46 protein-coding genes, 1 tRNA gene and 1 pseudogene (2 of these 48 cut by a window edge) are annotated in these 57,671 nt (G+C 69.5%); 23 read left to right on the top strand and 25 right to left on the bottom strand.

All coding sequences use genetic code 11. The features are described 5' to 3' along the window. Nucleotides 1-962, top strand: partial view of a sulfatase family protein gene (locus OG707_RS36405; protein WP_329126081.1) — the 3' portion only. It extends 487 nt beyond the left edge of the window; 962 of the gene's 1,449 nt are visible here — the last part of the coding sequence; the start codon falls outside the window, past its left edge; its stop codon occupies nucleotides 960-962. A 28-nt stretch (nucleotides 963-990) separates the two neighbouring features. Here OG707_RS36405 and OG707_RS36400 read toward each other — a convergent pair whose 3' ends face one another. Next, on the bottom strand, nucleotides 991-2,007 hold the full coding sequence (locus OG707_RS36400; protein ID WP_329128168.1) for a LacI family DNA-binding transcriptional regulator: 1,017 nt from the start codon (nucleotides 2,005-2,007) through the stop codon (nucleotides 991-993). Between the two features lie 249 nt (nucleotides 2,008-2,256). On the opposite strand from OG707_RS36400, the gene OG707_RS36395 reads away from it, so the two are divergent. The 5 genes from OG707_RS36395 (at nucleotide 2,257) to OG707_RS36375 (ending at nucleotide 9,719) form a co-directional block, all read left to right on the top strand. Beyond that, nucleotides 2,257-3,183 carry a carbohydrate ABC transporter permease gene (locus OG707_RS36395; protein ID WP_329126079.1) on the top strand — a complete coding sequence of 309 codons (927 nt, stop codon included), beginning with the start codon at nucleotides 2,257-2,259 and terminating at the stop codon, nucleotides 3,181-3,183. 5 nt (nucleotides 3,184-3,188) lie between these two features. Then, the gene (locus tag OG707_RS36390) at nucleotides 3,189-4,118 is read left to right on the top strand and encodes a carbohydrate ABC transporter permease (protein WP_329126076.1); all 930 of its coding nucleotides are present in this window, start codon (nucleotides 3,189-3,191) and stop codon (nucleotides 4,116-4,118) included. A 79-nt stretch (nucleotides 4,119-4,197) separates the two neighbouring features. Next, nucleotides 4,198-5,538 (top strand): ABC transporter substrate-binding protein, encoded by a 1,341-nt coding sequence (locus OG707_RS36385; RefSeq protein WP_329126074.1) that lies wholly within the window; start codon nucleotides 4,198-4,200, stop codon nucleotides 5,536-5,538. 51 nt (nucleotides 5,539-5,589) lie between these two features. Beyond that, on the top strand, nucleotides 5,590-7,638 hold the full coding sequence (locus OG707_RS36380) for a beta-galactosidase (protein WP_329126073.1): 2,049 nt from the start codon (nucleotides 5,590-5,592) through the stop codon (nucleotides 7,636-7,638). 47 nt (nucleotides 7,639-7,685) lie between these two features. Next, nucleotides 7,686-9,719 carry an RICIN domain-containing protein gene (locus OG707_RS36375; protein WP_329126071.1) on the top strand — a complete coding sequence of 678 codons (2,034 nt, stop codon included), beginning with the start codon at nucleotides 7,686-7,688 and terminating at the stop codon, nucleotides 9,717-9,719. Nucleotides 9,720-9,787: 68 nt separating this feature from the next. On the opposite strand, the gene OG707_RS36370 is transcribed toward OG707_RS36375, so the two are convergent. Next, nucleotides 9,788-10,831 carry a glycoside hydrolase family 5 protein gene (locus OG707_RS36370; protein WP_329126069.1) on the bottom strand — a complete coding sequence of 348 codons (1,044 nt, stop codon included), beginning with the start codon at nucleotides 10,829-10,831 and terminating at the stop codon, nucleotides 9,788-9,790. Nucleotides 10,832-11,236: 405 nt separating this feature from the next. On the opposite strand from OG707_RS36370, the gene OG707_RS36365 reads away from it, so the two are divergent. Then, entirely contained in the window at nucleotides 11,237-14,095 is a 2,859-nt protein-coding gene (locus OG707_RS36365) for a family 43 glycosylhydrolase (protein ID WP_329126067.1), read from the top strand. Between the two features lie 179 nt (nucleotides 14,096-14,274). Further along, complete coding sequence (locus tag OG707_RS36360; RefSeq protein WP_443071439.1) at nucleotides 14,275-16,059, top strand: cellulase family glycosylhydrolase; 1,785 nt, start codon at nucleotides 14,275-14,277, stop codon at nucleotides 16,057-16,059. A 72-nt stretch (nucleotides 16,060-16,131) separates the two neighbouring features. Here the strand turns inward: OG707_RS36360 and OG707_RS36355 are convergent. After that, nucleotides 16,132-16,205: transfer RNA gene (locus OG707_RS36355), tRNA-Pro, on the bottom strand. A gap of 127 nt (nucleotides 16,206-16,332) precedes the next feature. On the opposite strand from OG707_RS36355, the gene OG707_RS36350 reads away from it, so the two are divergent. The 3 genes from OG707_RS36350 to OG707_RS36340 all read left to right on the top strand — a co-directional run bounded on the left by OG707_RS36350 (nucleotide 16,333) and on the right by OG707_RS36340 (nucleotide 18,495). Then, nucleotides 16,333-17,004 carry a transketolase gene (locus OG707_RS36350; RefSeq protein WP_329126064.1) on the top strand — a complete coding sequence of 224 codons (672 nt, stop codon included), beginning with the start codon at nucleotides 16,333-16,335 and terminating at the stop codon, nucleotides 17,002-17,004. 25 nt (nucleotides 17,005-17,029) lie between these two features. Beyond that, a complete protein-coding gene (locus tag OG707_RS36345) occupies nucleotides 17,030-17,935 on the top strand; it encodes a transketolase family protein (RefSeq protein ID WP_329126062.1) in 906 nt (301 codons plus the stop codon). A 92-nt stretch (nucleotides 17,936-18,027) separates the two neighbouring features. Then, the gene (locus tag OG707_RS36340; RefSeq protein WP_443071438.1) at nucleotides 18,028-18,495 is read left to right on the top strand and encodes a hypothetical protein; all 468 of its coding nucleotides are present in this window, start codon (nucleotides 18,028-18,030) and stop codon (nucleotides 18,493-18,495) included. Nucleotides 18,496-18,499: 4 nt separating this feature from the next. On the opposite strand, the gene OG707_RS36335 is transcribed toward OG707_RS36340, so the two are convergent. The 7 genes from OG707_RS36335 to OG707_RS36305 form a co-directional block, all read right to left on the bottom strand. Then, complete coding sequence (locus OG707_RS36335; RefSeq protein WP_329126060.1) at nucleotides 18,500-20,281, bottom strand: heparinase II/III domain-containing protein; 1,782 nt, start codon at nucleotides 20,279-20,281, stop codon at nucleotides 18,500-18,502. Beyond that, a complete protein-coding gene (locus OG707_RS36330) occupies nucleotides 20,278-21,465 on the bottom strand; it encodes a Gfo/Idh/MocA family protein (protein ID WP_329126058.1) in 1,188 nt (395 codons plus the stop codon). Before OG707_RS36330 ends, OG707_RS36335 begins: the two co-directional genes overlap by 4 nt. 54 nt (nucleotides 21,466-21,519) lie before the next feature. Then, on the bottom strand, nucleotides 21,520-23,715 hold the full coding sequence (locus OG707_RS36325; protein ID WP_329126056.1) for a galactose-binding domain-containing protein: 2,196 nt from the start codon (nucleotides 23,713-23,715) through the stop codon (nucleotides 21,520-21,522). After that, nucleotides 23,712-25,190: a M1 family metallopeptidase gene (locus tag OG707_RS36320; RefSeq protein WP_329126054.1), complete on the bottom strand. Its 1,479-nt coding sequence runs from the start codon at nucleotides 25,188-25,190 to the stop codon at nucleotides 23,712-23,714. Before OG707_RS36320 ends, OG707_RS36325 begins: the two co-directional genes overlap by 4 nt. Continuing rightward, nucleotides 25,187-26,860: an extracellular solute-binding protein gene (locus OG707_RS36315; RefSeq protein WP_329126052.1), complete on the bottom strand. Its 1,674-nt coding sequence runs from the start codon at nucleotides 26,858-26,860 to the stop codon at nucleotides 25,187-25,189. Before OG707_RS36315 ends, OG707_RS36320 begins: the two co-directional genes overlap by 4 nt. A gap of 62 nt (nucleotides 26,861-26,922) precedes the next feature. Then, nucleotides 26,923-27,783 carry a carbohydrate ABC transporter permease gene (locus tag OG707_RS36310; RefSeq protein ID WP_329128161.1) on the bottom strand — a complete coding sequence of 287 codons (861 nt, stop codon included), beginning with the start codon at nucleotides 27,781-27,783 and terminating at the stop codon, nucleotides 26,923-26,925. A gap of 118 nt (nucleotides 27,784-27,901) precedes the next feature. Continuing rightward, nucleotides 27,902-28,906, bottom strand: a complete 1,005-nt coding sequence (locus OG707_RS36305) for an ABC transporter permease (protein ID WP_329126051.1) — start codon at nucleotides 28,904-28,906, stop codon at nucleotides 27,902-27,904. Between the two features lie 339 nt (nucleotides 28,907-29,245). On the opposite strand from OG707_RS36305, the gene OG707_RS36300 reads away from it, so the two are divergent. The 5 genes from OG707_RS36300 to OG707_RS36280 all read left to right on the top strand — a co-directional run bounded on the left by OG707_RS36300 (nucleotide 29,246) and on the right by OG707_RS36280 (nucleotide 36,176). After that, nucleotides 29,246-30,232 carry a hydroxyacid dehydrogenase gene (locus OG707_RS36300; protein WP_329128159.1) on the top strand — a complete coding sequence of 329 codons (987 nt, stop codon included), beginning with the start codon at nucleotides 29,246-29,248 and terminating at the stop codon, nucleotides 30,230-30,232. Nucleotides 30,233-30,297: 65 nt separating this feature from the next. After that, complete coding sequence (locus tag OG707_RS36295; RefSeq protein ID WP_329128157.1) at nucleotides 30,298-31,395, top strand: LacI family DNA-binding transcriptional regulator; 1,098 nt, start codon at nucleotides 30,298-30,300, stop codon at nucleotides 31,393-31,395. A gap of 142 nt (nucleotides 31,396-31,537) precedes the next feature. Further along, on the top strand, nucleotides 31,538-32,914 hold the full coding sequence (locus OG707_RS36290) for a M60 family metallopeptidase (RefSeq protein ID WP_329126050.1): 1,377 nt from the start codon (nucleotides 31,538-31,540) through the stop codon (nucleotides 32,912-32,914). Nucleotides 32,915-32,942: 28 nt separating this feature from the next. After that, nucleotides 32,943-34,280, top strand: coding sequence for a M60 family metallopeptidase (locus OG707_RS36285; RefSeq protein WP_329126049.1), 1,338 nt, complete (start codon nucleotides 32,943-32,945; stop codon nucleotides 34,278-34,280). Nucleotides 34,281-34,307: 27 nt separating this feature from the next. Beyond that, nucleotides 34,308-36,176, top strand: a complete 1,869-nt coding sequence (locus tag OG707_RS36280) for a DUF2264 domain-containing protein (protein WP_329128155.1) — start codon at nucleotides 34,308-34,310, stop codon at nucleotides 36,174-36,176. Nucleotides 36,177-36,186: 10 nt separating this feature from the next. Here OG707_RS36280 and OG707_RS36275 read toward each other — a convergent pair whose 3' ends face one another. Genes OG707_RS36275 through OG707_RS36255 form a run of 5 tightly spaced genes read right to left on the bottom strand, consistent with a single transcriptional unit; the run spans nucleotide 36,187 to nucleotide 39,887 of the window. Beyond that, a complete protein-coding gene (locus tag OG707_RS36275; RefSeq protein ID WP_329126048.1) occupies nucleotides 36,187-36,756 on the bottom strand; it encodes a GAF domain-containing protein in 570 nt (189 codons plus the stop codon). Beyond that, nucleotides 36,753-37,349, bottom strand: coding sequence for a GTP-binding protein (locus OG707_RS36270; protein WP_329126047.1), 597 nt, complete (start codon nucleotides 37,347-37,349; stop codon nucleotides 36,753-36,755). The genes OG707_RS36275 and OG707_RS36270 overlap by 4 nt, the downstream gene beginning before the upstream one ends. Next, nucleotides 37,327-37,701 carry a DUF742 domain-containing protein gene (locus OG707_RS36265; protein WP_329126046.1) on the bottom strand — a complete coding sequence of 125 codons (375 nt, stop codon included), beginning with the start codon at nucleotides 37,699-37,701 and terminating at the stop codon, nucleotides 37,327-37,329. The genes OG707_RS36270 and OG707_RS36265 overlap by 23 nt, the downstream gene beginning before the upstream one ends. A 2-nt stretch (nucleotides 37,702-37,703) precedes the next feature. After that, nucleotides 37,704-38,138, bottom strand: a complete 435-nt coding sequence (locus OG707_RS36260) for a roadblock/LC7 domain-containing protein (protein ID WP_329126045.1) — start codon at nucleotides 38,136-38,138, stop codon at nucleotides 37,704-37,706. 6 nt (nucleotides 38,139-38,144) lie between these two features. Continuing rightward, the gene (locus OG707_RS36255; RefSeq protein ID WP_329126044.1) at nucleotides 38,145-39,887 is read right to left on the bottom strand and encodes a sensor histidine kinase; all 1,743 of its coding nucleotides are present in this window, start codon (nucleotides 39,885-39,887) and stop codon (nucleotides 38,145-38,147) included. A 395-nt stretch (nucleotides 39,888-40,282) separates the two neighbouring features. Here OG707_RS36255 and OG707_RS36250 point away from each other — a divergent pair. From OG707_RS36250 to OG707_RS36235, 4 genes and pseudogenes are all read left to right on the top strand, one after another. Then, nucleotides 40,283-41,803: pseudogene (locus OG707_RS36250) on the top strand (alkaline phosphatase family protein); the annotation flags it as partial. Between the two features lie 66 nt (nucleotides 41,804-41,869). Continuing rightward, nucleotides 41,870-42,661: a chitosanase gene (locus OG707_RS36245; protein ID WP_443071511.1), complete on the top strand. Its 792-nt coding sequence runs from the start codon at nucleotides 41,870-41,872 to the stop codon at nucleotides 42,659-42,661. Between the two features lie 82 nt (nucleotides 42,662-42,743). Then, nucleotides 42,744-44,021, top strand: a complete 1,278-nt coding sequence (locus OG707_RS36240) for an MFS transporter (protein WP_329126042.1) — start codon at nucleotides 42,744-42,746, stop codon at nucleotides 44,019-44,021. Then, a complete protein-coding gene (locus OG707_RS36235; RefSeq protein ID WP_329126040.1) occupies nucleotides 44,018-45,007 on the top strand; it encodes a TolB family protein in 990 nt (329 codons plus the stop codon). Before OG707_RS36240 ends, OG707_RS36235 begins: the two co-directional genes overlap by 4 nt. Here the strand turns inward: OG707_RS36235 and OG707_RS36230 are convergent. Next, nucleotides 44,984-46,165 carry an MBL fold metallo-hydrolase gene (locus OG707_RS36230; RefSeq protein ID WP_329126038.1) on the bottom strand — a complete coding sequence of 394 codons (1,182 nt, stop codon included), beginning with the start codon at nucleotides 46,163-46,165 and terminating at the stop codon, nucleotides 44,984-44,986. The genes OG707_RS36235 and OG707_RS36230 overlap by 24 nt on opposite strands. Before the next feature lie 186 nt (nucleotides 46,166-46,351). Here OG707_RS36230 and OG707_RS36225 point away from each other — a divergent pair, with 186 nt between their 5' ends. Continuing rightward, on the top strand, nucleotides 46,352-47,539 hold the full coding sequence (locus tag OG707_RS36225) for a Glu/Leu/Phe/Val dehydrogenase dimerization domain-containing protein (RefSeq protein WP_329126036.1): 1,188 nt from the start codon (nucleotides 46,352-46,354) through the stop codon (nucleotides 47,537-47,539). A gap of 22 nt (nucleotides 47,540-47,561) precedes the next feature. Next, nucleotides 47,562-48,182, top strand: coding sequence for a TetR/AcrR family transcriptional regulator (locus OG707_RS36220; RefSeq protein ID WP_329126034.1), 621 nt, complete (start codon nucleotides 47,562-47,564; stop codon nucleotides 48,180-48,182). A gap of 12 nt (nucleotides 48,183-48,194) precedes the next feature. Here the strand turns inward: OG707_RS36220 and OG707_RS36215 are convergent, their stop codons facing one another. Then, on the bottom strand, nucleotides 48,195-48,947 hold the full coding sequence (locus tag OG707_RS36215; RefSeq protein ID WP_329126032.1) for an SIMPL domain-containing protein: 753 nt from the start codon (nucleotides 48,945-48,947) through the stop codon (nucleotides 48,195-48,197). 95 nt (nucleotides 48,948-49,042) lie between these two features. On the opposite strand from OG707_RS36215, the gene OG707_RS36210 reads away from it, so the two are divergent. Beyond that, nucleotides 49,043-49,951, top strand: a complete 909-nt coding sequence (locus tag OG707_RS36210; RefSeq protein ID WP_329126031.1) for a carbohydrate kinase family protein — start codon at nucleotides 49,043-49,045, stop codon at nucleotides 49,949-49,951. A gap of 56 nt (nucleotides 49,952-50,007) precedes the next feature. Here OG707_RS36210 and OG707_RS36205 read toward each other — a convergent pair whose 3' ends face one another. The 8 genes from OG707_RS36205 to OG707_RS36170 all read right to left on the bottom strand — a co-directional run. Further along, the gene (locus tag OG707_RS36205) at nucleotides 50,008-50,784 is read right to left on the bottom strand and encodes an ABC transporter permease (RefSeq protein ID WP_329123365.1); all 777 of its coding nucleotides are present in this window, start codon (nucleotides 50,782-50,784) and stop codon (nucleotides 50,008-50,010) included. Then, on the bottom strand, nucleotides 50,781-51,776 hold the full coding sequence (locus OG707_RS36200) for an ATP-binding cassette domain-containing protein (protein ID WP_329126029.1): 996 nt from the start codon (nucleotides 51,774-51,776) through the stop codon (nucleotides 50,781-50,783). Before OG707_RS36200 ends, OG707_RS36205 begins: the two co-directional genes overlap by 4 nt. A gap of 399 nt (nucleotides 51,777-52,175) precedes the next feature. Continuing rightward, nucleotides 52,176-52,658: a hypothetical protein gene (locus OG707_RS36195; RefSeq protein WP_329126027.1), complete on the bottom strand. Its 483-nt coding sequence runs from the start codon at nucleotides 52,656-52,658 to the stop codon at nucleotides 52,176-52,178. A 65-nt stretch (nucleotides 52,659-52,723) separates the two neighbouring features. After that, the gene (locus OG707_RS36190) at nucleotides 52,724-53,224 is read right to left on the bottom strand and encodes a GtrA family protein (protein ID WP_329126025.1); all 501 of its coding nucleotides are present in this window, start codon (nucleotides 53,222-53,224) and stop codon (nucleotides 52,724-52,726) included. A 196-nt stretch (nucleotides 53,225-53,420) separates the two neighbouring features. Continuing rightward, nucleotides 53,421-54,212, bottom strand: coding sequence for an SGNH/GDSL hydrolase family protein (locus OG707_RS36185; protein WP_329126023.1), 792 nt, complete (start codon nucleotides 54,210-54,212; stop codon nucleotides 53,421-53,423). A gap of 244 nt (nucleotides 54,213-54,456) precedes the next feature. Next, entirely contained in the window at nucleotides 54,457-55,425 is a 969-nt protein-coding gene (locus OG707_RS36180; RefSeq protein ID WP_329126021.1) for a patatin-like phospholipase family protein, read from the bottom strand. Beyond that, nucleotides 55,412-57,250, bottom strand: coding sequence for a peroxidase family protein (locus OG707_RS36175; RefSeq protein ID WP_329126019.1), 1,839 nt, complete (start codon nucleotides 57,248-57,250; stop codon nucleotides 55,412-55,414). Before OG707_RS36175 ends, OG707_RS36180 begins: the two co-directional genes overlap by 14 nt. A 259-nt stretch (nucleotides 57,251-57,509) precedes the next feature. After that, nucleotides 57,510-57,671, bottom strand: the 3' end of a protein-coding gene (locus OG707_RS36170; protein WP_329126016.1) for an alpha-galactosidase. It continues 1,929 nt past the right edge of the window; 162 of the gene's 2,091 nt are visible here — the last part of the coding sequence; the start codon falls outside the window, past its right edge — the gene reads right to left on this strand; the stop codon is at nucleotides 57,510-57,512.

Genomic DNA, 57,671 nt, shown 5'->3' with positions numbered 1-57,671 from the left:
ACGCGACCGCGCTGATCGGCAAGTGGCACTGCGGCTATCTCCCCGACTACTCCCCCACCCGCTCGGGCTGGGACGAGTTCTTCGGCAACTTCGGCGGCGCGCTGGAGTACTACTCGAAGCTGGGCCTCGGCGGCGAGTACGACCTCTACGAAGGCGACGCCGAGCACAAGGACCTTCGCTACTACACACGGATCCTCACCGAGCGCGCGCGTGACTATCTGCGCCGCGACCACGACAAGCCGTGGCTCCTGAACCTCAACTTCACCACCCCGCACTGGCCCTGGATCGCGGACGGCGACACGGAGGTCAGCGAGGAGATCGTGCGGCGGATCAAGGCCGGCGACAAGAGTGCGCTCTGGCACCAGGACGGCGGGTCGGTCGCGAAGTACACGGAGATGGTCGAGGACCTCGACCGGTCGGTGGGCGAGGTGCTGCGCACACTGAAGGAGTCCGGTCAGGAGAAGGACACCCTGGTCTTCTTCGCCTCCGACAACGGCGGTGAGCGCTGGTCGTACCAGTGGCCGCTCTCCGGCGAGAAGGCCTCGCTCCAGGAGGGCGGCATCCGGGTCCCGGCGATCGTGCGCTGGCCGGCGCGGCTCGACGGCGGCCAGGTCAGCGACGTACCGCACTTCAGCCCCGACTGGACGGCGACGCTCCTGGAGCTCGCCGGGGCCAGGCCGCACGCGGCGTACCCGCTGGACGGCACCAGTCTGGCCGGGTACCTGCTGAGGGGCGAGGAGCCGAAGGAGCGCGACTTGTTCTGGCGGGTCCGCGGGGAGCGGGCGCTGCGCCGCGGGGACTGGAAGTACTACCGCGGCAAGACCGGCAAGGACCAGCTGTTCAACCTCGCGGAGGACCAGCGGGAGCTCGCCGACAAGGCGGCCGACGACCCGGAGCGGGTGGCCGCGCTGCGGGCCGCGTGGGAGCGGACGAACGGCGGACTGCTTCCGTATCCGTCCTGATTCCGGCCCGCCTCCGGGGAGCCGGCCGTCAGCCCGAGGCCGGCTTCCCGGGCGCCGCCGTGCTGTTGCGCACCACCAGCCGGGTCGGCACCAGCGTCGTGCCCCGTACCGTCTTCTGCGCGTCCGCCGTCTCCTCCCGCCGCACCTGGCCGAGGACGCTCGCCACGCAGCGCCGGCCGACCTCGGCGAAGTCCTGGTGGACGGTGGTCAGGGGCGGCAGGAACGAGCCGGACTCCGGGATGTCGTCGAAGCCGATCACCGACACGTCCTCGGGGACGCGGCGGCCTCTCTCGTGCAGGGCGCGCAGCAGGCCGAGGGCCATCTGGTCGTTGGCCGCGAACACCGCGGTGCAGTCGGCCTGTTCGGCGAGCTCAAGGCCTGCGCGGTAGCCGGACTCGGCCGACCAGTCGCCGCGTACGAGCTCGGGCGCCTCGCATCCTGCCTCGGTCAGAGCGGCCCGCCAGGCACCGGTGCGGCGCTCGGCCGCGTACGAGTCCTCGGGCCCTGCCAGGTGCCAGACCGTGCGGTGGCCGAGGTCGAGGAGGTGGCGCACGGCGGTGCGGGTGCCGCCCGCCTGGTCGGTGTCGACGACGGTGTAGCGGTCGCCCGCGTCGGAGTCCACGACGACGACCTTGACGTGCGGCGGCAGCGAGAGCCGGGCCGCGTGGAGGAGGTGGACCTCCATGATGACGATGACCGCGTCCACCGCCAGCTCGCCCAACCGCGAGAAGGCGCCGCGCAGTTCGTCCTGGGTGGGCACGGCGACCGGCAGGAGCGTGACCGCGTACCCCTCCTCCGCGGCGGAGGCGGCGATCGCCTCCAGCGTGCGGACGTTTCCCGTGGTGGAGAGGGTGAACGTGATGACGCCGATGGTGCGGAAGTCGCCGCGCCGCAGTGCGCGCGCGGCGCTGTTGGGGCGGTAGCCGAGCTCCTTCATCGCATTGCGGACCCGCTGCCTGGTCTCCTCGTTGACGCCGGGGAAACCGTTCGAGACGCGGGAGACCGTCTGCGACGAGACGCCCGCGACCTGGGCGACGTCCGCCATCGACACGTTCTGCGTACGGCGTCCGCCGCGCGCTGCCGAAGCGCTGTCCGCTGCTCCCACCGTCTCTCTCCCTCTGCTCGCACCGGGCCGAACTGTGCGTGTGGTGACGACCCTTGACCGCCGTCCTCGGGGCAGTGTAGACATGCCGCCACCGAATGTTTACGTAAACATAGCAGCCGACGATCATCTGTACGCCGGAATGTTCACGCAAACATCGGCACGTGAGGATGCACGAGCGAGGGACGCGAGATGACGACGCTTCAACCGCCGGCGGCCGCAGGGGCCCGCCCGGCCGGGCCACCGGTGCGCAGGGCGCGCCGCTCATGGGCGGGGTGGGGGTTCATCGGCCCCTTCGTGCTCGTCTTCGCGCTGGTCTTCCTGGCGCCGCTCGCGTACTCCATCTATCTGAGCCTGTTCCGTACACAACTCATCGGCGGCACCACCTTCGTGGGCCTCGACAACTACCAGCAGGCGCTGCAGGACAGCCAGTTCTGGGAGGGCGTCGCCCGCGTCGGGCTCTTCCTCCTCGTCCAGGTGCCGATCATGCTCGGCATCGCCCTGCTGGTCGCGCTCGCCATCGACAGCGGCCGCCTGTACGGCAAGGACTTCTTCCGGATATCCGTCTTCCTGCCGTACGCCGTGCCCGCCGTCGTCGCCACGCTGATGTGGGGCTTCATGTACGGGCCGCGCTTCGGCCTCGTCGGCGACATCAACAACGCGCTCGGCACGCACCTGCCCGACCCGCTCTCCGCCGACCTGATCCTGGCGTCCATCGGCAACATCGTGACCTGGGAGTTCGTCGGCTACAACATGCTGATCTTCTACGCCGCGCTGCGCGTCATCCCGCACTCGCTCTACGAGGCCGCGGAGATCGACGGCGCCGGCCAGTGGCGGGTCATCTCCGCGATCAAGATCCCGGCGATCCGCGGCGCCCTCGTCATCGCGACGATCTTCTCGATCATCGGCAGCTTCCAGCTCTTCAACGAGCCCGCGATCCTGCAGAAGCTCGCACCGAACGCGATCACGACCGACTACACCCCGAACTACTACACGTACTCGCTGTCCTTCTCCGGCCAGCAGCACAACTACTCCGCGACGGTGGCCATCGTCATGGGCGTCATCACGATGATCGTCGCCTACGTCGTCCAGCTGCGCGGCATGCGCAAGGGAGCGTGACCCACATGAGCACCACCACCTCCCGACCCGCGACACCCCTGAAGTCCGCCGCCCCCAGGCTGCGTTCCCCGCGCCGCCCGCACAGCATGCGCCGCCCGAAGCGCAGCGTCCTGCTGACGCTGCTCACCGGTGTCGTCATGCTCTACAGCCTGCTTCCGCTGCTGTGGCTGGTGATCAGCGCCACCAAGTCCCAGGAAGGTCTCTCCCGTTCGTTCGGTCTCTGGTTCGACCGGGACTTCGACCTGTGGCACAACATCAGCGAAACCTTCACGTACCAGGACGGCGTCTTCGGCCGCTGGCTCCTCAACACCCTGATGTACGTGGTGCTGGGCGCGGGCGGCGCCACCTTCCTCGCCGTCCTCGGCGGGTACGCGCTCGCCAAGTTCCGGTTCCCGGGCAAGAAGGGCGTGTTCGCGGTCGTCATCGGCGCGGTGGCGGTGCCGACGACAGCGCTCGCCGTGCCGACGTTCCTGATGTTCAGCAAGATCGGCCTGACCGACACCCCGTGGGCCGTCATCATCCCGTCGCTGATCTCGCCCTTCGGCCTCTATCTGATGTGGGTGTTCGCCAGCGAGGCGATCCCGAACGAACTGATGGAAGCCGCCCGCATCGACGGCGCCGGCGAGATCCGCACCTTCTTCCAGGTCGCCCTGCCGCTGCTCGCACCCGGCACGGTCACCGTGCTGCTGTTCACCACGGTCGCCACGTGGAACAACTACTTCCTTCCGCTGATCATGCTGAAGGACCCCGACTGGTACCCGCTGACCCTCGGTCTCGACGCCTGGAACAAACAGGCGGCCACGGCCGGCGGCGAGGCCGTCTTCAACCTGGTCGTCACCGGCTCGCTGCTCACCATCGTGCCGCTGATCGCCGCCTTCCTCCTGCTGCAGAAGTACTGGCAGTCCGGTCTTTCCGCCGGAAGCGTCAAGGAGTAACCGCAACCCCGGCCGCCGGCCGCCCCGCGTTCGCAAGCGCACACCCTCTGTTGGACCACGACGAAGTGGAAGCATCGCCATGCCCAAGCACTCCCGCCGCCTGCTCGGCGGCATCGGTCTCGTCGCCGCTCTCGCCCTCGGGGCGACCGCCTGTGGCGGTTCCGACGACGACAGCTCCGGTGGCAAGAAGGTCGGTTCGTCCGACATCCAGGCCGCTCTGAAGAAGGGCGGCACGGTCACCGTGTGGGCGTGGGAGCCCACCCTCAAGCAGGTCGCCGCCGACTTCGAGACGAAGTACCCGAAGGTCCACATCAAGCTGGTCAACGCCGGTACGGGCAACGACCAGTACAAGGCCCTGCAGAACGCCATCTCGGCGAAGAAGGGCGTCCCTGACGTCGCGCAGATCGAGTACTACGCGCTCGGCCAGTACGCCCTGACGAAGGACCTCACCGACCTCACGTCGTACGGCGCCGACAAGCTGGCCTCCTCGTACTCGCCGGGCCCGTGGAACTCGGTGAAGTCCGGCGACGGCATCTACGGCCTGCCGATGGACTCCGGCCCCATGGCGCTCTTCTACAACAAGAAGGTCTTCGACAAGTACAAGATCGCCGTCCCGACGACCTGGGACGAGTACCTCGACGCCGCCCGCAAGCTCCACAAGGCGGACCCGAAGGCCTACATCACCAGCGACACCGGTGACGCCGGTCTGACCACCAGCCTTCTGTGGCAGGCGGGTTCGCACCCGTACAAGGTCGACGGCACGAAGGTCGGCATCGACTTCACCGACGCGGGCGCCAAGAAGTTCACCGACGTCTGGCAGAAGCTGATCGACGAGAAGCTCGTCGCGCCCGTCACCGGCTGGACCGACGACTGGTACAAGGGCCTCGGCGACGGCACGATCGCCACACTGCCCTCCGGCGCCTGGATGCCCGCCAACTTCGCCTCCGGCGTGAAGAACGCCGCCGGCGACTGGCGCGCCGCCGCCCTCCCGCAGTGGACCGCCGGCGCGAACACCAGCGCCGAGAACGGCGGCAGCTCGCTCGCGCTGCCCACGCAGGGCAAGAACTCGGCGCTCGCCTACGCCTTCACCGAGTACGCGGACTCCGGCGCGGGCGTCCAGACCCGTATCAAGAACGGCGCCTTCCCCGCGACGACGAAGGACCTGGAATCGCAGTCGTTCCAGGACACCGCGTTCCCGTACTTCGGCGGCCAGAAGGCCAACCAGATCTTCGCCGCGTCCGCGAAGGCCGTGCCCACCGACTGGAAGTACCTCCCCTTCCAGGTGTACGCCAACTCGATCTTCAACGACACCGTCGGCAAGGCCTACATCTCCGGCACGAAGCTGACCGACGGCCTGAAGTCGTGGCAGGACGCCTCCGTCAAGTACGGCTCGGAGCAGGGCTTCACCGTCGAGAAGTGATCTGACCCGCACCACCTGAGCACCCCCGGAAACACCCCCGGAAGGACCCGCATGACCTCCCCCCTCACCTCCCGATTCCCGTACGCGAAGGGCAGCGACGGCGCCCGCCGGCTCGGCTACGGCGCCGACTACAACCCCGAGCAGTGGCCGCGGGAGGTGTGGGCGGAGGACGTCCGGCTGATGCGCGAGGCCGGAGTGAACACCGTCTCCCTGGCGATCTTCTCCTGGGCCAGGATCCAGCCCACCGCCGGCACCTGGGACTTCGGCTGGCTCGACGAGATCATGGACCTGCTGCACGCGGGCGGCATCGGCGTGGACCTGGCCACCGCCACCGCGTCCCCGCCGCCGTGGCTCACCACCGCGCACCCGGAGATCCTGCCGGTGACCGCGAGCGGCGAGACCGTGTCGCCGGGCGCCCGCCAGCACTGGCGGCCCACCTCACCGGTCTTCCGCGAGCACGCGCTGCGTCTTGTACGGGAGCTCGCGACGCGCTACGCCGCCCATCCGGCCCTGGTCGCCTGGCACGTCAACAACGAGCTCGGCTGCCACAACGTCTACGACTTCTCCGACGACGCCGCCACCGCGTTCCGCACCTGGCTGCGCCGCCGCTACACCACCCTCGACGCCCTCAACCACGCCTGGGGAACGGCCTTCTGGTCGCAGAGATACAGCGACTTCGACCAGATCCTCCCCCCGCGCCTCGCGGCCTCGCACCCCAATCCGACCCAGCAGCTCGACTTCAAACGGTTCTCCTCCGACGCGCTCAAGGAACACCTGACAGCCGAGCGCGAGGTGCTGCGCGAGCTGACTCCGGACGTCCCCGTCACCACCAACTTCATGGTGATGGGCGGCACCAAGGGCATGGACTACGCGGACTGGGCCGGCGAGGTGGACTTCGTCGCCAACGACCACTACGTCATTCCCGGCCCGCAGGACCGCGACGAGCTGTCCTTCTCCGCCAACCTCACCAGCGGCATCGCCGGCCACCGGCCGTGGTTCCTGATGGAGCACTCCACCAGCGCGGTGAACTGGCAGCCGGTCAATCTCGCCAAGACACCCGGTGAGCTGGCCCGCGACTCGCTGCTGCACGTCGCACACGGCGCCGACGCCGTCTGCTTCTTCCAGTGGCGGCAGTCGGCGGCCGGCGCCGAGAAGTACCACTCGGCGATGGTCCCTCACGCCGGTGAGGACAGCGAGCTCTTCCGCTCCGTCGTGGAACTCGGCCAGACCCTTGAGGCACTCGCGCCGATCGCGGGCAGCGAGCGCGAACCGGCCCGGGTGGCCGTCCTGTTCGACTGGGACTCCTGGTGGACCAGCGAGCACGACTCCCACCCCACCTCGCGCCTCGACTACCACCGCGAGGCACTCGACTGGTACTCCGCGCTCCTGCGCCTCGGCATCCGCGCGGACGTCGTACCCGCCCACCGGGCGGACCTCGCGGCGTACGACGTGGTCGTCGCGCCCGTGCTGCACATGGTGTCCCGGACCCTCACCAAGGAGCTCACCTGCTACGTCGAGGGCGGCGGCCACCTCGTGACAACGTACTTCTCGGGAGTCGTCGACGAGAACGACCACATCTGGCTCGGCGGCTACCCCGGCGCCCTGCGCGAGCTGCTCGGCATCCGCATCGAGGAGTTCGGCCCGCTGCTCGACGGTGACACGGTCGCCCTCGACAACAACACGACCGGCAGCCTGTGGACCGACCGGATCACCGTCGAAGGCCCCGATGTCGACGTCCTCGCCGGCTATCGCACCGGCGCGTACGCCAACCGTCCGGCCGTCACCCGCCGCACCACGGGCCGGGGTTCGGCCGCGTACGTCTCCACACGCCTGGGCGCCGAAGGCCTCACCGCCCTCCTGCCCGAACTGCTCGCACCCGCCGGGGTGAGCAGCGAACTCCCCGACGAGGCCAGGGGACTTGTGGAGACCGCCGTACGCAGGGACGCGGACAGCCGTTACCTCTTCCTGATCAACCGGAGCGACACCCCGGTCCCGCTGCCCGGCGTCACCGGTGACGTGCTGATCGGCCCGGCAGTCGCGGGCGACGGTCTCGTCCTGCCTCCCCGCGAGGTGGCGGTCCTGCGCCAGGGCGCTCACTGAACCGCACCATCAACTGATCACCCGTACAACGATGTTGGGAGCACACGTTGACGCGCTTGACCCGCAGACGGTTCATGGCAGTCGCCGCCGCCACGGCGGCGGCCGCCGGGACCCAGCTCTCGGCCGCCCGGCTCGCGGCCGCGGCGACCCCCGACTCGGTCACGGTGACCCCCGATCCCTCGTATCTGCAGGACAGGTTCGAGGGCTGGGGCACCAGCCTGGTCTGGTTCGCGAACGCCACCGGGCACTACCCGGACGAGATCCGCGAGAAGATAGCTGAGCTGGTCTTCGGCCGGGACGGCCTCGCCCTGAACATCGCCCGCTACAACATAGGCGGCGGCAACGCCCCTGATGTGAAGGACTACTTGAGGCCGGGCGGCGCCGTCGAAGGCTGGTGGAAGGCCCCTGCGGGCACCACCCGCAACGACACCGACTGGTGGGACCCGGCGAACCCGGCGCACTGGAACGGACAGGCCGACGCCACCCAGCGCTGGTGGGTCGACCGGATCAAGAAGGACATCACCCACTGGGAGACGTTCTCCAACTCGCCGCCGTACTTCATGACGGTCAGCGGCTACGTCTCGGGCAACTTCAACGCCTCCCAGGACCAGGTCAAGACCGACTCGGTGGACGACTTCGCCGCCTACCTGGCCGGGGCGACCCGCCGGCTCGAGAAGGCGCACGGTATCGAGGTCAAGACGGTCGACCCGTGCAACGAACCCAACACCTCCTACTGGGGTACGCAGTTGGGTGCCGACGGGGAGCCGACCGGCGGCCGGCAGGAGGGCGCGCACATCGGCCCCGAGCTCCAGCAGAAGATCGTCCGCGCTCTCGCCCCCGCCCTGGCGCAAGCGGGCACCCGCGCACAGGTCTCGGCGATGGACGAGACCAACCCGACCACCTTCGCCACGAACTGGACCAGCTACACAGCTGACGCGAAGGCCCTCGTCGGGCAGATGAACGTCCACACGTACGGGACCGGCGGCCGCACCGCCGTACGCGACCTCGCGAAGGCGGCGGGCAAGCCGCTGTGGATGAGCGAGGTCGAGGGCGACTGGGGCGACGGGCAGTCCTTCACCGACATGCGTCCGGGTCTCGGGCTCGCCCAGCACATCGTCGACGACCTGCGTGAACTCGAGCCCACCGCCTGGGTGTTCTGGCAGCCCGTCGAGGACTACGACAACATGAAGCCGGGCGGCGAGTCGGCGAAGGGCGGCAACTGGGGCTCGGTGCAGGTCTCGTTCAGCGCGACCGCCGACGACACCCTGGAGACCTGCCCGGTCTACACGAACACCAAGTTCGACACGGCCCGCAACTTCACGCACTACATACGGCCCGGCGACCGCCTGGTCAAGGTCGACGACACCAACACCACGGCGGCCGTCAGCCGGTCGGGCCAGGGCGCCACCATCGTCCACGTCAACAGCACCACGGACGTCCGCACCGTGACCCTCGACCTGTCGAAGTTCGCGACCGTACGCCGGGGAGCGACCGTCACCCCGATCGTGACCAGCGCCGACGGGAAGCTCGCGGAGCAGGCGCCGATCAAGGTGACCGGCACCTCGGTGAACTTCACCGTGCCCGCGCAGTCCGTGACCTCGTTCGTGATCAAGGGGGTGTCCGGGGCCGCGAAGGACGCGGCGACCCTGCGCAGGGGCCGCACGTACGAACTGACCGGCGTGCAGAGCGGCAAGGACGTCACCGTCGCCGACGACGGCTCGGGTCTCGTCATCAGGTCCGCCGCGGGTACGGCCGGCCAGCAGTGGCGGCTCGTGCAGATCTGCGGCGACGGCGCGGGCAACCGCAAGCAGTACGTGTTCACCAGCGCGGTGGACGGCAAGCGCCTCGCCGTACGGAACGACGTCCCGGTGGTCGAACCCGACACCGGCGCACGCGACGCCGCCGTGCGGTGGATCATGTCGTCGACCGGCGACGGCACCTGGACCCTGGTCAACGCGGCGACCGGCAGGGTCCTGGAGGTCGGCGGCCAGTCCACGAACGACGGCGCCGCCGTCACCACGTGGCAGCCGAACTCGGGCGCCAACCAGCGCTGGAGGCTGACGGATGTGAGCGGCAGCTAGCCAGGTCTCACGCACGGCGCGTGCGAGCGGGGCGGCCCTCCGGAGCCCGCCCCGCTCGCACGCGACCCTCAGTTCCCGACCGCCTTGCCACGCCCCCACGCCCAGGCGAGCCTGTCCGCACCCGACTGATTGGTGGTGGCCAGCCAGGGGCGGTCCTCGGTGCCGGTCAGGGTCTGCAGCGAGTACGTGTCGTCGGTGCGCAGGCCGGGCCAGTAGACCGAGCCCATCTTCAGCTCGCGGAAGGTGTCGGTGACCGCCTGGAGGTAGTTGACGAAGTTGTCGTCCGGAGTCGGCACGTTGTAGTCGAGTCCGGTGGTCATCGGGGAGCCGAACTCGTCCGCGACGGTCCGCCCGGCGCAGTCGCCGATGCGCTCCTTGAGGTCGGCGACCCACTGGTCGTAGGTGGCGTACTCCTTCCAGAACCCGTAGTGGTGCAGCGACAGATAGGTGCCGGCCAGACGCGGGTCGGCGCAGACGGAGGTGACGTGGTCGTTGTAGCCGGCGCCGCTGACGAAGACACGGTTGCGCGGGACGGAGGAGTAGGTGTCCAGCCACTTCGCGGCCAGGTCGGCCCACTCGGTCTCGGTGTAGCCGTGCGGCTCGTTCATGGGCTCGAAGTAGACCCGGGGGTCGTGCTTGTACGTGGCGACGACCCTGTTCCACATGGGCCAGTAGGCGGCGGGGTCGTCGATGAGGCCGTCCTTGCGCTCGCCCGTCCCCTCCCAGTAGGAAACGATCACCTTGAAGCCCTGGTCGGAGGCCGCGTCGATGACTCCCCGGTAGGAGTGCCAGTAACTGCCGTTCACCGTGTACGGGTTGACCGGAAGCCGGACGGTGTTGGCCCCGAGGTTGGCGCGGAACGCCGAGATGATCCGCTTCGCCTTGCTGTACGTCTTGCCGTAGCTGTCGGTGGTCAGCAGGCCGGAGAGCTGGAGCTCGTCGTCTGCGTAGTTGTCCCGCGGGTCTGCCCAGTTGACGCCCTTGAACTGGGTGGTGTCCGCACGCGGGGCAGCGGTGGCGGGTCCGGCGGAGAGCGCGGCGACGCCGAGAGCGGCCGCTGCGACGGCCACGGCGACGGTACGTATGGAAGAGACAGGACGGGTTCGGGCCATGCGCACAGAGATTCCTCTTCAGGAGAGAGCGACTTGGTGAACAGCGGTGCCACATCGCCGGGTTGGGCGCGGGAGACACGCGTGGAGATGCTGGGACAGGCATGCGTCCGGCAGTGCGGGCAGGACCGGCCCACGCCTATGTTTACGCAAACATCACAGCGCCGGAATCGTCACATCCGACTCCTGGGCCGTCAAGACCTCACACCTGGAAGGCCGTTGAAGGTTCCACAAGATGCCCCTTATCGCTGATGATCCACCATTTGTCGTTCGGAGTATCGATCAGCCTTCGAGTTTTCGGACCAATCCTCGTCAAGGATCTTGACCGGGCCCCCGAGGACTCCTTCACTGGCCACCACCCCACCCCCACGAGCCACAGGCTCCCCCACACCCCGAGGACCGGTACGTATGCCCCGTAACGGAATATCCCGTCTCCCCGCAGCCACCTTGTCGCGGCGACACCTGCTCGTCGCCGGAGCGCTCACCCTGGGAGCCTCGGCGCTCGCCTCGCCGACACCCGCCCGCGCGGGCACCAGGAGCGCCGCCGCCCACGAGGGCTACCTCTTCGTCTACTTCACCGGCGAGGGCACCGCCGACGGCGAGCAGATCCATCTCGCACTCAGCCGGGGCAACGACCCGCTGCACTGGCGGGAGTTGAACGGTGGTGAGCCCGTGCTCACCTCCACCCTCGGCGACAAGGGCGTACGCGATCCCTTCGTCATCCGGTCGCCCGAAGGGGACAGGTTCTTCCTCATCGCCACCGACCTGAAGATCTACGGCGGGGCCGGCTGGGACGACGTCCAGCGGCACGGCTCACGGTCGATCATGGTGTGGGAGTCGACGGACCTGGTGAACTGGTCCGAGGAGCGTTCGGTGCAGGTCTCGCCGGCAACGGCCGGCAACACGTGGGCGCCCGAGGCCTATTGGAGCGAGGAGGAAGGCGCGTACGTGGTCTTCTGGGCGTCGAAGCTGTACGCCGAGGACGACACGGAGCACACCGGGGACACGTACAACCGGATGCTGTACGCGACGACCACGGACTTCGTGACGTTCAGCGAGGCCCAGGTGTGGAACGACCCCGGGTACTCGGTGATCGACTCGACGGTGATCGCGCACGACGGGACGTACTACCGGTTCACGAAGGACGAGCGGTCGGCATCGCAGTCGCCGTACGGGAAGTTCATCCTCCAGGAGAAGGCTCAGGACCTGCTCTCCCCGGCGTGGGAGACCGTCGCCGAGGGCATCGGCATGGGCTCCATGGCACAGGGCGAAGGACCTCTGGTCTTCAAGTCCAACACCGAGGAGAAGTGGTACCTCTTCATCGACGACTACACCGCCACCGGCTACATGCCCTTCGAATCCACCGACCTGGCCGGCGGAGTGTGGACCAAGTCCGCCGCATACCAGCTGCCCTCGGCCCCTCGGCACGGCACCGTGCTCCCGGTGACGAAGGACGAGTTCGACCGGGTCGACGCCAAGTGGGGCGTTGCCCCCGTCCTGGCCGACGAGGACGGGCTCGTGGCCCACTGGCCGCTGGACGGAAGCGCTAACGACGCCTCAGGGCACGGCTATCACGGCACCGCCACCGGGGACGCGGGCTGGGCCGACGGAGCTCTCGTGCTCGGCGGCGCGGGCGGGCACGTCAAGCTGCCCGACAACCTGCTGTCCGGGGTGGACGCCGTCACCGTGGCCGCCGATGTGTGGGTGGACAGCGATCAGGCGACGCCCTACTTCCTCTACGGGTTCGGGAACACCGCCTCCTCCACCGGCTACGGCAACGGCTATCTCTTCGCGACCGGCGGCAGCACCTCCGGCGGGTTCCGGGCCGCCCTGTCCGACGGCAACTGGAGCAAGGAGCAGGAGGCGAGCGCCAACACCGGGCTCGGGCGCGGACGTTGGGCCAACGTCACGTACACCGTCGAAGGAGACACCGCGCTGCTCTACCTCGACGGCGCCGTCGTCGCGCGCAACACCGCGATCACCCTCATGCCCTCGGACATCGGCGGCGGCCGCACCACGGCCAACTACCTCGGACGGTCGCAGTACACCTCCGACCACACCCTCAAGGGGCGGCTGCGAGACGTACGGCTGTACAACCGGGCCCTGACGGACGACGAGATCGCCGCGCTGCCCGCCAACGCCACCCGCGTACGCGGTGTGGAGATGAAGGAGCTCAAGGTTCCCGCCGTCATCGAGGGGGAAGGCGGGACCGTCGTCCTGCCGGTCGTTCCGGGTACTGATCTGCGGCGGCTGCGACCCGAGTTCACCCTCGCGCCGGGTGCGCGGATCAGCCCGGCGAGCGGGAAGCGCAGGGACCTGCGCAAGCCGGTGACCTACACCGTCACCTCCGCGGCGGGCGTGCGGCGCGAGTGGAAGGTGTCCGCGGTACAGATGCGTACGCCGGTGCTGCCCGGGCTCAACGCGGATCCCAACATCGTGGCGTTCGGCGGGACGTACTACATCTACGCGACCACCGACGGCTTCGCCGGCTGGAGCGGCACCACCTTCAGCGCCTGGTCGTCGAAGAACCTCGTCGACTGGAAGGACGAGGGCGTCATCCTCGATCTGGGCAAGGACGTGAGCTGGGCGGATGCGCGCGCCTGGGCGCCCACCATTGCCGAGAAGGACGGCAAGTACTTCTTCTACTACTGCGCCGAGGCGAAGATCGGCGTCGCGACCGCCGACTCCCCCACCGGCCCCTTCACGGACTCCGGCAAGGCCCTGATCGCGGCCAACCCGGACGGCACGGGACAGGCCATCGACCCGGCGGCCTTCACCGACCAGGACGGGCAGACGTATCTGTACTGGGGCAACGGGTCGGCGTGGATGGTCCCGCTCAACGACGACATGGTGTCCTTCGACTCGTCAAAAATCCGACAGGTCAAGGGACTTGATGACTTCCGCGAGGGTACGTTCGTGGTCCGGAGGGGAGACGTGTACCACCTGACGTACTCGATCGACGACACCGGAAGCGAGAACTACCGCGTCGGGTACGCCACCTCCGACTCCCCGTACGGGCCGTTCACGTACCGCGGTGTGGTCCTGGAGAAGGACCCGGCCCAGGGCATTCTCGGCACCGGCCACAACTCCCTGCTCCAGGTGCCAGGGACGGACGACTGGTACATCGCCTACCACCGCTTCGCGATCCCCGGCGGCGACGGCACACACCGCGAGACGACCATCGACAAGGTGACGTTCGGGGCGGACGGGCTGATGCGCGCCGTCACGCCGACGCTGGAAGGGGTGCGGCCGCGGCGCATCCCGTAGAGCAGGAGTGTCCATGACAAGAAAGCCGGTCACACCTCTTGACGGTGTGCCGGCTTCTTGGCTTGATGGGGGACAGTAGCGAGTGGGAGCGCTCCCATGCAGCTCCGTCGCGCTGCGGACGTTCGCCGGACCACCTGCCCGGCGAAGAGACCGGCTCTCAGCAGAGGAGCGCACCAGCGATGTTCCACAGTCATGCCCGCAGACGGCGATGGGTCGCCGTACTCGCCACCCTCATCACCATGTTCTGCCTCGCGCCCTTCATGGCCGCAGGTTCCGCCCAGGCCGCCCCCGCCGCCGGCTCGGGCTACTGGCACACCAGCGGCCGCCAGATCCTGGACTCCGCCAACCAGCCCGTACGCATCGCCGGCATCAACTGGTTCGGCTTCGAGACGACGAACCTCGTGGCCCACGGACTGTGGGCGCGCGACTACAAGAGCATGATCGACCAGATGAAGTCGCTGGGCTACAACACCATCCGGCTGCCGTACAGCGACGACATCTTCAAGTCCGGCGCAACGCCCGACAGCATCAACTTCTACCAGATGAACTCCGACCTCCAGGGCCTCAACTCCCTTCAGGTGATGGACAAGATCGTCACCTACGCGGGGTCCGTCGGCCTGAAGATCATCCTCGACCGCCACCGCCCCGATTCCAGTGGGCAGTCCGCGCTCTGGTACACCAGCTCCGTACCGGAGTCCACCTGGCTCAGCGACCTGACGGCCATCGCCACCCGTTACGCGGGCAACTCGGCCGTGGTCGGCATCGACCTGCACAACGAACCCCACGACCCGGCCTGTTGGGGCTGCGGCAACGCTGCCACCGACTGGCGGCTGGCCGCCCAGCGGGGCGGCAACGCGGTCCTCGCCGCCAACCCCAACCTGCTGATCTTCGTCGAGGGTGTGCAGACCTTCAACGGCAACTCCACCTGGTGGGGCGGCAACCTGCAGGGCGCCGGCCAGTACCCGGTCCAGCTGAGCACGGCGAACCGCCTCGTCTACTCCGCCCACGAGTACGGCACCAGCGTGGCCTCACAGCCCTGGTTCACCGACCCGTCCTTCCCCAGCAACATGGCCGGCATCTGGGACAAGAACTGGGGCTACCTGTTCCAGCAGAACATCGCCCCGGTGTGGATCGGCGAGTTCGGCACCACCCTCCAGTCCACCACCGACCAGACGTGGCTGAAGACGCTGGTCCAGTACCTGCGCCCGACCGCCCAGTACGGCGCCGACAGCTACCAGTGGACCTTCTGGTCGTGGAACCCGGACTCGGGTGACACCGGCGGCATCCTCAACAACGACTGGACCACGGTCGACACCGTCAAGGACGGCTACCTCACGAGCATCAAGTCCCCCGACTTCGGCGGTGGTGGCAGCGGCGGCGACACCCAGGCCCCGACCACACCGAGCGGCCTCAAAACCACCGGGACCACTTCCAGTAGCGTGTCGCTGTCCTGGACCGCCTCCACCGACAACGTCGGCGTGACCTCGTACGACATCTACCGGGGCAGCACCCTGGCCGGCTCCACCGCCACCACCGCTTACACCGACACCGGGCTGACCGCCTCCACGAGTTACAGCTACACCGTCCGGGCCCGGGACGCCGCGGGCAACAGCTCGGCCGCCTCGGCGGCGGTCTCCGCACAGACGGCCGGCTCGGGCGGCGGAAGCAGCGGCTGCACAGCGAGCTGGCGCATCGACACCAGCTGGAACAGCGGCTTCAACATCACCGTCACCGTCTCCAACCCGGGCACCACACCCACCTCCTCCTGGACGGTCGGCTGGACCTGGCCGGGCGGGCAAACAGTGGCCAACGCCTGGAACACGACCCTGCAGCAGAGCGGCACCGCGGTCACGGCCAGGAACGCCGCACAGAACGGCACCCTGGCGGCAGGCGGCTCGACCACCTTCGGCTTCCAGGCCAACGGTGCGGCGGTGACGCCGACCCTGAGCTGCACCGCGGCCTGACCGGCCGGCAGGGCATACAGAAGGGGCCGTCCGCAGACGGCCCCTGAACTGCTCAAACTTCCGACATCGCTGTCGGGACGACAGGATTTGAACCTGCGACCCCTTGACCCCCAGTCAAGTGCGCTACCAAGCTGCGCCACGTCCCGGTGCCCGTGTGACCTGGGGTTTCCCCCTGGCCGAACGCGCATGAGAACGATACCGCACTTCGGGCGGTGGTTACGAACCCCTTTCCCCCTTGACCTCAAGTTTGCTTGAGGTAGCACTGTCGTCTCCATGACAAAGGACCTGTACAGGCTGATGGCCCGGATGACGGGCGACGAGAAACACGGACCTGCCGCGACCTCCACCCTGGATGCGATCTGGGTCCTCTACGACCGCGTCCTGCGCGTGACACCGGAGACCGCCGACGCACCGGGGCGCGACCGGTTCCTGCTCTCCAAGGGGCACGGGCCCATGGCGTATTACGCGGTCCTCGCCGCGAAGGGGTTCATCGACGAGGCGCAGCTCGCGGGGTTCGGTTCGTACGACTCCCCGCTCGGACACCACCCCGACCGGCTGCTCGTGCCCGGCGCCGAGATCGGCAGCGGGTCGCTCGGGCACGGGCTGCCGATCGGGGTGGGCAGTGCGCTCGGGCTGCGGGCGCAGGGGCTCACCGATGCGCGCGTATGGGTGCTGATCGGGGACGCCGAGATGGACGAGGGGTCCGTGCACGAGGCCATCGCCTACGCCGGGCCCGCCGGGCTCGAGCAGCTGCACACCATCGTCATCGACAACGCCTCCGCCCGGTATGCGCGCGGCGGGATCGCCGCACGTTTCGAGGCGGGCGGCTGGTCCGTGCGGACCGTCGACGGACGCGATCACGAGGCGCTGTACGACGCGTACACCGCACCGCATCCCGGGCGGCCGCACGCCGTCGTCGCCCGGGTCGAGCCGAAGAACGCCTGAAGGACCGAGAGAGGGAGTCACTGTCGTGGACACCATGCGTGAGCGTTTCGTCTCGACCATGTCGGGGCTGCTGGACGAGGACCCCCGGCTTGCCGTCGTGCTCGCCGAAATCACCACCGACGCCTTCCGCGAGACCGCGCAGAAGCATCCTGACCGCGTGATCAACATGGGGATCCGGGAGCAACTGCTCATCGGCACCGGCGGAGGGCTCGCACTGACCGGGATGCGCCCCGTCATGCACACCTTCGCCAGCTTCCTCGTGGAGCGGCCCTTCGAGCAGGTCAAGCTGGATCTCGGGCATCAGGGGGTCGGCGGGGTGCTGGTGAGTGCCGGAGGGTCGTACGACTGGCCCGCCGGTGGCTTCACCCACATGTCCCCCGGCGACGTCGCGCTCCTCGACACCCTCGACGGATGGACCGTGCACGTGCCCGGGCATCCCGACGAGGCCGAGGCGCTGCTGCGCGATGCGGTGCGCGGCGACGACCGGGTCTACGTACGGCTGTCCCTGCAGAGCAACCGGCAGGCGCGGCCCGCGACCGGGTCCGGCTTCCTGACCGTGCGCGAGGGGCACGGCGGTGTGGTCGTGGCCGTCGGGCCGATGCTCGACGCGGTGCTCGCCGCCACGGAGGGCATGGACGTCACCGTGCTGTACGCGGCGACCGTGCGGCCCTTCGACGACGCGGCGCTGCGATGGGCGGCGGACGCTCCCGACCGGGCCGACGTCGTGATCGTCGAGCCGTATCTCGCCGGGACCTCGACGGCCGCGGCGAACAACGCGCTCATCGATCTCCCGCACCGCGTCCTCGGGCTCGGCGTCGGCCGGGCCGAGCTGCGGCGCTACGGACAGATGGACGAGCACCTCGCGGCCCACGGCCTCGACCCGTCCTCCCTGCGGGCGCGCATCGACGCGTTCCTGCGGCCGGCCGGGTGACATCTGGGTTCGTGCGGGGACGGCCGGGGGACTCTCCGCGACGATCTTGATCCATGGGGACCGGGACCGTACGCGAGAGGAATTGAACAACCGTGAAGAGGATGCTCGGGGCGGCCGTGGTCGCGGCCGCCGTCATGGCGGTCGCCGCGCCACAGGCCGGCGCGACGGACAACGTGCCCTGCCACAGCCCGCGGGACAAGGTCCTGGTCAATCCGAAGGACGGACGGCAGTGGCCGTCCACCGTAAGGACCTGCAATCTCACGCGCGGGCACGTCCCCGTGTACGAGAGCCGGAACCCCGGCAGCAGGGTCGTCGGCGAGCTGGTCCAGGGCGGCGGCGCCAACTGGTTCGTCTTCGAGAACAAGGGCGCGACCTTCAAAGACGGGTCGGCCGAGAACAACTGGTGGGCCTCGACCCAGGCCGACAACGGCGCCTGGGGATGGGTCCCGGAGGTGTACTTCGCCGGGGGTGACAACTACGAGGACGACGCCGGCCTGCTGATGCCCGGTGGCTACACCTGCGCCAACGTCTGCCCGCCGGCGCCGCCCTGGATGTGGTGACCCGCTAGGCCCCCGGGTTCGGCTTCACCGAGATCGTGAAGACCGCCGGCCCGGCTGCGGAGCCCGACAGCCGGAGCCGGTGCACGGACCCCTGCGGTCCGTGATGGCCGGCCGAGGGGATCTCTTCGGTACGGGGCTGCCAGCGGCCGGCGTCGTAGTGCAGAACGGCGGCGGCCGCCGCCCCCTGCCACCGGACCGTGCCGTCGCCGACTTCGGGCGCGATACGGCTGATGAACAGCTCCTCGGCCGTGGTCACCCCCTCGAAGGTGTCGGTGAGGGTGAGCGTCCCGTCGGCGCGCCAGTCGAAGGTGCGGCGGAGTTCCGTGTCGCCCTCGTACGCCGATGACAGGTCGAGCGCGAGACGGGCCCCGCTGTCGTCCGTTCGTACGGAGAGAACCGACGCCTCCGCGTCCCGGCCCGCGCGCTGCGGCCGGCCGTCGAGGACCGGAAGGGAGTGGCCCTCCGCCGAGGGGTGGAGGTGGGCGGTGTAGCGCTCGGGGCCGAAGTAGCCGTCGCGGTACTCCCCCGCGCCGAGGTCGGCGAGGAGCTGTTCGCCGCCCGCGGTGAGGACGAAGTGGCCGAGGTCGTTGTGGTTGTGCGGTTCGTCGTTGTGGCCGCCCTTCGCGGCGAAGGCGACCGGGAGGCCGTCGAGCGTGCGGCGGTCGGTGAGCCAGGCGAGGGCGGGAAGCCAGTCGGCGCCCTCGGACGGTGCGGAGCCGAGGACCGCCGGGTCGGTCCAGGCGAAGGTGCGCGAGAGGTGGCCCCAGCGGTAGCAGTGCTCGGCGTCGAGTGCCGGGACACCCGACAGGGACGGGAGGTCCACGGGGAAACGGGCGAAGAGGCGGGAGAGGAGACCGGTGGGGAGCGCCGCGTGTTCGTTGGCGTCGGAGAAGGGGACCCAGTGGCCGCGGCCGATCGACACCGCGGCCGGGAAGCCGGCTGCCGCCGCCGCGAGGGGCTCGGTGGCCAGGAGGTCGTGGCCGGTCCGGGCGTTCAACGCCTCGGCGAAGTACGTGAAGTAGCCGAATCCGTAGACCCAGTAGTCCAGCCCCTCCGCGCAGCCGCCGTCCGATCCCAGACTCGTGAGGTAGACGTCCATGGCGCGCAGACAGCGGTCGACGGCCGCGGCCAGCCGCGCCGGGTCGTCCTCGATCAGGAGGGCTGCCATGCCGGCCGCGCCCGCGCAGACCGAGGCCCAGTTGGAGGCGAAGGACTCCCACGCCCAGGGGCGCGGGTCGGCGAAGAGCGGGTCCAGGACGCGGGCGCGGATCTCCGTGCGTACGGCCTCGCGCACCGCGGCCGGGATCCGGTCCCCCAGGACGGCGGTGATCTCGGCCAGGGCGTGCGCGGTCTCGGCGGCGAAGAGGTCCACGCACTCGCGCAGGGGCCTGCCGAGGGCCGTGGCATGACCGGTGTGCGCGGGCAGCGCCCAGGTGAACTCGGCGCACACCGACCAGAGTTGGTCCGCGAGCGCCGCGTCCACGGCCGGGTCGTCGCCGGTGAGGGCCGCGAGGGCGAGGCAGTGCAGTCTGCGGCGGACGGCGAAGTAGCGGTTCTCGTAGCCGAGCCGTTCACCCGTCTCCTCGAAGAGACGGAACAGCGCATAGGGCGGCTGCGGGAGCGGGCCCTCGGCCACGGCCTCCGCCGCCGCCTGCCGGATCTCCTCGGCGAGCGGCGCGAGATGCGGTTCCTGCGCCGCCTTGCGCAGCGACTCGGCGGTGAAGGGGAGCGCGGGGGGCGTGGTGGCGAGGCGGGCCTGCAGCGCCGCCAGGGAGGGCCGGGTCATGAGGCGCGCACCTGACCGCGCTCGAAGTAGGCGACCAACTCGGGGTCGAGCGGCTCGACTTGGCGGGGGGTGCCGCCGTCGCGGAGCGACTCGGTTGCCCGTACACCTGCCGCCACGGCCATGCGGGCCGCGACCGGCGAGGTGTCGGTCAGGCCGCCCTCGCGCACGAACCGTACGAACTCGTCCATGAGCAGCGGGTCCGCGCCGCCGTGGCCCGCGTTGTCCTGGGCCTCGGGCACGGGGTGGATCTCGTCGGCCTCCCGGTGGACCGAGCGGTGGGTGTTCCAGACCTTGACGTGGCTTCCGGGGCCGTCGCCGAAGTTCTCCAGGCGGCCCTCGTCACCGATGACGGTGTAGTTGCGCCAGTAGTCGGGGGTGAAGTGGCACTGCTGGTACGAGGCCAACACCCCGTTGTCCAGGCGCATGTTGAGCAGGGAGACGTCCTCGACGTCGATGACCGGGTTCAGGTCGCGCTGGGTGTGCGGCGGCCAGTGGCCGTCCTTGGTGTACCAGTCGGCGGACTTGGGCTCGCCGGGCTCGCGGCGGTGCTCGTTGTCGCCGTAGACCATCAGGTCGCCCATGGCCTGCACGTCGCGCGCGTAACCGCCCGCGAGCCAGTGCAGGACATCGATGTCATGCGCGCCCTTCTGGAGGAGCAGACCGGTGGTGTGGCGGCGCTCGGCGTGCCAGTCCTTGAAGTACCAGTCGCCGCCGTAGGCGACGAAGTGCCGCACCCAGACGGTCTTGACCTCGCCGATCGTGCCCTTGGCGATGAGGTCGCGCATCAGGCGGACGACCGGCATGTGGCGCATGTTGTGGCCGATGTAGAGACGGGTGCCGGTCTCGTAGGCGGTGCGCAGGATCTCGTCGCAACGCTCGACCGTGATGTCGAGGGGCTTCTCGACGAAGACCGGCTTGCCCGCGCGCAGGGCCTCGCAGGCGAGGTCGGCGTGGGTGTGGTCGGGGGTGAGGACGAGGACCGCGTCGACGTCCGGGTCCTCGATGACCTTGTGGTGGTCGGTGGATATCAGGGCGCCGGGGAAGGCCAGGGCCGCCTCCGTACGGGCGGCGGGGTCGAGGTCCGCGAGAGCGCTGATGCGGGAGCCCGCCCCGGGCTGGTGGGCCGTGCGGGCGATGCTGCCGCGCAGGCCGTAACCGAGGACGCCGATACGGAGGTCGGTCATGGATCTTCCTTCGTTTGTACGGGTGTTACGCGGGTGGCGCTGATCTTGTGGACTCTACGGGTGGACGTTGACCTGGGCCAGAGCCACGCGACCGGTCCCTGTGAGCTTGATCCGTACGAACCTGCCGTGGGTGTCGGTGTTCAGCAGGCTCGGCCCCTGCGCCTTGCCGGCGATGTGGACGGTGGTCGCGTTCGCGTAGTCGGCGGTGTCCGCGTACTGGACGTCGAAGTCGCCGGTGGGCATGCCCGACGCGTTCCAGATCTCGGTCTGGCCGATGTGCTGGACGCTGCCGAGGTCGACCTGCCACCAGGCGCCGGGCTCGGAGAGCGTCTTGGTGGCGGTGTTGGTGATGTTCCCGTCGAGCGCCAGGTCCGCGGTGTTGGCGCCGTCCGTGGAGGACTGGGTGGCCGTTCCCGTACGGGCGAGATCGCGGCGCAGCTGCTCGACCGGGCCGCCGTGCGGTCCTGCCGAGGCGGCGGCCTTCAGCGCCTCGGCGGGCAGGCGGTCGAGGCCCTCGTGGTTGTCGACGAGCTGGGATCCGGTGCCGGAGAGGGGCGGGACGACGGTCTCGGCCCAGTTGGCGCGGGCGGTGTTCTGGATGCCGTAGTCGGCCCAGTTGGAGACCCACTTGCCGCCGGTCCGCGTGATCACGTTATTTACGACGAGGATGTGGGACGACTGCTCGTCGAGGTAGATGCCGTTGCCGTCGCGCTCGGTGTTCTCGTACGCGCTGCGGTTGATGTAGTTGCCGGAGATCACCGTGCCGGGCTGGGCGCCCTGGGTGTAGATCGCGCCGCCGTCGTGCTGGGCGTCCTTGACCTGCATGACGTTCGTGATGCGGTTGTTCGTGATCTTGTTGTCGCGCAGGACGGACTGCTGCGCCTCGGGCTGGTTCCAGCCCCAGCCGACGGAGATCCCGGCGTACGGGAGCTGGTCGAGGCTGTTGTGGTCGAGGGTCAGGCCGGCCTCGTACCCCGCCCAGATGCCGACCGCGTCGGTGTACTCCACGCCCGTGCGCCGGATCGTGTTGTACGCGAACGTGTTGTCCACGCCCGCGAGTTCGGGCGCAGGGTTGGGCTCGGTGTCGCCGATGTACGCGGCCCCCGAGGACAGGTCGGTGAAGGACGAGCGGGTGACCCCCGACTCCTGGGTGCCGGCTTCGAGGATCACCCCCGCCCCACCGAGGTGGGTGAACGACGCCCGGTCGACGGCGACGTCACGGCCGCCGCGCACGGTGAGCGCGGCGGACGGCTTGGTGTAGTAGCGGCCCGCGTGGTCGACGGGTCCGGTGGCGCCGGTGAGGGTCAGGCCGGACTGCATGCCCGCGTATCCCTCGTCGGTGGAGGGCTGGCGGTAGGCCGCGTAGGCGAAGCCGATGCCCCGGACGGTGATGTCGTGCGCGCCGTCGATGGTGAGGAGTTGCTCGGTGGAGGGCGTGACGGCCGTCGCGCGGCGCATGTTCTCGCCCTTGCGCGGCAGGTACGTGACCTTGTGCGCGGCCGAGTCGTAGGTGAACTCCCCCGGCTGGTCGAGGAGTTCGGGTGCGTTCTCGAAGAACGCGACGCCCGAGTAGCGCGAGGAGTCCACGGTCGTGGTGTCCCACGCCGGGCCTGTGCGGTCGGTGCCGCCGGAGGAGTTGGTCCAGCAGGGCTGGGCGAAGGTCATGAGGTCGCCGGTGACCGCTGCGATACGGCAGTGGTAGTTGCGCCAGCGGACCTTGATGACGGCTTCGGCGTCGGTGGGGCGCTTCCAGGCCGCGATACCGGTGCCTTTGGCCCCGGTCATGCCGGTCTTCGTCGCGTCGCAGACCGAGGCGGCGCAGGCCGCGCCGCGCGCCGGGGTGGCGCGCTGCCCGTCGACGAAGAGCTGGCGCGGGGTGACGCCTTCGGGGGCGCGGGCGCTCCAGGTACCGTCGGCCGCCTCGCTCCAGCCGGTGAGCGTCACTCCGCCGGAGAGGACCGGGTGGGCGCCGGGGGCTGCCGCCCAGGTGGTGCCGGAGTCGGCGGAGGTCAGCTTCAGGGCCTCGGTGCGGGTGTACGTACCGCCGGCGAGCTCGATCCGTACGCCGCCGTGGAGGGTTCGGGCCTGGTCGCGTGCGGCGTCCAGTGAACAGGGCCGGCTGTGGGTACAGGCCGTGCCGGTGCCGTGCGGGGAGGCGTGCAGGACCGGGGAGCCGGCGGCCTGGGCGACGGGCGCAGTGGCCAGGAGGGCCGCGGCGGCGGTCAGTGCGGTGGCGAGCCGGCGGTTCATACGGCGGCCTTCCAGTCGGGGTGGCCGGGCATCGGCGGGTTGACGGCGCCGAACAGCCAGTCGCGCAGGAAGGGGTCGAGGGTGCGGTCACCGGTGACCTCCACCGCGTGCTTGATGAAGAGCTCGCTGGTGTACGTGGAGTCCTTGTAGCGCCTCACCCACTCGCGCATGATCCGGTCGAACTGCCGTTGTCCCGCTTGGAGGTTGAGGGCGTAGAGGACGAGGGCGCCGCCGTCGTAGATGTTGGTGCCGCCGAGAGCGTTCGGGAGTCCGGGCGGGCCGTCGGCGGCGCGGACCGCGTCGAGCTTCTCGTACGTCGCCTTCATCTTGTCCTCGACGACGGACCAGCCGCGCTCCTGGCTGTAGACGGCGGCGTAGTAGGTGGCGGGGCCCTCGTTGAGCCAGGCCTGCTGCCAGTCGTTGGGAGTGACGGAGTCGCCGAACCACTGGTGGGTGAGCTCGTGGACCATCGTGTTCTCGTACGAGGGATTGCCGTCGGTGTTGAGCTTGAACCAGCTCGTGCCCATGAGGGTGAGGGTCTGGTTCTCGAGCGCGTCGGTGTAGCCGTCGTAGATGTGGAGACCGTACGTGGAGAAGGGGTAGCGCCCGAACTTCGCCTCCAGCCAGGCCAGATGGTCGGCGGTGCGCGCGACGATCGGTCCGTACTTCTCCTCCTGGCCCTGCGGGACGATGTGGCGCAGGGGGAGGCCGGTGTGGCTGGTGCCGTAGACGTACGTGCCCTTGACGACGGCGATGCCGACGAGCTCGGTGGCCATGCGCTCGCGGAGCGCGAAGTGCCAGACGGTGGAGCCGTCGGCGCGCGGGGTCTTGTGCAGGAGCTCGCCGTTGGCGGCGGCGACGAAGCCCTCGGGGGCGCTGATGTGGAAGGTCCAGGTGGCCTTGTCCGAGGGGGTGTCGTTGCAGGGGAAGAAGGTGTCGGCGCGGGAGGACTGGGCGGCGCAGGCGAAGCCGCCGTCGCTGCCGAAGCGCCAGCCGGTGACGGAGAGGCGCTTGGCCTTGCCGTTGCCGTGGTAGCCGACCTCGGTGGTAAAGGGGGAGTTGCGGTGGATCGGGTTCGCTGGAGTGACGGTGAGCTCTTGGCCCGATTTGCCGTCGGAGAGGGCGAATTGGGCTGTGCGGCCGTTGACCTTGACGGAGTCGATGGTGTGGCCGTCGGTGTCCAGGTTGAAGGCGGAGAGGTCCTGGGTGGCGCGGGCCGAGATCTTGACCGTACCCGTGAAGTCGTAGGTGACCGGGGTGAAGTCGAAGGTCAGGTCGTAGTGGGTGACTTGGTAGCCGCCGTTGCCGAGGGTCGGGTAGAGCGGGTCGCCGACGCCGGGTGCGCCGGGCTCGGGGTCGAAGCCGTGGGCAAGGGCGGGGGTGGAGAGGGCGGGCACGGCGACGGCTGCGGCGATCGCGGCACCGCCCGTCCGCTTGAGGAGGGTTCGCCTGGAGGTGCTGTGCGCCGTTGTCACTTCGTCCCCTTCGCAGATGCCTTCTCGAACTCGGCGCGGCAGGTGTCGCCACCGGCGTTGCGCCACTTCTTGACCAGGGCGTCGTAGTCCGACATGGACTTTCGGCCGGCGATGATGTCCTTCACGCCGTCCTGGTGGATCGTGTAGAGGCTGCCGTAGCCCTTGGAGTCCCAGGTGGGCGAGGTGTAGCCCAGGGTGACGTCGGGCCGGAGCATCGGGATGAGCTTCGTGTACGCGTCGTGCACGTACCGGACGGCGTCCTCGGAGGTCGTGCTGAAGAAGGCCGGGACGCCGGAGGCGAGCTTGCCCCACGGGACGGTGATGTCCTGGGCTCCCTGCTTGGTGAGGACCGGGTTGCCCTTGGCGTCGCGCTGGTAGTCGACGCCCTCGGTGCCGAAGGTGATCAGGGTGTACTCGACCGAGCCGAAGGGCGACGCGGCGAAGTCGGCGAGCTTGAGGATCTCCTTGACGCGGGCGCCGTCCGCCTTCTTGATGTGGGTGTTCTGGAGGGAGACGTTGTCCTGCCAGGAGACCGCGTCCGGGCCGAAGGGGAGCATGGGGCGCACGTCGAAGGACTTGTCGATCGCGGCCATCGAGTCGACGTACCCGACGCCCGGCGCAAGGTAGTTGGGCATGCCGTCGTAGACGTACGCGGCCTTCCCGTTCTTGAAGAGGTTCGTGTACTGGGCCTTCTGCGCGCCGACCATCTCGACGGTGCCGGGGTAGAAGCAGCCCGCCTTGTAGAGCTTCGCCGCGGTCTCGATCGCGGAGCGGTAGGCGTCGGTCTCCAGCCAGTACGTCCACTTGCCGGTCTTGGCGTCCATCGCCCAGAAGTACGGGGAGCCCGTGGAAGCCGCGAGGAGGTTGGTGATGCCCGCGGAGAAGGCGTACTGGTGCTGCTTCGGGTTCGTCAGCGCCTTGGCCAGTTCGGTGAACCGGTCGACGTCGGTGATCTGGTCGAGGTTGGTGACGCCGGCCTTGGCGAAGAGGTCGTGGCGGTAGAAGCCGACTCCGGCGGTTCCGATACGGGTGATCGGGATGCCGAAGATCTTGCTCCCGAAGGTCGCGCCCTGCCAGGCACCCTTCGGGATGGCCGCGAGGTTCGGGTAGTCCTTGACCTTGTCACCGGCGAGGTACGGCGTCAGATCCGCGCACTTGGCGGCGAGGAAGCCGGACTTGTTGTCGACGCCGCCGGTCTCGGGGTACATGAAGATGTCGGGCAGGCTGTCGCTCGCGACCATCGTGGAGAACTTGGTCGGGTAGTCGTCGGCCGGCACGGGCGTCACGTTCACCTGCGTGCCGAGCAGCTTCTCGATCGCCTGCCAGGCGGCATTCTTCCCCCGGGCGGGCGGCAGCGGCGAGAAGGTCTCCATGACGGCGGAGATCGGCTTGGCGCCCTTGAGCGGGGTGCCGGTGGTGGCGCGCTGCAGCTGGGCCGGGTACGCGAAGAAGCCCTGCGGGACTCCGGCCGCGGTGCCTGCCAGGTCCGGCTTCAGACCGATGTTGCGGACCGTGGTCGTCGGAAGGAGCGAGGTCGTCTTCGCCTCGGCCTTGGCGGTGGTGCCGCCGTCGCCGCAGGCGGCGAGGAGCGGGGCGGCCGCGACGCCGAGGCCGATGCCTGCGCTCCAGCGGAAGAGGGTTCGGCGGTTGATCTGGGTGGAGCCGGACATCTGGGATCTCCTCGGCGAGAAGCGGGACGGGACGGGGAAGTTGTGGGGGTGCGGTGCTGCGGTCAGCCCTTGATGGCGCCGGTGAGGACGCCCTTGGTGAAGTACCGCTGAAGGAAGGGGTAGACGAGCAGGATCGGGACGACCGCGACGACCAGGACGGCCATCTGCACGGCCTGCTGCGGCGCGACGGCCTCGCCCGCGCCGCCCTCGGCAAGGCTCTGGCCCTGCAGGACGAAGGTGCGCAGGACCATGGGAAGCGGCCACTTGTCGGCGTCGCCGAGGTAAAGCAGGGCGTTGAAGTACGCGTTCCAGTACGAGACCGCGTAGAAGAGGCCGACCACCGCGAGAACCGCCTTGGAGAGCGGCAGGACGACCTGGATGAGGACGCGGAAGTCGCCGGCGCCGTCGACCTTCGCGGCGTCGTACAGCTCCTCGGGCAGGTTCATGAAGAAGGACCGAAGGACCACCAGGTTGAAGGCGCTGACCATGGTGGGCAGGACGAGGGCGGCGAAGGTGTTGTAGAGGCCCAGCTCCTTCACCAGAAGGAAGTTGGGGATGACGCCCGCGTTGAAGAGCATGGTGAACAGCGCGGTCATCAGGATGAAGCGCGAGCCGACGACATCGCGCCGGGAGAGCCCGTACGCCATCCCGATGGTGCACAGGAGGCTGGCCGCGGTCCCGAAGACCGTCACTCCGAAGCTCACCAGGAGGGCGCGGGTGACGACGCCGCCGGTGAACACGGTGCGGTAGGCGTCGAGGTTGGGGTGGGAGGGCCACAGGACCAGGCCCGATGACTTGATGATGTCGGTCTGCGAGGCGAAGCTCGTGCCGATCACGCCGAGCAGCGGGTACGCGACCATCGCCACGACCAGCACGATGACGATGCCCTTGCCGGTGAGGCCGAGCTTGGTCGGCTTCTCCATCCACGGGGGCCTGGCGCCCGACGGCCTGAGCTGCTGCGGTGCCTGCTCGGTGACTGCCGCGGTCCTCACCTCCGAGGGGGTCGGGGTCGTCTTCTCCGGTGCGCTGTCGCGCGAGTTCTCAGCGGTCAGCACCGCGGTACACCCCTTCATGGCCGAGTCGGTGGGCGAACTTGTTGGCACCGATCACCAGTGCCGTGCCGATCACGGCCTTGACCAGGCCGACGGCGGCCGCAACGCCCCAGGCGTTGTCCTTGATGCCGTGGAAGTAGACGTAGGTGTCGAGGACTTCACCCGCTCCGGCGCCCACCGCGTCGCGCTGGAGCAGGATCTGCTCGAAGCCGACGGTGAGGATGTTCCCGAGGTTGAGGATCAGCAGCAGGATGATCACCGGGGAGAGCCCCGGGAGCGTGACGTGCCAGAGACGGCGCCACTTGCCTGCGCCGTCGATCGCCGAGGCCTCGTACAGGCCGCGGTCGATGGAGAGCAGCGCGGCCAGGATGATGATGGTGCCCCAGCCCGCGTCCTTCCACATCGTCTGGAGCGCGAGCAGCCAGGGGAAGGCGGCGGGGTCGGTCATCATGTCGTAGCGGGGCAGGCCCAGTGATTCGAGCACATGGGGCAGCAGGCCGGCGCCGCCGAGTATCTGCTGGAAGATCGAGACGATGATGACCCAGCCGATGAAGTGCGGCAGGTACACCACGCTCTGGACGAAGCGGCGGAGCTTGTCGCTGACGATGCTGTTGAGCAGCAGGGCGAGGGCGATCGGCACGGGGAAGAAGAGGACCAGCTGGACCACGGCGATCTTCAGGGTGTTGCCGGTGGCGGACCAGAAGTCCGGGTCGGCGAAGGCCGCGGTGAAGTTGGAGACGCCGACCCAGGCGCTGTGCATGTAGCCGAGGTAGGGCTGGTAGTCCTGGAAGGCCACCATGTAGCCGATCAGCGGTACGTAGTGGAACACCACGAAGTAGAGCAGCCCCGGCAGGGTCAGCAGCAGCATGACCTTGTCGCGCCTGATCCGCTGCCAGAGGCCCAGCTTGCGCTGGGCGGCGACGACGGGCGGGGCGGGCGCTTTGGCCTGCTTGCGCCGCTTTTCGAGCGGCATCGTAGGTGCTGTTTCAGCCATGGTGCCGTCCTGTTCGGCTGGGTGGCGCATGGTGGGCCTTCTGCCGCCGCAACGTAGTAAGCGGTTAACCCCAGCGTCAAGAGATTCGGGGGAACGTCTGCGTTACGCGATGTTTCTATGGCCGTTTTCTGTCCATCAGATCGCCAAATACCCGACAAATGCTGCCAGATGAGAGATCGGATCGCTTGACGCGCAGCCATTGCGCTCCCTAGCGTGCGGCCCATCCATAGAACGCGTTTACTGTCCGGAGGCAGGGTGCGCACCACCGACGAGGCACCGGTCCCGACCGCTACGGATCCCGCAGAGCCGCCCCCGCGGCGGCCGCGCACCGTACTGGCCATGGCACCGGGTCTGCTCGACGACGTCTTTCCGCCGCCGGTACGGGTACGGCTCGAGGAATCGGCCGATCTCCAACCGCCCTATGTCATCAGCGAGTTCGGCTCCCCCGAGGCGGCCGACGCACTTGCCGGTGCGGAAGTGCTCCTCACCGGCTGGGGCTGCCCGCCCATCGACTCGACCCTGCTGCACCGGGCGCCCGGGCTGCGCGCCGTCATCCACGCGGCCGGCACGGTCAAGACCTTCCTGGCCACCGAGGCGTACGAACGCGGAGTCGCGGTCTCCTCGGCGGCCGAGGCGAACGCCGTGCCCGTCGCCGAGTTCACGCTCGCGGCGATCATCATGGGCGCCAAGCGGGCCTTCCCGCTCTCCCAGCTCTTCCGCACCCGCCGCACCCACCGCACCGAGGCCGACCTCGACCGCCAGCACTGGATCGGCACCCACGGTCTGACCGTCGGCGTGATCGGCGCCTCGCGGATCGGGCGCCGCGTGATCGAACTGCTGCGGGTGATCGACGCCGACGTCCTGCTCTACGACCCGTATGTGAGCGCCGCCGAGGCCGACCTGCTCGGCGCGCGGCTCACCGATCTCGACACCCTGGTCGCCACCAGCGACGTGGTGAGCGTGCACGCGCCCGACACCCCGGCGACCCGGCACCTCCTGGACGCCCGGACGATCGGCCTGATGCGCCCCGGCACCCTGCTGGTCAACACCGCGCGGGGGCGGCTCGTGGACACCGAGGCGCTGACAGAACACCTGGTCAGCGGCCGGATCGACGCCGTACTCGATGTCACGGATCCCGAGCCGCTGCCGCACGGACACCCGCTGTGGGAGCTGCCCAACGTGTTCATCACCCCCCATATGGCCGGGGCCCAGGGCAACGAGGTCGGACGGCTCGGCGCGCTCGCCGTGGACGAACTCACCCGGTACGCCCGCGGGCTGCCCTTCAACCATCCCGTCCACCTCGCCGACCTGGACCGCATCGCATGAACGACACCACCGCGCAGGCCATAAACTCGGGCGCACCACACAGCGAGAACCAGGGGGTGGGCCGCATGCGCCGCCAGAGCTCGGCCACGGACGGCCAGCGCCGTGCGACGGTCACTGACGTGGCGCGGCTCGCGGGGGTCTCGACGGCCACCGTCTCGCGCGTACTCAACCGCAACTACCCGGTCGCCGCCGCGACGCGCGAGCGCGTGGAGGAGGCGATGCGCGAGCTGGGGTACGTCGTCAACGCGCACGCCCGCGCCCTGGCCGGCGTCTCGGGCCGTACGGTCGGGATCGTCGTCAGCGAGCTCATCGACCCCTTCTACGCCTACATCGCACGCGGCGTGGAGCGCGAGGCCGCGCTGGGCAACCGGCTCTGTCTGGTCTGCTGCACCCAGGGCGATCCGCAGCGCGAGCTGGCCTTCATCGAGCTGATGCACGAGCGGCGGGCGGACGCGGTGATCGTGGTCGGCGGATCCATCGCGGACCGCGCGTACACGGCCGAACTGGCCCGTCGTGCCAAGGAGTTGGACGCGGACGGCTCGAAGCTGGTGCTGTGCGGGCGGCCCCCGCTCAATGAACCGGCGCTGACCGCCCACGTCGAGTACGACAACGAGGGCGGCGCCTTCGCCATCACCGACCATCTGCTGGCGCAGGGCCACGAACGCATCCTCTACCTCGGCGGCCCGCCCGCGCTCTCCACCACCCGCGACCGGCTCGCCGGACACCGGCGGGCTCTCGACCTGCGCGGTGTGCAGCGCGATCCGGAACTGGAGCAGCTCGGTTCCTTCAGCCGGGCCTTCGGCCGTAACCGACTGGCCGAACTCCTCAGGAGCGACCTGGAGTTCACCGCCGTCTTCGCCGCCAACGACATGGTCGCGGCGGGCGCCTACCAGGCCCTGGAGGAAGCCGGGGTGCGGGTCCCGCAGGACATGTCCATCGTGGGCTACGACGATCTCCCCGTGGCCCAGGAGCTGCGTCCCCGGCTGACGACCGTGCACATTCCGCTGGAGGAGATGGGCCGGCAGGCCGTACGACTGGCCGTCTCCGGGGGCGACGAGGACGAGTGGCGCGAACAGAGCACCGGTGCGGTGCGGCTCGGCACGCACATCGTCGTACGCGACTCGGTGGCCGCTCCGGCGAAGCGCCCCGCCCGCCGGGTGTGAGCGATTACTGCCTGCTCGCCCCCTCCCGGCCATAGTAAAAGACAGTAACTTCCCGGGCCCTCTTGCGGTGAGATAGCAACCGCTTACATGCTGGCGCGCATCGCTTACGCCTCTCCATCACCCCTCGCCCCCTGGAGTCCGGATGCGCCCTGTGAACAACCCTGCGAACACCCCTTCCGCCTTCAGCCGCCGTACCGCACTCGCCGCACTGGCAGGTGCGGGAGCGGCCACCCTGATCGGTGCCGCTCCCGCCTCCGCCCATGGACGCGGCGACACCCAGCTGATCACCGCCTTCCCCGGCGCGGAGACCGAGCGGCTGCGCCTCGACCGCTCGCTGCGCGCCAGCGAGTTCATCCCCACCGGCCGCTACGCGGCACCCGGCGCCGCGGTCACCGTGGACGTCCGGCCGGGCCACGGCGCACTGCCGGTTCTGCACATCGGCACCTTCGACGACTACAACACCGATGCCGCGCTCAAGGCGCCGCGCGTCTTCCCCCTGCGCGCCGGCCGCAACACGGTCACGGACGTCTACGGCGGCCCGCTCTATCTGAGCTTCGCGGGCCATGGGCAGCACGCCTCGGTCCGGTACGTGTCGGGCACCGCCAAGATGACCGTCTTCGAGCTGGGCCGCACCACCGAAGCCGAGTTCCAGACCCAGCTGGACACGATCACCGACGTCCCCTGGGTGGAACTCACCACCGGGCAGGCCATCCTGACGCTCACCCATGAGGGCGCGCTGCTCTACCGGGGCGAGGACCACACCGCGCTGATGCGGCTCTTCGACACGGTCATCGACTCCCACAACCGCATCAGCGGCCTCGACGGCAGGACCCGCCTGGACCGTCCCAAGGCCGGGCGCTACCACTTCAACGAGGTCAGCGTCGTCCCCAAGGGCGTCGGCGCCTATGCCTGGCACGGCTTCAACGGCTTCCCCCGCGCGTACATGGACCGGCTCTGCACCGTCCAGGGCCTCACCACCCGCGGCTGGGGTCTCTACCACGAACTCGGTCACCTCAACCAGCAGGCCGCCTACCAGGCGGGCACCCTCACCGAGGTCACCGTCAACATCTACTCCCTCGCGGCCCAGCGCACCCTCGGCCAGCCCTCCAACCTGCTGACCAAGAACGCCACCACCGGCCTCAACTGGTTCCAGTCGGCGGCCCCGAAGTTCGGCACGCCGGGGCTCGCCTACACCACCTCGTTCGGCGCGTACGAGCAGCTCGTCCCGCTGCGCCAGCTCGAACTCGCCTACGGCGACGACTTCTGGCCGCGCCTGCACCAGCTCGTCCGCGCCGAGCACCAGCACGACGAGCCCGTCGAGGACTACGACCACCCGCCGGCCGTCGAGGCCAGGCAGTACCGGGCGCTCTCCACGTACGCGAGCCGCGTATCCGGCCACGACCTCACCGACTTCTTCGTCAACAAGTGGGCGTTCCCGATCGACGCGGCGGGAGTTGCCGAGATCGCTGCGCTGAAGCTGCCCGCCCCGCCCGTCGACCCGAGCACGCTCTCCGACTGACATCCACACCGGACCAGGGAGTATCCAGATGCGTATGTCCCACACGGTCAGCCGTCGCACGGCGCTCGCCTCTCTCGCAGGAGCAGGAGCCGCCGTCCTGCTCGGATCGGGCACCGCCTCGGCCCGCGCCGACGCGAACACGGTCACTGCCACGGCTTTCCCGGCCGCCGAGGCCGAGCGTCTCCGGCTGGCGACCACGTACCGCGGCAGCGACTTCATCACCACCGGCCGGTACGCACCGCCCGGGACGCCCGTCACCGTCCAGGTGACGGCGACCGGAGGTGTGCTGCCGACCCTGCACATCGGCACGTACGACAACTACCACGCGGTCACCGCCCAGCGGACCCCCCGCGACTTCACCCTGAAGCAGGGCGCCAACACCGTCACCGACACCTACGGCGGCCCGGTCTACCTGCGGCTACCGGGCAACGGCCAGCAGGCGCAGGTGACCTTCACCGCAGGCTCCGTGCAGATGCCGACGTTCGTCCTGGGTTCGACCAGCGAGTCCGCGTTCCAGTCCCAGCTGGACACCCTGACCGCCTCGGCCTGGGTCGAGCTGACGTCCCCGCACGCGATCATCACCGTGACCCGCGCCGACTTCCTCGCCCATCGCGGCGAGGACCACGTCACGCTGATGAACCTGGTGGAGCAGCTGATCGCCTCGCATGCGGCGGTGAGCGGACTCGACGGCTCGGCCCCGCTGCACCGGCGCAAGGCGGGCAAGTACCAGTTCGTCGAGGTCTCCAAGGTCCCCACGGGCGTCGGCGCGTACGCCACGCACTACTTCAACGGCTTCCCCGTCGCCTATCTCGACCGCCTGATCACCGTCGACGGCGTACGGAACCGCGGCTGGGGCTTCTACCACGAACTCGGCCATCTGCATCAGCAGTTCGCCTACCGTCCCGCCGGCCTCACCGAGGTCTCGGTCAACATCTACTCCCTCGCCGCCCAGCGCATCTTCGGCCAGACGTCCAATCTCCTCACGGTCGACCCCACGACCGGGCTGAACTGGTTCCAGAGCGCGCTCCCCAAACTCGGCACCACGGGGCTCGACTTCACCACCTCCTTCGGGCCGTACGAGAAGCTCGTCTCCCTGCGCCAGCTGGAACTCGCCTTCGGCACCGGGATCTGGCCCAAGCTGCACAAGCTGATCCGCGTGGAGAACCCGCAGTCCGACTGGCAGACCCAGGACGCCCTGCGCTGGACCAACTACGCCGTCTACCTCAGCCGGGTCACCGGCCGCGACCTCACCGACTTCCTCGTGAACAAGTGGGCGTACCCCATCAACGCCGAAGGCAGAGCAGCCCTGGCGGCCCTCGCCCTACCGGCCCCCTCCACCGACCCCAGCACGCTCTACGATTCCTAGATTCCTCAGCTCAGGAGCATGACCCGAATGACCCCGCCCTTCCTTCACCTCCCCCCGACCGACCGTCTGCTCTCCTCGCGCACCGGCTGGACCCGCGCCCACTGGGAGGTCCTCGCCGACCATCTCCTGGACTCGCTCGTGCCGTACGCGACGCCGGGATTCGCGCAGTACCGGCTGCCCGGGCGCGGCAGTTGGTCGGGGCTGGTGTCGGACGGTCTCGAAGGGTACGCACGGTCATTCCTGCTCGCCGCCTTCCGCATAGCGGGGGCCCACGGCGAGGTGGACCCGCTGTTGATCGAACGCTACGCGCAGGGCCTGACAACGGGCACCGACCCGGACTCCCGCGAAGCCTGGCCGCGCCTCACCGAGTGCTCGCAGCAGATGGTCGAGGCGGCGTCCATCGCGGTCGGCCTGCACGAGACCCGCCCCTGGATCTGGGACAAGCTCGACACCAAGGTCCAGGAGCGGGTCGTCGACTGGTTCTCCGGCTTCGTCGGAAACCGCACCTGGGACAACAACTGGCGGCTCTTCCAGGTCGTTTCGGAACAGTTCCTCGCCTCCGTCGGCGCTCCCTTCAGCCAGTCCGACATCGACGGCGGCCTGGACCGCATCGAGGACTGGTACGTCGGCGACGGCTGGTACACCGACGGCGACGGACGCAATTTCGACTACTACGTCGGCTGGGCGCTCCACCTCTACCCGCTGCTCTGGTCACGCATCGCCGGCGAGGACCCCGAGAGCGGCCGCACCAAGGTCTACCGCGACCGCCTCTCCCAATTCCTCGGCGGCTACCAGCACTTCTTCTCCACCGACGGCTCCCCCGTCCACCAGGGCCGCTCGCTCACCTACCGCTACGCCGCCCTCGCCCCCGTCTGGATGGGCGCGCTCGCCGACTGCACCCCGCTCCCCCCGGGCCGCACCCGCCGCCTCGCCTCCGGCACCATGCGCCACTTCGCCGAGCGAGGCGTCCCCGACGAGCGCGGGCTGCTCACCCTCGGCTGGTACGACACCTTCCTGCCCACCACCCAGCCGTACTCGGGACCCGCATCCCCCTACTGGGCGTCCAAGGGCTTCCTCGGCCTGCTGCTCCCCGCCGACCACCCCACCTGGACCGCACGCGAACAGGCCCTTCCCATCGAGGAGTCCGACCAGTACACGGCCCTGCCCGCCCCCGGCTGGCTGCTGCACGGGACGCGCGACGACGGCATCGTCCGCCTGGTCAACCACGGCAGCGACCACAATCCGCCCGACGGCCCGGGCAACGACGACCCGCACTACACCAAGCTCGCCTACTCCTCGGCGACCGCACCCGACGCCGCCCCGCACGCCGTCTCCCGGACCGTCGACAGCCATCTCGCGGTCCTCTCCCCCGACGGCACGCCCTCGCGCCGCCGCCGTATCCACCCGGTCGCCTGCGAGGGACGTACCGCATCGTCCTGGTACGAGGACGAGACCCAGGGCTGCCGGGTCGAGACGACCAGCGTGCTGCACGGTCCGTGGGAGATCCGCGTGCACCGCGTCGACGCTCAGGAGGGCGCGACCGTCCGCGAGGGCGGCTTCGCGGTGGCGTCCGCCGAGCGCCCCGTCGCCGAATCCGGCCCCGGCTGGGCTCTTGCCCGTACGGCCGACGGTCTGACCAGCGCGATCGTGGCGCTGCACGGCTGGCAGGACACGGCGGTCGCGCGCGACGTACAGGCCAATGCGTACGGACCGCAGTCCGCGACGCCGTACGCCCAGACCGCGGCGCACCCCGGCGGCCGGAGCGTCCACGTCTCACTGATCGCGCTCTCGCGCGACACGGTCCACCCGCAGGCGCTGCGCGAATCGATCGCCGTGGAGGTGACCGACGGGTGCGTCCGGCTGGAGTTCCCGGACGGCACCGTGGTGAGCGTCTGACCCCGCCGACTCAGTAGAAGCCGTCCTCCCGGCGGTGGATCGTCTCCAGGAGTTCCGCCGCCATGGCCTTGATGGTGTCGAGCCCGGCCCTCCCCCACGCCCTGGGCTCGATGTCCGCGACACAGATCGTGCCGATCACGATCCCCGTACGGTCGATGAGCGGCGCCCCCATGTAGGAGCGGATGCCGATCTCGTCGACCACCGGATTGCCCGCGAACCGCGGGTAGTCGCAGACGTCCTCGAGGACCAGCGCCTTCCGCCGGGCGACCACGTGCGGGCAGTAGCCGTGGTCGCGCGCGAGGATCCGGCCGATCACTCCCGCGGCGGCCACCTTGGTCAGGTCGGTGCCGACGTGGGAGCCGCTCGGGGTGTGCAGCCCCGCGAAGAACTGCCGGTTCTCGTCAATGAAGTTGACCATCCCGTACGGGGCCGACGTGGCCTCCGCCAGCCGCCGCGCGAAGTCGTCGAAACCCGCGTCCGGGCGCTCCCCTATGCCGAGTTGGCGCAGTCTCCGCACCCGTTCCGGGGCTTCGCGGTCGACGGGGGTCACCAGCATGCGGTCGGTCGGGTTGTACGTCACGAGAGTGCTCCCTGGTCGTCCGTGGCCGGCGTGGTGGCGAGCAGATGCTGCACGAGCGTGACCAGGGCCCGGATGCCCGAGCTGGCGATCCGGGCGTCGCACAGCAGCACGGGCACGTCCGGTTTGAGGTCGAGCGCGGCCCGCACCTCCTCCGGCTCGTAGCGGTAGGCGCCGTCGAACTCATTGACGGCGATGACGAATCCGAGGCCGCGCTGCTCGAAGAAGTCGATCGCCCCGAAGCAGTCCACGAGCCGCCGGGTGTCGGCGAGGACCACGGCGCCGAGCGCGCCGGCGGAGAGTTCGTCCCACATGAACCAGAAGCGCTCCTGGCCCGGTGTGCCGAAGAGGTACAGCACATGGTCGGGACTGAGCGTGATCCGGCCGAAGTCCAGGGCCACGGTCGTGGTGGTCTTGGACTCGACACCGTCCAGATCGTCGGTCCCCTCACCGGCCTCGGTGAGCATCTCCTCCGTACTGAGCGGTGAAATCTCGCTGACCGCTCCCACAAAGGTGGTCTTGCCGACCCCGAAACCGCCTGCGACCAGGATCTTCAGTGCGGTGGGGAAGAGATCAGAGCCGTCGTCGTAGGCCATCGAGCACTGCCTCCAGCAAGGAAAGGTCGGTGGGGTCTTCGTCGAATCGGGGGGCGCGGGTGGTGACCGCGCCGCATTCCATCAGGTCGGAGAGGAGCACTTTGGCGACCACGGCGGGCAGCCGCAGATGCGCCGCGATCTCCGCCACGGAGGTGGACTGGAGTCCGCACAGGCCCAGCGCCTGGGTGTGTTCGAGCCCGAGGTGGGCAGGGGGCGACGTCCCGGTGGCCCTGACCAGGGTCAGCAGGTCGAGCGCGGCGGTGGGCCGGGTCCGGCCGTTGCTCACGGCGTACGGACGGATCAGCCGGCCCGCCGCGTCGTCGAGCCACGGCCCCTCCTGCGGGAGCGGCACGGTCAGCGCCCCGTGGCGCTGGACGCCTCGGCCCGTTTCCGGGCGTGCGTCACCAGGTACGGCCGTACGCTCTTGACCAGCATCGCCATCTCGTAGCCGAGCACCGCCGCGTCCGCCTCGCGTCCGGCCAGTACGGCCAGACAGGTGCCCGAGCCCGCGGTCGAGACGAAGAGCAGCGTGGTGTCGAGCTCCACGACCACCTGCCGTACGTCGCCGCCGTCGCCGAAGCGGACCCCCGCGCTGCGGCCCAGCGAGTACAGGCCGGAGGCGAGCGCCGCCATGTGGTCGGCGCTGTCGGCGTCGAGTCCGTGGACGGACTTCACCAGTCCGTCGGCGGAGAGCAGGACCGCGCTGCGGGTGAACGGGACGCGCTGGACCAGTCCGCTCAACAGCCAGTCGAGGTCGGACACGTGGCCGGTCGGCACATCACTCGCCATGGTCATTTACTCCTTGAAGGTGTCATTGTCGAGCGACGGATCCGGCCGCACGTCGGGCTCTGCCTCGGCCAGCGAGATGCCCCGCTGGAAGGCCGCCATCAGTCCCGGGTCGTGCGCCTCGGGGTGCTCGTCGTCCCTGCGGGGGACGGGCACCTCCTTGAGCTGCGGGACCAGGTGCTCCTGGCTCCGCCGCCTGGGCAGCACCGGACGGTGCCCGGTCGGCAGGTGCGGCGCGGCCCTGACCGTCTCGGTGGTGTCGTGGTCCGGGCGCGGACCGTGGTGCACGCCCGGGAGCGCTGCCGCCGGATTGGGGCGCTCGCCCTGGGTGTCGCGTACGGGAAGAGCCGTGGAGAGGGGGTCCGGTGCATGGACCGGGACCGGTTCGGGCAGCGGGTCGGGCTGCGCGGGCGGCGGCGCCTGTGCCGGAATGGGGGGTGCCGGTGCGACGGGGGCGGCCCCCGCGGAGTGCGACAGCCCCTCCTGGTCGGTGCCGAGCAGACCCGCGGGCAGGATCAGGACCGCCTGCACCCCGCCGTAGATGTTGGTCTGCAGCCGGACCGAGATGCCGTGTCTGCGGGCCAGCGCGGAGACGACGTACAGGCCGATCCGCCCGTCCTGCAGCAGATGCCCGACGTTGACCTGGTCGGGGTCGGCCAGCAGCGCGTTCATCTTGTTGGTCTCGGTGACGGACATGCCGAGGCCCCGGTCCTCGACCTCGACGGCGAGTCCCGACGTGACGTGCTGGGCGCGCAGCAGCACCTGGGTGTGCGGCGCGGAGAACACCGTGGCGTTCTCGACCAGTTCGGCCAGCAGGTGGATGACGTCGGCGACGGCGTGGCCGCGCAGGGTGCCGTCGATCGGCGGCACGAGTTTCACGCGCGGGTACTGCTCGACCTCGGCGATGGCGGAGCGCAGCACCTCGGTCATGGAGACCGGGTTGGACCACTGCCGCCGGGAGATCGCACCGCCGAGGACGGCGAGGTTCTCGGCGTGCCTGCGGATCCGGGTCGCCAGGTGGTCGACGTGGAAGAGCCCCTTGAGGAGCTCCGGGTCCTCTACCTGGTTCTCCAGTTCGTCGAGGAGCTGGATCTCCCGGTGCACGAGGGACTGCAGGCGGCGCGCGAGATTGACGAAGACCTCCACCTTCTGTTCGTCGCCCGCGCTGCTGGAGAGCTGTGCGGCCTGGACCACCGTGGCGACGGCGACCTCGTGCGCCCGGCCCAGCTCCTGGGCGAGCAGGTCGAAGGCGTCGCCATGGGTGGTGTTCGGCGGCTGGGTTCGTCGTACGGGCGGCCCTTCACCGCGTCTCAACTGGTCGACGACCGCCCGCAGATCCGCCTGGGAGCGCGCGCTGGTACGGCGCAGCGCGTTGCACCGGCTCAGTACGGACCGGGCGATGCGGTCGGCGCCGAGCGCGGCAGAGGCGATGGCGGCGACGGCGAGCACCGCGAATCCGGTGAGCGCTCCGCGTAACGCCGCCGAGGGATGGACGTGTCCGGCGTGGATCGTGTAGACGACGGCTGCCGCACCGCTCAGGGCGGCGACCACGGTCGGCAGTATCGCGGTGCGCAGGAACTGGGGCCGTATGCGGGCCTCCAGTCCCGGGGGCGCGGACCGGGGGCGGCCACCGCCCGGGCCGGGCGGGGATGCGGTCCGCCCCGGCGTGGGCGCGGGACGGGTGCCCGGCCGGCCGTGCCGGCCGCCTTCAGGGCGGTCCGTCCGCGCGGCGGGTGCGCGAAGATGAGACATCAGCGTCCTCGGTACGTGGGAACCCATGGCTCATCAACACGGGCCCAACAGGGTCGATGTGGCCGCGCGTTGATCAGCAGCCACACACAGTAGTCGTCAACCGCTCACGCTCGATGCGCAGTTGACAAACTTGTACGCTCACCATCCCGCTCTGGTATGAGGGTTCGTACGGGTGCCCGAGGACTAGAGAGCGGGTGCGGTTTCGAGGCCTCCGGTGGCCGCGGAGGGCCACCCTCCGGCGGAGGCATAGATCGCGTACGGGCGCCTCGATTCCTTCGGGAAATATTTGTTAGTTAAGTTTCCTGTCTTGACATGACCTCACCAGAACGCGTAGAAATCCCGTCAACGGCTCGGCGCGGAGGTTCCCAACCTGACGCGCTCACCTGCATCGGGGCATGCAGCTGACCCGGCCGCCGCGGTCGTATTCCGCCATGCCTGACGCCCAAGTGCAGCTCGTCCCGCGCGCGTTGATGACCACACACGTGCCGGATCGCCGCGCTGCCGGCTGTCGCCCAGGCGCTGCTCAGGTCCATCGCACCGACAGCACTCCCCCACGCCTGTTCAAGGAGATCAGCATGACGCCTCCCTACCCTCCCCTGCCCCCGCCCGATCGGCGCAGTGCGCACACACGACGTGGCGCGCGCCCCCGGCGCGCTCTCATCGCCGCCGGACTGAGTGTGGCCGTGGGCCTGCTGGGTCTGACCGCGAACGCCATCGCGTCCCCCCTCGGCGCCACGGGCTCCGCTTCGTCCCCGGTGACCGTGACCGCCGACGGGATCCCCCGGTACGACCATGTCGTGGTCGTGACGGAGGAGAACAAGTTCTACGACGACGTCGTCGGCAGCTCCAATGCCCCGTATATCAACTCCCTTGCCAAACAAGGCGCTTCGTTCTCCAACATGCACGGCACGACCCACCCGAGCCAGGGCAACTACGTGGCGCTCCTCTCAGGTTCCACGCACGGCATCGCCGACGACGAATGCCCGTACGACTTCAAGGACGACAACCTCGCCAACCAGCTCCTCACACGCGGCCACACCTTCGTCGGCTACTCCGAGGACCTCCCGGCCGACGGATCGAAGGACTGCGGCGACGACGGAAGCAGCGGCTATGCCCGCAAGCACAACGGCTGGGTCGACTTCTCCAACGTCCCCGCCGCCTCCAACCTGCGCTACAGCCGCTTCCCCACGGACTACAGCAAGCTCCCGGACGTGTCGTTCGTGACGCCGAACCTCGACAACGACATGCACGACGGCACCGTCAAGCAGGGCGACACCTGGCTGAAGAACAACTTCGACGGCTACATCCAGTGGGCCAAGACCCACAACAGCCTGCTCGTCCTGACCTGGGACGAGAACGACGGCGACGACTCCAACAACCAGATAGCCACGATGGTCGTCGGCGCGAACGTCAGCAAGGGCGCCACCTCGGCCACCAAGTACAGCCACTACTCGATCCTGCGCACCCTGGAGGACATGTACGGGCTGCCCGCCCTGGGCAGCGCGGCCACGGCGAAGCCGATCACCGACGTCTGGGACGTGAGCACCACCCCGCCTCCCACCACCCCGCCTCCCACGACACCTCCGCCCACCACCCCACCCCCCGCGGCGACGAACCTCGCGCAGGGCAAGCCGACCACCACCTCCTCCACCGAGAGCACCTCCTACCCCGGCGCGAAGGCCGTGGACGGCAGCGCCACCACGCGCTGGGCCAGCAAGGAGGGCTCCGACCCGCAGTGGATCTCGGTCGACCTCGGCGCGGACACCGCGATCGGCCGCGTCCAGCTCAAGTGGGAGTCGGCGTACGGGAAGTCGTACAGGATCGAGACCTCGACGGACGGCACCACCTGGACGTCGGCGTACTCCACGACCACCGGCAACGGCGGCACCGACGACCTGACGGTCAGCGGGCACGGCCGCTACGTACGGATGAACGGCACGCAGCGCGGCACGGCGTACGGCTATTCGCTGTACGAATTCGAGGTGTACGGAAACAGTTCCACCCCGCCCACCACACCTCCCCCGACGACCCCACCCGCCACAACTCCCCCCGCCGGTTCGGGCGCCGACCTGACCGACCCGCACAAGAAGGAGATCGCGATGGAGCTCGTCTCCAGCGCGGAGAACTCCTCACTGGACTGGAAGGGCCAGTACGCCTACATCGAGGACATCGGTGACGGCCGCGGCTACACCGCCGGGATCATCGGCTTCTGCTCCGGCACCGGCGACATGCTCGACCTCGTCAAGCACTACACCGACCTGAAGCCGGGCAACGCCCTGGCCGCGTACCTGCCCGCGCTCGAAAAGGTCAACGGCAGCGCCTCCCACACGGGTCTCGGCTCGGCCTTCGAGTCCGCCTGGCAGAACGCGGCCAAGGACGCGGTGTTCCAGCAGGCACAGAACGACGAACGCGACCGCGTGTACTTCGACCCGGCGGTCAGCCAGGCCAAGACCGACGGCCTGCGCGCGCTCGGCCAGTTCGCGTACTACGACGCCATCGTGATGCACGGCCCCGGCGACGACGCGACCAGCTTCGGCGGGATCCGCAAGACCGCCATGAAGAAGGCCAAGACCCCGGCGCAGGGCGGCAACGAGACCGCGTACATCAACGCCTTCCTCGACGCCCGCAAGGCGGCCATGCTCACCGAGGCCGCGCACGACGACACCAGCCGCGTCGACACGGAACAGCGCGTCTTCCTCAACAACGGCAATCTCGACCTGAATCCGCCGCTGCAGTGGAAGGTCTACGGCGACCCGTACACGATCAACGACTGACTGACCCACCTCCTGCTCACGGGCCCGCCGGCCGGACCCCAACACCCCGGCCGGCGGGCCCCCGCCCCAAGACAGGACAGTCATGTACGTCTCATCGACCCGGGCGACGGCCCCTCCCGGATCCCCCACGCCCCCTCCCGCCCCCACCACCCGCGACCGGCGCCGCGCGTGGGCAGGAGTGGACTCCAACGTCCTCGCGCTCGGATCCGTCAGCCTGGTCACGGACATCTCCTCCGAGATGATCACTGCGGTGCTGCCGATGTACGTCATCTTCACACTCGGCCTGAACCCCCTGCAGTTCGGTGCACTCAACGGCATGTACTTCGGGGTCACCGCCCTGGTGCGGGTAGCCGGAGGCCACGCCGCGGACCGCTGGCAGCGCCGCAAACTGGTGGCGGGCAGCGGCTACGCACTGTCGGCGCTCTGCAAACTGGGCCTGCTCGCGGCAGGCTCCTCCGTACCGGCGCTGGGCGCGGTGATCGCGGCCGACCGTACGGGCAAGGGCCTGCGCACCGGCCCGCGCGACGCCCTGATCTCACTGAGCAGCACACCTGGGACACTGGGCCGTTCCTTCGGCGCGCACAGGGCGCTGGACACCACGGGCGCGTTCCTCGGACCGCTGGTCGCCTTCGGATTGCTCCTTGCCACACCCGGCAGGTACGACACGGTCTTCGTGGCCAGCTTCTGCATCGCGGTATTCGCGCTGGTGATCCTGGGCCTGTTCGTACGAGACCGGCGCCGGCCCCTGGAACAGCCGCAACAGCGGGCGACCGTACGCGAGATGCTCAAGCTCCTCCTCCGGCCAGGATTCCGGAGGGTGGGGATCGGCGTACTGCTCCTTGGCGCGGTGACGCTGAGCGACTCGTTCGTCTATCTCCTGATCCAGCAGCGCCTGGACATCTCGGAGGAGTACTTCCCGCTGCTGCCGCTGGGCACCACGGGCGTATACCTCCTGACGGCGATGCCACTGGGCCAACTGGCAGACCGTATCGGCAGATTGAGAGTCTTTGTCGCCGGATACGGTGCACTGCTCCTCGCCTATCTCTCCCTGTTCGGCCCGGTCGGCGGAGCCGGTCTGGTGATCACCACGCTCGTCCTCCACGGCTTGTTCTACGCGGCCACCGACGGGGTCCTGATGGCCGCGATCGGGCCGATGGTGCCCGAACACCTCCGCGCCGCCGGAATGTCACTGATCCAGACGGCCCAGTCCCTGGCAACGCTGGCGTCCTCGATGCTGTTCGGCGCCGCCTGGTCGGTATGGGGCCTGCACACGGCACTCGCGGTCGCCCTCGCCGTACTGACGGCCGCGATCGCGGCGGCGCTGCTGATCCTCCCTCTGCGCAAGGAGAACGTGGCATGAATGCCAGGACTCGTCTTCTCATTCTGTTGACGACGGCCCTGCTCGCCGCGACCACAGTCACGGGATACGCGCTGAGGTCCCGCGACCACAGCGGCGCCGACGGCGTGAGCGGAGTCGTACGACTGGACGCGGCAGGGCAGATCCTCTTCCGCAACACCGAACCGGGCGCCTCGTTCGGCAGGATCGCCTCGGTCCCCCTGGCCCGCCCCACCACTCCCCGGACCAGCGGCAAGATGCTGTGCGACCGGCTCTACGCAGCCCACGGCACAGGACTCTGCATGCAGCGCAGGGGCCCGGTGCCCTCCACGCACGTCATGGTGCTCGACAGTGACCTGCACCAGAAACGCCAGGTCAAGACGGAGGGCTTCCCCAACAGGGCAAGGGTCTCGGCCAGCGGGAACATGCTCTCCTGGACGACCTTCGTCCAGGGCGACTCCTACCTCAGGGACGACTTCTCGACCCGGACCTCGATCCTCGACACCAGGACCGGGCACGTGATCCCCAACATCGAGCAGATCCCGCTGACGCTGGACGGAAGGCCGTACCGCGCAGCTGACTTGAACTTCTGGGGCGTCACCTTCGCCGCGGACGACAACACGTTCTACGCCACGGCACGCACGGGCGGCCGCACCTACCTGATCAAGGGCGACTACCGGAAGTGGACGGCCCGCACCCTGCGCACCAACGCCGAATGCCCGTCCCTCTCACCGGACAACACTCACATCGTGTTCAAGAAGAGGGTCAACGCCAGCGCCAACAGACCATGGCGTCTCTACGCCCTGGACCTGACCACGATGAAGGAGACCCCCCTGGCGGAGGAGCACAGCGTGGACGACCAGGCGGCCTGGCTGGACGACCACACGGTGATGTACGGCCTGCCGCGCCATGGGGGCGGCTGGGACGTATGGTCGGTGCCGGCGGACGGCGGCGGCGCACCGCGCCTCCTCATCCACAATGCCAGCTCACCAGCTGCAGTGGGTCGTTGACCGCTCGGCGAGCTCGACCTCCGCCCCAGCAGGCCGCCGCCATGGATGCGCGACGGGTGAGGACACCGCCCGCCACCACGCATCCACAGGAAGCTTCCCGGCCGGCTCGAACGGCTCCCCAGGCCGGGGAAACGCTGCCGCCTGCCCGACCTCCTCGGCAGCATCCCTCGTCCACTCCCCCGGCTCCGCCCACGCATGCGGAGCCAGATTGAACGTCCCCCAGTGAATCGGCAGCAACACCCCGTGCGGGCTGCCACCCTGCAGGTCACGATGCGCCTGGACTCCCTCGGCAGGGGTCATGTGGATGTCCGGCCAGTACTCGCTGTACGCGCCGATCTGGATCATCGTCGCGTCGAACGGGCCGTGCCCGGCTCCGATGTCCTTGAAGCCGGGGAAGTACCCCGTGTCACCGCTGTGGTAGATCCGGTGTTCGGGCCCCGCGACGGCCCAGGACGCCCAGAGCGTGTGCTGCTGGTTGCGCAGTCCGCGCCCGCAGAAGTGCCGGGCGGGTGTCGCGGTGAGGCTGATGCCGTTGACCTTGGCGGTCTCGTTCCAGTCCAGCTCGTGCAGCCGGTCCGGGGAGACGCCCCAGTGCTCCAGGTGCGCGCCGACGCCGAGCGGGACGGCGAAGACCGTGTCCGTACCGGCGAGGGCCTTGATGGTGGGCAGGTCGAGGTGGTCGTAGTGGTCGTGGGAGATCACGACGACGTCCACCGGGCCGAGCGCGGCGAGCGGCAGCGGGACCGGGTGCAGCCGCTTGGGCCCGGCGAAGGCGAAAGGTGAGCAGCGCTCGCCCCAGACCGGGTCGAAAAGGACCCTCCGGCCGTCGATCTCGGCGAGAACGCTCGAATGCCCCATCCAGGTGAGCCGCAGCCCCGAGGCCGGTTCCTTCGCGAGGTCCGCGAAGGTCGTGGGGTGTACGGGAATGGTGCCGGAGGGGGTCCTGAGGACGCGCTCCTCCTTGCGGAAGTACACCTTCGCGAACTCGACCATCGAGCCCGTCGGCCTGGTACGGGCCCCGAGCGGGTTCTGGAAGACCCCGTCCGCGAAGTTGGGCGAGCGGCGGATCCTCGCCATCCGCTCTCCCGCGGGGTCCGCGCCGAAGGCGTCCGGCCGCGCTGCACGGAGGCTGGAGCGAAGGGATCGGGAGCCGGACACGTGACCTCCTGGTGTTCGATGTCCGCTCCATTATGTGCGGCCGGTACGACAGGGGAGGAACGCTCCGGTTACGGGACACCCCCAGCTACTGATCATCTGTTCAGCACAAAGGCGCATTGACAGGGGTGCACAGCCTTCAGATACTGACCGACGGTTCAGTTAATCCGTCCCCGAGGAGTCCGCCTCATGACCGCCGCCCCCCTCATCTCCCTGACCTGGACCGACCATGTCACCGGTCGCCGGGGCCACCTGGTCGTCGACCGCCTGGTGCGCGGCGTCTCCAGCGGCGGCCTGCGGATGCGCCCCGGCTGCACCCTGGAGGAGGTCGCGGGCCTGGCACGCGGCATGACGATGAAGGAGGCCCTGCACTACAACGCTGCAGACTCATCGGTTCGCTACATCCCGCTCGGCGGCGCGAAGGGCGGCATCGACTGCGACCCGCAGGACCCGGCCGCGTACGGCATCCTGGTCCGCTATCTGCGCGCGATGCGCCCGTACATCGAGCGCTTCTGGACCACCGGCGAGGATCTCGGGCTGACCCAGGACATCGTGGACAAGGCGGCGGCCGAGGCCGGGCTCGTCTCCTCGATCCAGGCCGTGTACCCGCTCCTCGACAACGAGGCGGAGGCACGCGAGCGCCTCGCGGCGGCCTTCGCCGTGGAGGTGGACGGCATCGGTCTCGACGAGCTGGTGGGCGGCTGCGGTGTCGCCGAGTCGGTGCTGGCCGCCCTGGACCGGGCGGGTGTCGGTCACGAGGGGACGCGCGTCTCGGTGCAGGGGCTCGGCACGATGGGCGGGGCGACCGCGCGCTTCCTCGCCCGCGCCGGTCTGCGGATCGTCGCCGTGGCCGACATCAGGGGCACGATCGCGAACCCGGCCGGTCTCGACGTCGAGGCGCTGCTCGCCGCGCGCGACGGGTACGGGGCCGTGGACCGCTCCGTCCTGCGGGAGGGCGACCGCGAGCTGCCGGGCGACGCCTGGCTGTCGGCGGATGCCGAGGTGCTGGTGCCGGCCGCGGTCTCGTACGCCGTCACCGAGGCCAACCAGGCGCAGATCACGGCCCGTTGGATCGTCGAGGCGGCGAACATGCCGGTCCTCGCGGAGGCGGAGGAGCTCCTGGCCGCGCGCGGGATCACCGTACTGCCCGATGTGGTCGTCAACTCGGGTACGAACGCCTGGTGGTGGTGGACCCTCTTCGGTGACATCGGCGCCGACGCGGAGGAGGCGTTCGCGTACACGCGCCGCTCCATGCGCACGCTGATCGACCAGATGCTGGCACGCGCCGAGGCGGACGGCACAACACCCCGGGCCGCTGCCCACGCGATCGTCGCGGACCGGCTGCCGGTGATCGCGGACCGGTTCGGCTGGTACTGACGGCGGGGACTAGGGTTGCCGCGTGGCCAGAGTCCGGTTGAGCGTGGAGGAGAGGCGCGAGGAGTTGTTGCGCGCCGCCGTCGAGCAGATCCAGTCCCGGGGGGTCGCCGCGGTACGCATCGCCGATGTCGCCTCCGCCCTGGGCGTGAGCAACGCACTGGTGCTCTACCACTACTCCACCAAGGAGAACCTCGTCGCGGCGGCCTTCACGTATGCCGCCGAAGGCGACCTCGCACATCTGCGCAAGCTGCTCGGCCGCCGTACGAGCGCGGTCCGCAGGCTGCGCGCCGCCGTCCGCTGGTACGCACCGACCGGCCAGGCCAAGGGCTGGCGGCTGTGGATCGAGGGCTGGGCGGCCTCCCTGCGCGAACCGGCCCTGCGCTCGGTGACTCGCGAACTCGACCAGCAGTGGAAGGCGGCGCTGGCCGAGGTGATCGCCGAGGGGGCGGCTGCGGGCGAGTTCGTGTGCGCGGACCCGTCGGCGGCGGCGTGGCGGCTGACCGCGCTGCTCGACGGGCTCGCCGTACAGATGACGTCGTACGCGGGAGCCCTCACCAAGGCCACGATGCTGGAGTGGACCGACGAGGCGCTCGCCCGCGAACTGGGCCTGGAGCGCGCGGAGTTGGCCGACTCGGCGCGCTGATCCCGGGCGCCGTCAGTTCAGCTCGTACACCGCAGTGACCTGGATCTGGTCCTCGATCTCGCCCGGCGCGACCGGCACGCTCTCCTTGTCGTACGCGACCGCCGGCATGGCCACCGGACGCGGCCGACCGCTCTCCCCCTCGGTCAGCGACACCAGCCGGCCGAGCCTGCGCCCGGCGAGCTTCGCGTGCTGTGCGGCCTTGTCGTGGGCGTCGTGCGCGGCGGCCTTGCGCGCTGCGGTCTGCAGGGCTGCCGGGTCGGCCACGTCGAAAGCGACTCCGTTGACGCGGCCCGCGTCGCCCGTCGCGTCCATCGCCGCCTGGATCACCGCGCCGACCTTGCGGATGTCACGGATCTTGACGGAGAAGGCCTGCCCCGCCTGGTATCCGGTCAGCTTGGCCTGGCCGCCCGCCGTGTCCTGCTGGTAGACGGCGTTCAGCGAGAGGCTCTCCGTCTGCACGTCGCGGTCGGCGATCCCCTGCTTCCGCAGCGCGGCGAGCAGCTCGGCGGAGGCGGCGGACTGGGCGGCAAGGGCCTCCTTGGCCGTCGGTTCGGTGACCTCGACCCCGGCGGTGAGGACGGCCATGTCGGGGGCGGTCGACGCGGACCCCTCCCCGGTCACGGTGACGGTCGCGGGTGCCGGGTCGGCGGCGGGCGCCACGGAGACGACGGCAGCCGCCGGGGTGACACCGGCCGTCAGGAGGCCACCGGTGAGAACGGCCGCGGCCAGCGACTTGGCGACGGCCGACGAGGTGCGTACAGACATCTGGAATGTTTCCTTCCGCAGGAGGGTCGGGGCACATCCCATCACTTCCGGGCACCGGGGATACTGGGACACGGCGGGAACAGAGAGGCGGAATCGTGGTTCAACAGCACACGGAGTACGACGTCTTGGTGGTCGGCGGCAGCGGAGTGGACACGGTCGTCCGTGTCGACGCCCTGCCCGTTCCGCTCGCCGACTCGGTCCATGTCGGCCCCATCGAGGAGTGGCCCGGCCACACCGGCGGCAATGTGGCCCTGGGTACCCGCGCACTCGGCCTGCGCTCTGCGCTGGCCGACTACATCGGGGACGACTGGATCGGCGCCCAGGTGCGCGAGCGGCTGGCCAAGGGGAACGTGGAGTTCGCCCCGCTGATCTCGGCCGCGGGCACCCGGCGCGCGGTCAATCTGGTGGACGCGACCGGCCGCCGCATGTCCTTCTACGACGGCCGCGACCCGGCGGACCTCCGCATGCCGCGGGACCACTACCTCCCGCTACTGCGGCGCACCCGCCATGTACATCTCTCCATCATGGATTTCGCACGCCATCTGTACGACGACATCGAGGCCCTCGGCGTCCCCTCCTCCACGGATCTGCACGACTGGGACGGACTGGCCGACCACCACAGGGAGTTCGCCCTCCGCTCCGACGTCGTCTTCTTCAGCGCGGCCGGCGCAGGCGACCGCACCGGGGCCGTGATGGCCGAGATCATCCGCGAGGGCCGCGCCGAGGTCGTCGTCGCCACGGCGGGGGCGGACGGCTCGTACGTCCTCATTCGGAACGGCGGACCGGCACCGGTCCACGTTCCGGCGACCGTGCCGCCCGCCCCCGTGGTGGACTCCAACGGCGCGGGCGACGCCTACGTCAGCGGCTTCCTGTACGGCAGGCTGGCCGGACGGGACGCTCTGGAGTGCGCCCGGCTGGGCGCGGTCTCCGGCGCCTTCGCCTGTACGGCACCGGGCTCCACCGCCCTCATCGGCGCGGACGAGCTCCTCGCCGGTCAGAACTGACAAAGCGGTGCGCAGACCTCCGGCCGGAGGTCTGCGCACCGCTGCTGTCCTGATGGTTACTTGGCGTCGTTGTTGAACTGGGACTGCGACCAGCGGTAGCCCAGGACGGTCAGGCCCACGCACCAGACCAGCGCGATCCACCAGTTGTTGCCGATCTCGGTGCCCAGGAGCAGTCCGCGCAGGGTCTCGATGGCCGGGGTGAAGGGCTGGTACTCGGCGATCGGCTGGAACCAGCCCGGCATCGAGTGCAGCGGCACGAAGGCGCTGGAGATCAGCGGCAGCAGGATCAGCGGCATCGCACTGTTGCTGGCCGCCTCCGCATTCGGGCTGCCCAGGCCCATCCCGACGGCGATCCACGTGAACGCCAGGGCGAAGAGGGCGAGCAGGCCGAAGGCCGCCAGCCACTCCAGCACGCTGGCGTCGGTGGAGCGGAAGCCCATCGCGACACCGACCGCACCGACCAGGACCACGCTGATGATGGCCTGCAACACACTGCCGATCACATGCCCGATCAGCACCGAACCACGGTGGATGGCCATGGTGCGGAAACGGGCGATGATGCCCTCGTTCATGTCGGTGGAGACCGAGACGGCGGTGCCGACCGTGGTCGAGCCGATCGTCATCAGCAGGATGCCCGGCACCAGGTAGGCGATGTAGGCGGAGCGGCCCGCACCGCCGCTCATCGTGTCACCGAAGATGTAGACGAACAGCAGGAGCAGCATCACCGGAGTGAGCAGCAGGTTCAGCGTCAGCGACGGATAGCGGCGCGCATGCAGCAGATTGCGGCGCAGCATCGTGTTCGAGTCGCGCACAACAAGGGAGAGGGAGCTCATCGGACTGTCTCCTTGGACGGAGTGGTCTGGCTGGGGACGGTGTTGTCGCCGGTGAGGGCGAAGAAGACGTCGTCGAGGTCGGGGGTGTGGACGGTCAGTTCGTCGGCTTCGATGCCGGCGACATCCAGCCGGTCGAGGATCGAACGCAGATCACGCTGACTGCCGTTGCTCGGGACCTGAAGGGTCAGCGCTTCGTCGTCACCGGAGGCCTCACCGAGCGCCAGAGCCGCAGCCTGGTAGGCGCCGGGGTCGGTGAAGCGCAGCCGTACGTGCCCGCCGGGGACCAGACGCTTGAGCTCCTCCGCGGTGCCTTCCGCGGCGATCTTCCCGTCACTCAACACCGCGATACGGTCGGCGAGTTCATCCGCCTCGTCCAAGTACTGGGTGGTCAGGAAAACAGTCACACCGCCCGTGACCAGCTCACGGATGATCCCCCACATCGTGTGACGCGACCGCGGGTCGAGACCGGTCGTCGGCTCGTCGAGGAAAATGATCCGCGGGCTCCCGACCAGCGTCATCGCGATGTCCAGCCGGCGCTTCATCCCGCCCGAATACGTCGAGGCCGGCTTCTTCGCCGCCTCCACCAGATCGAAACGCTCCAGGAGTTCAGCCGTGACCCTGCGCCCCTCAGCCTTGGAGAGGTGGTGCAGGTCGGCCATGAGGAGCATGTTCTCCTCACCGGTGATCAGACCGTCGACAGCGGAGAACTGACCGGTCACACCGATCACCGACCGCACCGACTGCGCCTTCGCGACCAGATCATGACCACCAACGTGCGCCTCCCCGCCGTCGGCGGAGATCAGCGTGGAAAGAATCTTCACAGCGGTCGTCTTCCCGGCACCGTTCGGACCGAGGAGAGCGAACACCGTGCCTTCCGGGATACGCAGATCGATGCCGTCGAGCACGACCTTGTCGCCGTAGGACTTGCGCAGCCCGATCGCGGAGATCGCGGCTGCGCGCGTGGTGGTGGACACCTGGGCCGAGGCATTCATGGCGGGCGGGCCTTTCATCAGGGGGTCGGTCGGGGACGGCCCAACGGGCCGCGGTGCCTGGGTGGCGCATGACCGGCGCATCCACGGGGTGGTGCGCCGCGCTCGCATCTCTATGATGGCGCATCAGTGGCGCCATGTCGAGTCACTTTGGCGCCACATCTTTCGATCACCCCACCCCCACCCGCCCGACCAGCAGAGATGCGCGCCACACAAGTACGCCCCCGCACCAGCAGATGGCCGGGACGAGGGCGCCATCTTGGCGCCATCGACGCGCTACGCGTTCGACGGCAACCTCGATCGGGGCGCTCCGTGGGGGGTGCGTGAAAGGCAGAACGTCGCCCGCCATGAAACCAACCCAGCGGTTTTTTTCCTAGAGGGAATGCATTCCCTGACGCGTTCTTAACGCCCCAAGTCCCCTGCACGGGCGCCACGTTGATCATCCGACAGCTCCGGAACGGCGGCGACGGCCCGCACCAGCCAGGAGTTGACCGAGAGCCCCTCGCGGTTCGCGGCCTGCTCGATCCGGGCCTTGAGCCGGGCGGGCGGGCGGAAGTTGATGCGCGAAGCGGCACCCTCCCCGACGCCCTCAGGCACAACTGGCGCCATCGGCGCACGGACCGCACCGGAGTCGTCACGAACGGGCGGAGCGGCGACCACGAACTCGGGATCAAGCCCCCGCAGCCGCACATCGACCGAACCCGGAGCCAGCTCCCGCGTCACCTCATCCATAGCGTCGGACAGCACGTTCAGCAGGGTGAGCCGGGCGGCCGACTCCAGCTGGGCCGCGAGCCGTTCACCCAGGGCGCGGGCTTCGGCCCCGCCGGCCGCGGCAGCGACGGCGAGTTCACGGCAGAGGTTCTCGACGTAGGGAGCGAGGTCCATAACGCAACGATGGCACCAACGTGACACCACGGCAAATCGCGTGGCGCCACGATGGTGCGGCAGGGTTACGCAGTCAGGGCCACGGGGGCCGGAGCCGGGGCCAGGACCCGGACCGAAGCGGCGGCCGGGGCCGGACTCTTCCTGCGGCTGCCCGCGAAGACCACGAGCCGCAGCACGGCGAACCGCGCGACCCCGGCGAACGCGGAGGCCGACAGATAGACGACCTGATCGAGCATCGCTCCCGGCGCCGCCACGAGTTGATGCAGAACGAACATCGCCGCGCAGGTCACGACGTACGCAGCCCCGGCGGACCCCGCCGACTGCACATGCTGGCGCCAGGTCGCGCGACCACCCGCACCAAAGGTGAAGCGGGCGTGCAGCTCGGTGGCGAGGACGGTCGAGGCCACGGTGATCAGGGCGTTGGCCAGGGCCCACGGCATGCAGGCGGCGAGCGCGGCCACCGCGAAGCTGGAGGCGACACCGACGCCACCACCGCAGAGCACGAACCGGGCGAAGGCAACGGCGGCGCCGGGTGCTGTCTGCGACTGCTGCTGCGCTGACTCCATGATCCCGCCCCTTCGACAACCGCCCCTTCGATGAGAACCCGGCCCGCTCGAGGCCGGACGGCTCATCGCTTGTGCGGCCATCATGGCGCACATAGTGGCGCCACCACAAGCCATTTATGGCGCCACTTTCCCCCCAGTCGGCGCCATGCTGAGCCATGCAACACGAAGCCGCAGGTCAGAGGGGTCGATTATCGATTCAGAGCGGCAGCAGATCCGGCCTCTTCGCCTCGACGTGATCCCCGGAGCTCTCGCCCCGCAGTCGTCGCCCGATCCACGGCACCAGATGCTCGCGCGCCCAGTGCAGGTTGTCGCGCCGCACCTCGGCCGAGCCGCGCGGCGGCTCCGGCGGCCAGGGCTGGTCCGGGTCGGCGGGGACCTCGAGTCCGAGGACCTGTCCGGCGCGCAGTGCCACGCGGGTGTGCCCCTCCGGCGAGAGGTGCAGCCGGTCCGCGTCCCAAGCCCGCCTGTCTTGAACGGTCTTGAGCGACCAGAGGTCGAGCACCGGACAGTCGTAGCGCGCCGCGATGACCCGGACGTGCTCGTTGTACGTGGCGATCTTGCCGCGCAGATGGCGCAGGACCGGAACGCCGCGGGTGTCGAACCCAGTGGTCACCATGACGGTGCCGACCGATCCGAGCAGATCGGCGAGGGCCCGCTCGAAGCGCTCGGCCGTGTCGTCCGGGTCGGAACCCGGGCGGATGATGTCGTTCCCGCCGGCGCTGAAGCTCACCAGGTCCGGAGCGAGCTCCTTCGCGCGCGGCACCTGCTCCTCGATGATCTGGTCGAGGAGCTTGCCCCGCACCGCCAGATTCGCGTACCGGAAGGTGTGTTCGGGTACGCGGTCGTCGAGGAGCACGGCGAGCCGGTCGGCCCAGCCCACGAAGGTCCCGTCCGGTCCGGGGTCGCCGACCCCTTCGGTGAAACTGTCCCCGAGTGCCGCGTACGAGCCGATGAGGTCACTGTTCTTGAATCTCGAATCGTCAGCCACAAGGACCCATCCTGCATCGCGGTGTGTGACTTACGCGACCGGATAAAGGGTTGACGCGGGGTGATCTAAACCACCGGGTCAGATTTGGGTAAAGCCGGAATAAGTGACGGGTCTCCCGCCGCGCCGGACGGGCGCATAATCTTCACGTTGCGCACGTCCGTCACCGGGACGGTGACCGACGACGATGGCCGGGCCGTCACGGGGCGGCTCGTCCTGGTGGGCCGCCCCGACGCACAGCTCCCCCTCACCGATGGGCGTCGTCCCACCTCCGCAGGAACGCCCCGGCGGCTTTCGCCCCTTCCTCCACCACCGCTTCCCGCTGCGCGGCCCCGAGCGCGAAGTCCGTGATGCCCACCCCCGAACAGTCGACGGCCATCGTCCGCTCCCGTACGCCGGGCTGGTCCATGTGCGTCTGGTCCCGTCCCACCATCGCGGTGGCCACCACCTGCTGCAGCAACTGCAGCGTCGGTGACATCACCACGGCGAGCGCGGGGAACAACTCCGCGTTCCCCGCCGGGAGATCGGGCAGGATCTGCACGCCGAAGGTCGGCCAGCGCGACTCCTTGCCGTCCCTGCGGTCGAAGATCTCCACCGCGAAGTTCGACAGCACCCCGCCGTCGACGATCACGGACGCGTCCTTGGTGACCGCGTCGGTGAGCGTACGCGGCCGGAAGTAGAACGGAATCGACAGCGAGCAGCGCACCGCCTCCGCGACCGACTGTTCGTCGGGGTTCAGATGGAAGAGGTGGTAGTCCCACGGCAGCCGGAGCAGCCGGCCGCGCGTGACATCGGTCGCCATCACCACCAGCTTGTACTTCTGGTCGTCCTCCAGCGCACCGTCGGCCTCCGGATCGTTGCGCCGCAGGTCGGCGAAGGTGGAGACACCGAGTTCGGCGAGCTCCTCCTCCAGCCACTCGCGGATCCACTCCCCCTTGTACGCACCGCGCGCACCCAGCAGCGAGAGCCCCTCGCTCAGCAGGGGCACTCCGGGCCGCATCCGGTCGGGGATCATGGAGAGGTCGAGCCGGTCCATGACGGAGCGCAGCTGTTTGCCGTCCATGCCGGCGGCCACGAAGGCCGCCGCGATCGCGCCGACCGAGGTCCCGGCGGCTCGCGGGAAGGTGTATCCCTCGTCCAGCAGCCGGATCACCGCGCCCGCCGAGCCGAGGCCGCGGACGCCGCCGCCTTCCAGTACGAGATCAGCCTTCGGCATGTCCCTTTGCCCCCTTGGCGGCAGCAGCGGTGTTCCAGGGGGCGAAGGCGTTCGTCAACCCGGCCATGGCGGTGCGCAGTTCGGGGTGGTGGCGCAGCAGGACGGTCATCATCGAGTTGTCGTCGATCCACTGGATACCGGCCTTCGAGTACACCTCGGGCGTGTAGTACTCGGTGAAGAACCGGTCGCTGTTGAGGCGGCGCGAGGCCATCAGGATGAAGATCCGGAAGGCCGTGTCGCTGAAGGCGAACCCGGCGGGCAGCTTCTCCGCGAACATCCCCACGCTCAGGTCGACCTTCTCGATGTCGCCCCCGTAGACCCGCTTGATCTCCTCGGCCCACTTCGGGTTTCCGGTGAGGTCCTCGAAGTCCGCGGCGGGCTTCAGCCGCAGCAGCCGGCGGAACTCGTTGTACCGGGGCACACCCAGTTCGCGCGAGCGCAGGATGTCGGTGGCCGCCAGGTCCTGCAGATGGCCGTCGGGGCGCTCGTACTCCTGCAGGAACTTGGGGAAGTTGTGCAGCGTGACCAGGCCCGGGTGGAGCGTGCCGAAGCTGTAGAAGAGGTCGGCGGTCGGGATGGTCTCCAGGACCTTCAGCGCCTCGGGTCCCGCGATGTCCCGGAAGGAGCACTCGCGCAGCGAGGTGTTGTCGCCGGCGGCGCGCAGACTCCAATCGTCGCGTACGAGGGGGTGCATCCGGTAGACGGCGACGAACTCCTCGGTGAGCGCGTACGGAATGCCGTAGTGGTCGGTCTCGCCGCCCGGGATGCCGCTGATCACCTCGGAGCCGCTGATCCGGCCGAAGAGGTCGTGCACCCGCTCGCCCGCGAGGCCCCACCAGTTGGCGCGCAGCGCGACGACGGTGGTGGGGTGGCTGATGACGGCGGGGGTCCACTCCACGGTGTGGATCTTCGCGATGAGTGCGGCGGTGACCAGCCGGGCCCGCTGGAAGATCTCCTCGTCGTCCCACTTCGGGTACGCGGCGTGCAGATGGTCGCAGACCGCGTTGTGCTCGCGCGTGAACAGCCCCTGCATCAGGGCGAGTCCGAGCCAGAAGCCCGGCACCCGGGACGGGTCGCGGTCGGCGCCGGACGGGAACGGCATGCGCTCGTCGTCCCACACGTGCAGCTTCCCGTGCTCGCCGGTGCGCATCTCGCGCTGTTCCTCTTCGCCGGTGCCGTAGATCTGGGAGGCGTCCCACCAGTGCGAGAAGGTGTTGACGCGGGTGTCGGGCGTACCGGCGGGCGCGTGCGGGTCACGGGTCGGGTCGTCGGGCGTACGCATGATCTGCATGGGCTGCTCGGGCCACGGGTCGTCGTCCAGGAGCGGTACCGTCCAGGGCCGTTCGCTCGGACTCGTGCCGTGGCTGAACCAGTCGCGGATCATGAACTGCAGCCAGGCGGCCACCAGGGAGTTGACCGACTCGGCGGCGATCAGCTCGCCGCGGGTGAGCAGCGCGCGGCTGACCTCGCGCGGGTTCGGTGCCGACAGGACGTCCTCGGGGGTGGCCGGAGGGATCTTGTCGAGGGGGATGTTGCGGCCGAAGCGGGTCCCGGCCATGCCCATCCGGGGCGATCCGAGGTCGTTGTAGCTGCCGTCGGCGGTCCGGTTGACCTTGTACGAGTCCGTGGGCGGCGCCGGCTCCGGCACATTGACCGCGGGGAGGGCATCGGTGTCGTGGAGGTTCTCCTGGCGGAGCTTGACGCGCAGTCCGAGGAGCGTGCCGAGACCGAGCGGGACGGGCAGCTTGTCCCAGCCGATCCGGTCGTCGACGTACTGGGCGATCCCCGTGACGATCCGCCACGGCAGTGAGGTGCGGTAGTCCATCGAGTTCCCCCCTGAGGGAATGTCCCTGCGCATACCTGCTGTGGGGCTGCGACGCTACTCGGCGGTCGGTGGAGCCGGATACGCCAGTTTCGGGCCTCTTCCTCGATCAGCTCCTGCTGTTTGCACCGGCGTACGCCACACCGCACAACCGCAGACGGCAGTGCGGGGGCCGCCCCGGACCCTGCGTCCGTGGCGGCCCCCGCACTGCCGTCGTGACCCGTCCGCCCCACCGGAGCGGAGCGTTCATGGCCGGGTTGCGTCAGCGGCGGCGCAGCCGGAAGACCGCGGCGTCGAGGTCTCCGCGCAGCCCGGTGCGCAGCCCTCGGTGGAGCAGTACGGAACCACGGTGGACGGCCCCGGTTTCCAGGCATTCGTAGGCGGCGGCCGGGTCAATTCCCTTGAGCCGTACGGCCGGTGGCTG

The sequence above is a fragment of the Streptomyces sp. NBC_01465 genome (assembly GCF_036227325.1).
Taxonomy (GTDB): domain Bacteria; phylum Actinomycetota; class Actinomycetes; order Streptomycetales; family Streptomycetaceae; genus Streptomyces.
This window is presented reverse-complemented; position numbering and strand designations above follow the sequence as displayed.

Excerpts from the sequence above, each read along its gene's own strand:
- OG707_RS36400 (WP_329128168.1), bottom strand. The coding sequence starts at position 2,007 with ATGGCGGACGTCGCCCAGGTCGCGGGCGTCTCGTCGCAGACGGTCTCC.
- OG707_RS36395 (WP_329126079.1), top strand. The coding sequence starts at position 2,257 with ATGACGACGCTTCAACCGCCGGCGGCCGCAGGGGCCCGCCCGGCCGGG.
- OG707_RS36390 (WP_329126076.1), top strand. The coding sequence starts at position 3,189 with ATGAGCACCACCACCTCCCGACCCGCGACACCCCTGAAGTCCGCCGCC.
- OG707_RS36385 (WP_329126074.1), top strand. The coding sequence starts at position 4,198 with ATGCCCAAGCACTCCCGCCGCCTGCTCGGCGGCATCGGTCTCGTCGCC.
- OG707_RS36380 (WP_329126073.1), top strand. The coding sequence starts at position 5,590 with ATGACCTCCCCCCTCACCTCCCGATTCCCGTACGCGAAGGGCAGCGAC.
- OG707_RS36370 (WP_329126069.1), bottom strand. The coding sequence starts at position 10,831 with ATGGCCCGAACCCGTCCTGTCTCTTCCATACGTACCGTCGCCGTGGCC.
- OG707_RS36365 (WP_329126067.1), top strand. The coding sequence starts at position 11,237 with ATGCCCCGTAACGGAATATCCCGTCTCCCCGCAGCCACCTTGTCGCGG.
- OG707_RS36360 (WP_443071439.1), top strand. The coding sequence starts at position 14,275 with ATGTTCCACAGTCATGCCCGCAGACGGCGATGGGTCGCCGTACTCGCC.
- OG707_RS36350 (WP_329126064.1), top strand. The coding sequence starts at position 16,333 with ATGACAAAGGACCTGTACAGGCTGATGGCCCGGATGACGGGCGACGAG.
- OG707_RS36335 (WP_329126060.1), bottom strand. The coding sequence starts at position 20,281 with ATGACCCGGCCCTCCCTGGCGGCGCTGCAGGCCCGCCTCGCCACCACG.
- OG707_RS36330 (WP_329126058.1), bottom strand. The coding sequence starts at position 21,465 with ATGACCGACCTCCGTATCGGCGTCCTCGGTTACGGCCTGCGCGGCAGC.
- OG707_RS36325 (WP_329126056.1), bottom strand. The coding sequence starts at position 23,715 with ATGAACCGCCGGCTCGCCACCGCACTGACCGCCGCCGCGGCCCTCCTG.
- OG707_RS36315 (WP_329126052.1), bottom strand. The coding sequence starts at position 26,860 with ATGTCCGGCTCCACCCAGATCAACCGCCGAACCCTCTTCCGCTGGAGC.
- OG707_RS36310 (WP_329128161.1), bottom strand. The coding sequence starts at position 27,783 with ATGGAGAAGCCGACCAAGCTCGGCCTCACCGGCAAGGGCATCGTCATC.
- OG707_RS36305 (WP_329126051.1), bottom strand. The coding sequence starts at position 28,906 with ATGGCTGAAACAGCACCTACGATGCCGCTCGAAAAGCGGCGCAAGCAG.
- OG707_RS36300 (WP_329128159.1), top strand. The coding sequence starts at position 29,246 with ATGGCACCGGGTCTGCTCGACGACGTCTTTCCGCCGCCGGTACGGGTA.
- OG707_RS36295 (WP_329128157.1), top strand. The coding sequence starts at position 30,298 with ATGCGCCGCCAGAGCTCGGCCACGGACGGCCAGCGCCGTGCGACGGTC.
- OG707_RS36290 (WP_329126050.1), top strand. The coding sequence starts at position 31,538 with ATGCGCCCTGTGAACAACCCTGCGAACACCCCTTCCGCCTTCAGCCGC.
- OG707_RS36285 (WP_329126049.1), top strand. The coding sequence starts at position 32,943 with ATGCGTATGTCCCACACGGTCAGCCGTCGCACGGCGCTCGCCTCTCTC.
- OG707_RS36280 (WP_329128155.1), top strand. The coding sequence starts at position 34,308 with ATGACCCCGCCCTTCCTTCACCTCCCCCCGACCGACCGTCTGCTCTCC.
- OG707_RS36270 (WP_329126047.1), bottom strand. The coding sequence starts at position 37,349 with ATGGCCTACGACGACGGCTCTGATCTCTTCCCCACCGCACTGAAGATC.
- OG707_RS36260 (WP_329126045.1), bottom strand. The coding sequence starts at position 38,138 with ATGGCGAGTGATGTGCCGACCGGCCACGTGTCCGACCTCGACTGGCTG.
- OG707_RS36255 (WP_329126044.1), bottom strand. The coding sequence starts at position 39,887 with ATGTCTCATCTTCGCGCACCCGCCGCGCGGACGGACCGCCCTGAAGGC.
- OG707_RS36240 (WP_329126042.1), top strand. The coding sequence starts at position 42,744 with ATGTACGTCTCATCGACCCGGGCGACGGCCCCTCCCGGATCCCCCACG.
- OG707_RS36235 (WP_329126040.1), top strand. The coding sequence starts at position 44,018 with ATGAATGCCAGGACTCGTCTTCTCATTCTGTTGACGACGGCCCTGCTC.
- OG707_RS36225 (WP_329126036.1), top strand. The coding sequence starts at position 46,352 with ATGACCGCCGCCCCCCTCATCTCCCTGACCTGGACCGACCATGTCACC.
- OG707_RS36215 (WP_329126032.1), bottom strand. The coding sequence starts at position 48,947 with ATGTCTGTACGCACCTCGTCGGCCGTCGCCAAGTCGCTGGCCGCGGCC.
- OG707_RS36205 (WP_329123365.1), bottom strand. The coding sequence starts at position 50,784 with ATGAGCTCCCTCTCCCTTGTTGTGCGCGACTCGAACACGATGCTGCGC.
- OG707_RS36200 (WP_329126029.1), bottom strand. The coding sequence starts at position 51,776 with ATGAATGCCTCGGCCCAGGTGTCCACCACCACGCGCGCAGCCGCGATC.
- OG707_RS36195 (WP_329126027.1), bottom strand. The coding sequence starts at position 52,658 with ATGGACCTCGCTCCCTACGTCGAGAACCTCTGCCGTGAACTCGCCGTC.
- OG707_RS36190 (WP_329126025.1), bottom strand. The coding sequence starts at position 53,224 with ATGGAGTCAGCGCAGCAGCAGTCGCAGACAGCACCCGGCGCCGCCGTT.
- OG707_RS36180 (WP_329126021.1), bottom strand. The coding sequence starts at position 55,425 with ATGCCGAAGGCTGATCTCGTACTGGAAGGCGGCGGCGTCCGCGGCCTC.
- OG707_RS36175 (WP_329126019.1), bottom strand. The coding sequence starts at position 57,250 with ATGGACTACCGCACCTCACTGCCGTGGCGGATCGTCACGGGGATCGCC.